General features: G+C 64.7%; 55 protein-coding genes, 1 tRNA gene and 1 pseudogene (1 of these 57 running past the window's edge). 42 read left to right on the top strand and 15 right to left on the bottom strand.

What is annotated here, in order from left to right:
• The first annotated feature begins 32 nt into the window (after positions 1–32).
• From JYG34_RS02480 to JYG34_RS02570, 18 genes are all read left to right on the top strand, one after another.
• Complete coding sequence (locus JYG34_RS02480) at positions 33–173, top strand: hypothetical protein (protein ID WP_011531912.1); 141 nt, start codon at positions 33–35, stop codon at positions 171–173.
• Positions 174–191: 18 nt separating this feature from the next.
• Positions 192–1,373, top strand: coding sequence for a type VI secretion system-associated FHA domain protein TagH (tagH, locus tag JYG34_RS02485; RefSeq protein ID WP_213659340.1), 1,182 nt, complete (start codon positions 192–194; stop codon positions 1,371–1,373).
• A 5-nt stretch (positions 1,374–1,378) separates the two neighbouring features.
• Positions 1,379–1,885: a type VI secretion system lipoprotein TssJ gene (gene tssJ / locus JYG34_RS02490; protein ID WP_011531914.1), complete on the top strand. Its 507-nt coding sequence runs from the start codon at positions 1,379–1,381 to the stop codon at positions 1,883–1,885.
• Positions 1,882–3,213 carry a type VI secretion system baseplate subunit TssK gene (gene tssK / locus JYG34_RS02495; RefSeq protein WP_011531915.1) on the top strand — a complete coding sequence of 444 codons (1,332 nt, stop codon included), beginning with the start codon at positions 1,882–1,884 and terminating at the stop codon, positions 3,211–3,213. Before tssJ ends, tssK begins: the two co-directional genes overlap by 4 nt.
• 2 nt (positions 3,214–3,215) lie before the next feature.
• Positions 3,216–4,085, top strand: coding sequence for a type IVB secretion system protein IcmH/DotU (gene icmH / locus JYG34_RS02500; protein WP_213659341.1), 870 nt, complete (start codon positions 3,216–3,218; stop codon positions 4,083–4,085).
• Between the two features lie 14 nt (positions 4,086–4,099).
• A complete protein-coding gene (gene tssM / locus JYG34_RS02505) occupies positions 4,100–7,627 on the top strand; it encodes a type VI secretion system membrane subunit TssM (RefSeq protein WP_213659342.1) in 3,528 nt (1,175 codons plus the stop codon).
• Positions 7,627–8,355 carry a PP2C family protein-serine/threonine phosphatase gene (locus JYG34_RS02510; protein ID WP_011531918.1) on the top strand — a complete coding sequence of 243 codons (729 nt, stop codon included), beginning with the start codon at positions 7,627–7,629 and terminating at the stop codon, positions 8,353–8,355. The genes tssM and JYG34_RS02510 overlap by 1 nt, the downstream gene beginning before the upstream one ends.
• Positions 8,352–9,410 (top strand): serine/threonine-protein kinase, encoded by a 1,059-nt coding sequence (locus JYG34_RS02515; protein ID WP_213659343.1) that lies wholly within the window; start codon positions 8,352–8,354, stop codon positions 9,408–9,410. The genes JYG34_RS02510 and JYG34_RS02515 overlap by 4 nt, the downstream gene beginning before the upstream one ends.
• 414 nt (positions 9,411–9,824) lie before the next feature.
• On the top strand, positions 9,825–10,343 hold the full coding sequence (locus JYG34_RS02520) for an Hcp family type VI secretion system effector (protein WP_011531920.1): 519 nt from the start codon (positions 9,825–9,827) through the stop codon (positions 10,341–10,343).
• Between the two features lie 212 nt (positions 10,344–10,555).
• Positions 10,556–13,582 carry a type VI secretion system tip protein VgrG gene (locus JYG34_RS02525; RefSeq protein WP_213659344.1) on the top strand — a complete coding sequence of 1,009 codons (3,027 nt, stop codon included), beginning with the start codon at positions 10,556–10,558 and terminating at the stop codon, positions 13,580–13,582.
• Positions 13,579–18,282 carry an RHS repeat-associated core domain-containing protein gene (locus JYG34_RS02530; protein ID WP_249746205.1) on the top strand — a complete coding sequence of 1,568 codons (4,704 nt, stop codon included), beginning with the start codon at positions 13,579–13,581 and terminating at the stop codon, positions 18,280–18,282. Before JYG34_RS02525 ends, JYG34_RS02530 begins: the two co-directional genes overlap by 4 nt.
• Complete coding sequence (locus JYG34_RS02535; protein ID WP_213661097.1) at positions 18,272–18,754, top strand: DUF4265 domain-containing protein; 483 nt, start codon at positions 18,272–18,274, stop codon at positions 18,752–18,754. Before JYG34_RS02530 ends, JYG34_RS02535 begins: the two co-directional genes overlap by 11 nt.
• 118 nt (positions 18,755–18,872) lie before the next feature.
• Positions 18,873–19,217: an immunity protein Imm33 domain-containing protein gene (locus tag JYG34_RS02540; RefSeq protein WP_213659345.1), complete on the top strand. Its 345-nt coding sequence runs from the start codon at positions 18,873–18,875 to the stop codon at positions 19,215–19,217.
• A gap of 271 nt (positions 19,218–19,488) precedes the next feature.
• Positions 19,489–19,698, top strand: a complete 210-nt coding sequence (locus tag JYG34_RS02545) for a hypothetical protein (RefSeq protein ID WP_213659346.1) — start codon at positions 19,489–19,491, stop codon at positions 19,696–19,698.
• A 12-nt stretch (positions 19,699–19,710) separates the two neighbouring features.
• Positions 19,711–20,139 (top strand): NTF2 fold immunity protein, encoded by a 429-nt coding sequence (locus JYG34_RS02550; RefSeq protein WP_213659347.1) that lies wholly within the window; start codon positions 19,711–19,713, stop codon positions 20,137–20,139.
• Between the two features lie 162 nt (positions 20,140–20,301).
• The gene (locus JYG34_RS02560; RefSeq protein WP_213659348.1) at positions 20,302–20,754 is read left to right on the top strand and encodes a hypothetical protein; all 453 of its coding nucleotides are present in this window, start codon (positions 20,302–20,304) and stop codon (positions 20,752–20,754) included.
• Between the two features lie 87 nt (positions 20,755–20,841).
• On the top strand, positions 20,842–21,480 hold the full coding sequence (locus JYG34_RS02565; protein ID WP_249746206.1) for a DUF2625 family protein: 639 nt from the start codon (positions 20,842–20,844) through the stop codon (positions 21,478–21,480).
• Between the two features lie 112 nt (positions 21,481–21,592).
• Complete coding sequence (locus JYG34_RS02570) at positions 21,593–21,856, top strand: PAAR domain-containing protein (protein WP_011531938.1); 264 nt, start codon at positions 21,593–21,595, stop codon at positions 21,854–21,856.
• Between the two features lie 119 nt (positions 21,857–21,975).
• Here JYG34_RS02570 and JYG34_RS02575 read toward each other — a convergent pair whose 3' ends face one another.
• A complete protein-coding gene (locus JYG34_RS02575; RefSeq protein WP_213659349.1) occupies positions 21,976–22,188 on the bottom strand; it encodes a hypothetical protein in 213 nt (70 codons plus the stop codon).
• Positions 22,189–22,475: 287 nt separating this feature from the next.
• Here JYG34_RS02575 and fdnG point away from each other — a divergent pair, with 287 nt between their 5' ends.
• The 7 genes from fdnG to JYG34_RS02610 all read left to right on the top strand — a co-directional run bounded on the left by fdnG (position 22,476) and on the right by JYG34_RS02610 (position 31,681).
• The gene (gene fdnG, locus JYG34_RS02580) at positions 22,476–25,544 is read left to right on the top strand and encodes a formate dehydrogenase-N subunit alpha (RefSeq protein WP_213659350.1); all 3,069 of its coding nucleotides are present in this window, start codon (positions 22,476–22,478) and stop codon (positions 25,542–25,544) included.
• Positions 25,544–26,494 (top strand): formate dehydrogenase subunit beta, encoded by a 951-nt coding sequence (gene fdxH, locus JYG34_RS02585; protein WP_213659351.1) that lies wholly within the window; start codon positions 25,544–25,546, stop codon positions 26,492–26,494. Before fdnG ends, fdxH begins: the two co-directional genes overlap by 1 nt.
• On the top strand, positions 26,491–27,147 hold the full coding sequence (locus JYG34_RS02590; protein WP_213659352.1) for a formate dehydrogenase subunit gamma: 657 nt from the start codon (positions 26,491–26,493) through the stop codon (positions 27,145–27,147). The genes fdxH and JYG34_RS02590 overlap by 4 nt, the downstream gene beginning before the upstream one ends.
• Before the next feature lie 4 nt (positions 27,148–27,151).
• Complete coding sequence (gene fdhE / locus JYG34_RS02595; protein ID WP_213659353.1) at positions 27,152–28,078, top strand: formate dehydrogenase accessory protein FdhE; 927 nt, start codon at positions 27,152–27,154, stop codon at positions 28,076–28,078.
• 154 nt (positions 28,079–28,232) lie between these two features.
• Positions 28,233–29,660, top strand: coding sequence for an L-seryl-tRNA(Sec) selenium transferase (gene selA, locus JYG34_RS02600; RefSeq protein ID WP_213659354.1), 1,428 nt, complete (start codon positions 28,233–28,235; stop codon positions 29,658–29,660).
• Positions 29,657–31,579, top strand: coding sequence for a selenocysteine-specific translation elongation factor (gene selB, locus JYG34_RS02605; protein WP_213661099.1), 1,923 nt, complete (start codon positions 29,657–29,659; stop codon positions 31,577–31,579). The genes selA and selB overlap by 4 nt, the downstream gene beginning before the upstream one ends.
• A gap of 6 nt (positions 31,580–31,585) precedes the next feature.
• A tRNA-Sec gene (locus tag JYG34_RS02610) sits at positions 31,586–31,681 on the top strand.
• A gap of 118 nt (positions 31,682–31,799) precedes the next feature.
• On the opposite strand, the gene JYG34_RS02615 is transcribed toward JYG34_RS02610, so the two are convergent.
• Both JYG34_RS02615 and JYG34_RS02620 read right to left on the bottom strand, forming a co-directional pair.
• The gene (locus JYG34_RS02615) at positions 31,800–32,789 is read right to left on the bottom strand and encodes an asparaginase (protein ID WP_213659355.1); all 990 of its coding nucleotides are present in this window, start codon (positions 32,787–32,789) and stop codon (positions 31,800–31,802) included.
• A 161-nt stretch (positions 32,790–32,950) separates the two neighbouring features.
• Positions 32,951–34,393 carry an alanine/glycine:cation symporter family protein gene (locus tag JYG34_RS02620; protein ID WP_213659356.1) on the bottom strand — a complete coding sequence of 481 codons (1,443 nt, stop codon included), beginning with the start codon at positions 34,391–34,393 and terminating at the stop codon, positions 32,951–32,953.
• 180 nt (positions 34,394–34,573) lie between these two features.
• Here JYG34_RS02620 and JYG34_RS02625 point away from each other — a divergent pair, with 180 nt between their 5' ends.
• The gene (locus tag JYG34_RS02625; RefSeq protein WP_213659357.1) at positions 34,574–35,386 is read left to right on the top strand and encodes a helix-turn-helix domain-containing protein; all 813 of its coding nucleotides are present in this window, start codon (positions 34,574–34,576) and stop codon (positions 35,384–35,386) included.
• A gap of 51 nt (positions 35,387–35,437) precedes the next feature.
• On the opposite strand, the gene JYG34_RS02630 is transcribed toward JYG34_RS02625, so the two are convergent.
• Positions 35,438–36,274, bottom strand: a complete 837-nt coding sequence (locus JYG34_RS02630) for an alpha/beta hydrolase (RefSeq protein WP_249746207.1) — start codon at positions 36,272–36,274, stop codon at positions 35,438–35,440.
• Positions 36,275–36,444: 170 nt separating this feature from the next.
• Here JYG34_RS02630 and JYG34_RS02635 point away from each other — a divergent pair, with 170 nt between their 5' ends.
• Positions 36,445–37,329 (top strand): sugar nucleotide-binding protein, encoded by an 885-nt coding sequence (locus tag JYG34_RS02635; protein WP_213659359.1) that lies wholly within the window; start codon positions 36,445–36,447, stop codon positions 37,327–37,329.
• Entirely contained in the window at positions 37,322–38,254 is a 933-nt protein-coding gene (locus tag JYG34_RS02640) for an NAD-dependent epimerase/dehydratase family protein (RefSeq protein ID WP_213659360.1), read from the top strand. Before JYG34_RS02635 ends, JYG34_RS02640 begins: the two co-directional genes overlap by 8 nt.
• 14 nt (positions 38,255–38,268) lie before the next feature.
• On the opposite strand, the gene JYG34_RS26535 is transcribed toward JYG34_RS02640, so the two are convergent.
• On the bottom strand, positions 38,269–38,550 hold the full coding sequence (locus tag JYG34_RS26535) for a hypothetical protein (protein WP_213659361.1): 282 nt from the start codon (positions 38,548–38,550) through the stop codon (positions 38,269–38,271).
• On the opposite strand from JYG34_RS26535, the pseudogene JYG34_RS26245 reads away from it, so the two are divergent.
• A pseudogene (locus JYG34_RS26245) lies at positions 38,491–38,743 on the top strand (hypothetical protein); the annotation flags it as partial. The gene JYG34_RS26535 and the pseudogene JYG34_RS26245 overlap by 60 nt on opposite strands.
• Before the next feature lies 1 nt (position 38,744).
• Here JYG34_RS26245 and JYG34_RS02650 read toward each other — a convergent pair.
• The 5 genes from JYG34_RS02650 to JYG34_RS02670 form a co-directional block, all read right to left on the bottom strand.
• Positions 38,745–39,428, bottom strand: coding sequence for an OmpW/AlkL family protein (locus JYG34_RS02650; RefSeq protein ID WP_011531955.1), 684 nt, complete (start codon positions 39,426–39,428; stop codon positions 38,745–38,747).
• Between the two features lie 109 nt (positions 39,429–39,537).
• Positions 39,538–40,035, bottom strand: a complete 498-nt coding sequence (locus tag JYG34_RS02655; RefSeq protein ID WP_213659362.1) for a DUF3299 domain-containing protein — start codon at positions 40,033–40,035, stop codon at positions 39,538–39,540.
• Between the two features lie 86 nt (positions 40,036–40,121).
• On the bottom strand, positions 40,122–41,387 hold the full coding sequence (locus tag JYG34_RS02660) for an ABC transporter permease (RefSeq protein WP_213659363.1): 1,266 nt from the start codon (positions 41,385–41,387) through the stop codon (positions 40,122–40,124).
• The gene (locus JYG34_RS02665; RefSeq protein WP_213659364.1) at positions 41,387–42,097 is read right to left on the bottom strand and encodes an ABC transporter ATP-binding protein; all 711 of its coding nucleotides are present in this window, start codon (positions 42,095–42,097) and stop codon (positions 41,387–41,389) included. Before JYG34_RS02665 ends, JYG34_RS02660 begins: the two co-directional genes overlap by 1 nt.
• On the bottom strand, positions 42,098–42,640 hold the full coding sequence (locus tag JYG34_RS02670) for a DUF2796 domain-containing protein (protein ID WP_213659365.1): 543 nt from the start codon (positions 42,638–42,640) through the stop codon (positions 42,098–42,100). It abuts the gene before it with no gap.
• 135 nt (positions 42,641–42,775) lie between these two features.
• Here JYG34_RS02670 and JYG34_RS02675 point away from each other — a divergent pair, with 135 nt between their 5' ends.
• Complete coding sequence (locus tag JYG34_RS02675) at positions 42,776–43,120, top strand: hypothetical protein (RefSeq protein WP_213659366.1); 345 nt, start codon at positions 42,776–42,778, stop codon at positions 43,118–43,120.
• 50 nt (positions 43,121–43,170) lie between these two features.
• Here JYG34_RS02675 and trxA read toward each other — a convergent pair whose 3' ends face one another.
• From trxA to JYG34_RS02690, 3 genes are read right to left on the bottom strand one after another with little or no spacing between them, the layout of a single operon-like run.
• Positions 43,171–44,058 (bottom strand): thioredoxin, encoded by an 888-nt coding sequence (trxA, locus tag JYG34_RS02680; RefSeq protein WP_213659367.1) that lies wholly within the window; start codon positions 44,056–44,058, stop codon positions 43,171–43,173.
• 28 nt (positions 44,059–44,086) lie between these two features.
• A complete protein-coding gene (locus tag JYG34_RS02685; protein ID WP_213659368.1) occupies positions 44,087–44,746 on the bottom strand; it encodes a class I SAM-dependent methyltransferase in 660 nt (219 codons plus the stop codon).
• A gap of 1 nt (position 44,747) precedes the next feature.
• On the bottom strand, positions 44,748–45,200 hold the full coding sequence (locus JYG34_RS02690) for a YbaY family lipoprotein (protein ID WP_213659369.1): 453 nt from the start codon (positions 45,198–45,200) through the stop codon (positions 44,748–44,750).
• Between the two features lie 105 nt (positions 45,201–45,305).
• Here JYG34_RS02690 and nrdR point away from each other — a divergent pair, with 105 nt between their 5' ends.
• The 12 genes from nrdR (at position 45,306) to JYG34_RS02750 (ending at position 54,017) form a co-directional block, all read left to right on the top strand.
• Positions 45,306–45,770 (top strand): transcriptional regulator NrdR, encoded by a 465-nt coding sequence (nrdR, locus tag JYG34_RS02695; RefSeq protein WP_011531964.1) that lies wholly within the window; start codon positions 45,306–45,308, stop codon positions 45,768–45,770.
• A gap of 2 nt (positions 45,771–45,772) precedes the next feature.
• Positions 45,773–46,900: a bifunctional diaminohydroxyphosphoribosylaminopyrimidine deaminase/5-amino-6-(5-phosphoribosylamino)uracil reductase RibD gene (gene ribD / locus JYG34_RS02700; RefSeq protein ID WP_213659370.1), complete on the top strand. Its 1,128-nt coding sequence runs from the start codon at positions 45,773–45,775 to the stop codon at positions 46,898–46,900.
• A gap of 41 nt (positions 46,901–46,941) precedes the next feature.
• Complete coding sequence (locus JYG34_RS02705) at positions 46,942–47,607, top strand: riboflavin synthase (RefSeq protein WP_011531966.1); 666 nt, start codon at positions 46,942–46,944, stop codon at positions 47,605–47,607.
• An 18-nt stretch (positions 47,608–47,625) separates the two neighbouring features.
• Positions 47,626–48,717: a bifunctional 3,4-dihydroxy-2-butanone-4-phosphate synthase/GTP cyclohydrolase II gene (gene ribBA / locus JYG34_RS02710; RefSeq protein WP_011531967.1), complete on the top strand. Its 1,092-nt coding sequence runs from the start codon at positions 47,626–47,628 to the stop codon at positions 48,715–48,717.
• Between the two features lie 91 nt (positions 48,718–48,808).
• The gene (gene ribH / locus JYG34_RS02715) at positions 48,809–49,285 is read left to right on the top strand and encodes a 6,7-dimethyl-8-ribityllumazine synthase (protein ID WP_003255395.1); all 477 of its coding nucleotides are present in this window, start codon (positions 48,809–48,811) and stop codon (positions 49,283–49,285) included.
• Complete coding sequence (nusB, locus tag JYG34_RS02720) at positions 49,282–49,782, top strand: transcription antitermination factor NusB (RefSeq protein ID WP_011531968.1); 501 nt, start codon at positions 49,282–49,284, stop codon at positions 49,780–49,782. The genes ribH and nusB overlap by 4 nt, the downstream gene beginning before the upstream one ends.
• Positions 49,783–49,800: 18 nt before the next feature.
• On the top strand, positions 49,801–50,757 hold the full coding sequence (gene thiL / locus JYG34_RS02725) for a thiamine-phosphate kinase (RefSeq protein ID WP_213659371.1): 957 nt from the start codon (positions 49,801–49,803) through the stop codon (positions 50,755–50,757).
• Positions 50,754–51,257, top strand: coding sequence for a phosphatidylglycerophosphatase A family protein (locus tag JYG34_RS02730; RefSeq protein WP_011531970.1), 504 nt, complete (start codon positions 50,754–50,756; stop codon positions 51,255–51,257). Before thiL ends, JYG34_RS02730 begins: the two co-directional genes overlap by 4 nt.
• A 16-nt stretch (positions 51,258–51,273) precedes the next feature.
• Positions 51,274–52,017 (top strand): substrate-binding periplasmic protein, encoded by a 744-nt coding sequence (locus JYG34_RS02735; protein ID WP_213659372.1) that lies wholly within the window; start codon positions 51,274–51,276, stop codon positions 52,015–52,017.
• 154 nt (positions 52,018–52,171) lie between these two features.
• Positions 52,172–52,789: a GTP cyclohydrolase II gene (ribA, locus tag JYG34_RS02740; RefSeq protein WP_011531972.1), complete on the top strand. Its 618-nt coding sequence runs from the start codon at positions 52,172–52,174 to the stop codon at positions 52,787–52,789.
• Entirely contained in the window at positions 52,786–53,205 is a 420-nt protein-coding gene (locus tag JYG34_RS02745) for an MFS transporter (RefSeq protein ID WP_213659373.1), read from the top strand. The genes ribA and JYG34_RS02745 overlap by 4 nt, the downstream gene beginning before the upstream one ends.
• Complete coding sequence (locus JYG34_RS02750; protein WP_213659374.1) at positions 53,205–54,017, top strand: cobalamin-binding protein; 813 nt, start codon at positions 53,205–53,207, stop codon at positions 54,015–54,017. The genes JYG34_RS02745 and JYG34_RS02750 overlap by 1 nt, the downstream gene beginning before the upstream one ends.
• Here JYG34_RS02750 and JYG34_RS02755 read toward each other — a convergent pair.
• On the bottom strand, positions 53,995–55,881 hold the full coding sequence (locus tag JYG34_RS02755) for a TonB-dependent receptor domain-containing protein (RefSeq protein WP_213659375.1): 1,887 nt from the start codon (positions 55,879–55,881) through the stop codon (positions 53,995–53,997). The two genes, JYG34_RS02750 and JYG34_RS02755, sit on opposite strands and share 23 nt — an antisense overlap.
• A 76-nt stretch (positions 55,882–55,957) precedes the next feature.
• Positions 55,958–56,173: the end of a 1-deoxy-D-xylulose-5-phosphate synthase gene (gene dxs, locus JYG34_RS02760; RefSeq protein WP_213659376.1), read on the bottom strand. It continues 1,680 nt past the right edge of the window; the window shows 216 of its 1,896 coding nt (coding positions 1,681–1,896); its start codon lies beyond the right edge, outside the window; it ends in the stop codon at positions 55,958–55,960.

The raw sequence follows: 56,173 nt of genomic DNA on the forward strand, positions 1-56,173 counted from the left end.
CGCATGCCTCATCCGTACATGGAGTCGTTCCGATGTTTCACCGTCACTGGCGGGTCACGTTGCTGGCCCTGGTTACCGCGTTCGCCCTGGCTGGTTGCGGTGGCAACTACAAGTTCGACGACGACAGCTACCGCCCCCTGGGAGACCCCCAGGCCCTCAACCGTGGCAACTGAGCACAAGGAGCCCTGACCATGGAACTGGTTTTCGAACTGCTCGACAAACGCCAGCACGGCCGCACCGATTCGCCGACCAAGACCTTCGGCCGCGCCGGTGGCGAGATCGGTCGGGCCAAGGATTGCCATTGGTGCATCGAGGATGACAAGCGTCACCTGTCCAGCCATCACGCCCAGATCACCTACGAGAACGGCGGGTTCTTCCTGACCGACATCAGCAGCAACGGCGTGCGCCTGGCCAGCAGCGGCGCCCAGTTGCGCAAGGGCGAGCCGTACCGCATCGAGCAGGGCGCGGTGTACCGCCTGGGTGACATCGAAGTGCGCGCGCGGCTGATCGACAGCGAGCCGGGCATGGATGTCAGCCTGGGCATGCCGGGCGGCAACATCATCCCCGACGATGCCTTCCTCGAACTCGACCCGATCACCGCGTTGGACCAGGAAGAGTCCCGCCTGCATCCGATGGACGAGCTGGCGGCCATGGCCATGCCCGAGCCACCGGCCCGCCAGCGCGCCGACTACGCGCAGATCGACCGCGAGAGCCTGATCGTGCCGACCCTGGTGCCGGCCGTCGCGCCCGAGCCCGCGCCTGCGCCGGCCCCGCGTGAGCGCCGCGACGACGCCTTCTGGAAGCGCTTCGGCGCCGCCCTCGGGGTGGATATGGACAACCTCGACGAGCAGGCCCGCGAAGACCTGGCGGTGCAGGCCGCCGGGCTGCTGCGCCACAGCATCGGCGGTTTGCAGCAGAGCCTGCGCACCCGCAGCGAGTTGAAGAACGAACTGCGCCTGTCGCTGACCACCCCGCAAGGTGCCAGTCGCAACCCGATCAAGGCGCCGCTGGAGGCCGATCAGGTGCTGGGTGAGCTGCTCAAGCCACGCCGTGGCGGGCAGATGTCCGCCGAGCAGGCTGTGTCGCAAGCCTTCCGCGACCTGCAGGCGCACCAGGTGGCCATGCTCGGCGCCAGCCGCCACGCACTGCGCAGCACCCTGGAGCACTTCGCCCCGGAACAGTTGGTATTGCAGTTCGAGCGCCAGGGCCGCAGAGGTCTGTTCGGTAGCCGCTGGAAATCCTACGTGCGCTACCACCAGGCCCTGATGGGCAACGAAGACTGGAGCGAGCGCCTGCTGGCCAAAGACTTCGCCCGAACCTACGAAGAGCAGGTGCGCCTGATCGCTTCCCTCCATCACGACCCGCAAGGATGATTTCCATGACTCGCATCACCCGCACGATGCTCAGGGCGACGTGGGCCCTGGCCACCTTGTCCTGGCTGGCCGGCTGCAGCGCCCTGTCGCCGTATTCGCACATGACCAAGCTCGACCTCACGCTGACCGCCACCGACCAGCTCAACCTGGACATCAATGGCCGGCCGTCGCCGGTGGTGGTGCGCCTGTTCGAGCTCAAGCACCCGGTGGCCTTCGAAACCACCGATTTCTTCAGCCTCTACCAGCGCCCGAAAGAAGCCCTGTCGCCGGACATGGTGGCCAGCGAGGAGCATGAGCTGCGCCCGGGCGAGACCCTGACCCTCAAGCTCAGCATCGACCCCGACAGCCGCTTCGTCGGCATCATGGCCGCCTACCGCGACCTCGACCAGGCGCAGTGGCGCCGGGTGCAGGCGATCCGCGCCGGCGAGCGCGTGACCGCCAACTTCTACCTGGACCAGGCCGGTATCCACAATGGCGTGCCGGCAGTGGCACAAGCGGGTGAGCGCCCATGAATGTGCACAAGGTAGTCTGGCAGGAGGGGATGTTGCTGCGTCCCCAGCATTTCCAGCACAACGACCGTTACTACGACAGCCAGATGAAGACCCGCACCCAGCTGCTGGGTACCTACACCTGGGGCTTCATCAACCTCGAGATCGACCTGCAGTTCCTCAACATGGGCAAGCTGGTGATCAGTCGCGCCGCCGGCATCCTGCCCGACGGCAGCCTGTTCGAGCTCGACGGCAGCAGCGAGCCGCTGGCCCTGGACGTGCCGCCGAACACCGGCGCCACGCCGATCTTCATGGCCCTGCCGCTGGTCACCGGCAACCACATCGAGGCGCGCCGCCCCGAGCAGTCCGATGTGCTGACCCGCTACACCACCTACGAGGTGGAGGTGTCCGACTCCAACGCCGGCGACGACAACAGCAGCCAGATCAACTGCGCGCGCCCCGACTTCCGCCTGCTGCTGGGCGAGCAGCAGACCGACCAGGCCTACGTGAAGCTCAAGGTCTGCGAGATCCTCGACACCTCGCCCGACGGGGTCATCAGCCTCGACCCGGACTTCGTGCCGACCTTCATCCGCACCCACTCCTCGGTGTACCTGCTGTCGTGCCTGAAGGAAGTCATCAGCATGCTGGCACTGCGCGGCGACACCCTGGCCGAGCGCATCCGCTCCAACGGCAAGGTCGGTGGCGCCGAGGTCGGCGACTTCATGATGCTGCAGTTGATCAACCGTACCGAACTGCTGCTGCGCCATTACCTGAGCCTGGAACAAGTGCACCCCGAAGAGTTGTACCGCACCTTCCTGATCATGCTGGGTGACCTGTCGACCTTCTCCAGCGACACCAAGCGCCCGCGCCTGGATGCCCGCTACCAGCACAGCGACCAGGGTGCGAGCTTCCGCAAACTGATGGAGTCGATCCGCCAGGTGCTGTCGATGGTGCTCGAGCAGCACGCCATCGAACTGGAACTGCAGCAGCGCCAGTACGGCATCCTGGTCTCGCCACTGCACGACCCGGGCCTGCTCACCACCGCCTCGTTCGTGCTGGCGGCCAGCGCCAACTGCGAGTCCGAGGAGCTGCGCCAGCGCCTGCCGTCGCACCTGAAGGTCGGCCCGGTGGAGCGCATCCGCCAGCTGGTCAACCTGCACCTGCCGGGGCTCAAGGTCAAACCGCTGCCGGTGGCGCCGCGGCAGATCCCGTTCCACGCCAACAAGACCTACTTCATCGTCGAACTCGACGCCGCCGACCGCGCCAAGATGGACGGCTCCGGTGGCTTCGCCTTCCACGTCACCAGTGAGTTCTCCGATCTCGAACTGAAATTCTGGGCCATCAGGAACTGAGCATGAGCATGGACATGGATACCCCCCAGGACGACAAGACCGTCCTGTTCAACCAGGATGGCTCGGCTCCGGAAGGGCAGGCGCTCACCGCCCTGGGCGGTTCGGCGCGGGCCGAGCCGCTGGAGCAACGTGTGGTCTATTCGGCGCGCCTGCCCTCCAGCGGCAGCTTCAGCGTCGGCCTCAACCCACTGGTGGCCGCCGCCGGCGAGCTGCTCTCGGAAGTGGTGCGGCTCAAGCACAGCGACACCGCCGAAGACCTGAACAACCTCAAGGAGCGCCTGAGCGCTTGCGTGCGCGCCTTCGAGGCGCGCATCCACTACGAGGGCGTGGAGAACGGCCAGGTCACCGTGGCCCGCTACCTGCTGTGCACCGTGGTCGACGAGGCGGTGGTCACCACCCCCTGGGGCAACGAGAGCCAGTGGTCGCAGATGAGCCTGCTCAGCGCCTTCCACAACGAGACGTTCGGCGGCGAGAAGTTCTTCTCGCTGCTCGACCGGATGTCGAAGAACCCGGTCAAGCACCTGCCGATGCTCGAACTGATGTACCTGTGCCTGTCGCTGGGCTTCGAGGGCAAGTACCGGGTCATCGACCGCGGCATGTCCGAACTGGAAGGCATTCGCGACGCGCTGTTCCGGCAGATCCGCCAGCTGCGTGGCGACGTGCCGCGCGAGCTGTCGCCGCGCTGGGAAGGCCTGGACCAGTTGCGCAACAGCCCGGTGCGCATCGTGCCGTGGTGGAGCGTGGCGCTGTTCACCCTGGTGTGCCTGGTGGTGATGTATTCCGGTTTCGCCTGGGTGCTGGGGGAACAGCGCGCGACCGTCCTGCAACCCTTCCAGACGCTTGAGCAGCCTGCGGCCCAACCGCGGCAGTGACACAAGGACCTGTGATGAAGAATTTTTTCAAGAAAGTAGGCGCCTTCCTCGCCAAGACCTGGGTCTGGAGCCTGCTGCTGGTGCTGGCCCTGGCCTTGCTGGTGTGGTTCGCCGGGCCACTGCTGGCGGTGGCCGACAACAAGTTCTGGGAAGACGCCGCGGCGCGTTTGCTGACCATCAGCGTGCTGTTCCTGCTGTGGGGCCTGTGGATGGTGTTCGCCAGTTGGCGCGCCAACAACCGCAAGCAAGCCGAGCTTGAGAGCGAGGACGGCCGCGAGCGCCTGGAACGCGAGGAACGCAAGGAAGAGGAGGGCAAGGAGATCAAGGCCCGCTTCAAGCATGCCTTGTCCACGCTCAAGCATTCGAGCCTCTACGGTGGCCGCAGCGAACGCTGGCGCCGTGACCTGCCCTGGTACCTGGTGCTCGGTCCGCAGGGTGCGGGCAAGACCAGCCTGATCGACCATTCGGGCCTGGAGTTCCCGATCAACGCGCTGGAGCGCAAGCTCGCCCGTGATCCGTCCAATGGCGATTTCTGCGACTTCTACTTCGCCGAGCAAGCCGTGCTGGTGGATACCGCCGGGCGTTTCCTCAACCAGTCCGACAGCGAGATCGACGGCAGCGCCTGGCGGGTGATGCTCGACCAGCTGCGCCTGCGCCGGCGCAACCGCCCGCTCAATGGCGTGGTGGTCACCGTGCCGCTGGACACGCTGCTCGGCGGCGAGGCCGCGGTCAACGACCTGGCGCAGAAAGTCCGCTCGCGGCTGCAGGAGCTGCGCCAGCGCCTGCACGTCGAGGTGCCGGTGTACCTGGTGCTGAGCAAGACCGATCGCCTGCAAGGTTTCGACGCCTTCTTCGACCAGCAGTCGCGCGAAGAGAACGAGCAGGTGTTCGGCATCACCTTCGGCAAGGGCCAGAACGGCGCCGACACCGAGCTGCTGGCCAAGGAATTCCAAGGGCTGCTGCAACGCCTTGGTGACCAGGTCACCCAGCGCATGCACCACGAGCGCAACACCCTGCGCCGGGCGCGGATCCTCGATTTCCCGCACCAGCTGGGGCGCATCGGCGACCAGTTGTGCCTGTTCGTCGACGCCGCCTTCACCGGCAACCGCTACCAGCGCGCCAGCCAGCTGCGCGGCTTCTACCTGACCAGCGCGCCGCACCAGGCGCCGCAGGTGGACAGCGACAATGGTTACCATCCCGGCCAGCCCGGGCGAGCCGCGCCACAGGGGCGCTCGCGTTTCATCCTGCAGCTGTTCAGCCGGGTGATCTTCCCCGAGTACGACCTGGCCGGCCTCGACCAGCGCGAACGTCGACGCATCCATTGGGGCCAGCGTGCGGTCTACCTCGGCGCCCTCGCGGCGCTGGCGCTGTTCGGCGTGCTGTGGGCCGGCAGTTTCTCCGGCAACCATGAACGCCTGGAGCAGGTACGTGAGCTGGGCCAGCAATGGCACCGCCAGCACGTTGGCCTGGGCGCCCGCGACGACGCCCTGGCCGCGCTCAAGCCGCTGGACACCGCCTGGCAGGCTTCGCGCGTGTTCCCTGAGCGCAGCGACGCTTCGTGGCTGCACCGCGGTGGCCTGTACCAGGGCGTGCCGGCCAACGAAGTACTGCAGCCGGCCTACCAGCGCGAGCTGGAAACCCTCCTGCTGCCACGGGTAGCACAGATGGTCGAAGGGCAGATTCGCGGTAACCTGAAAAGCCGTGAGCGGCTGCTCAACAGCCTGCGCGCCTACCTGATGCTCGGCATGCCCGACCGCCGCGACCAGGGCTGGCTCAAGGACTGGGTGGCGGCTGGCTGGTCGCAGCAGTACCCCGGCAACACCGCCGTGCAGGAAGGCCTGAACGCTCATTTCGGGCGCCTGCTCGAGCAGCCGTTCGCCTACCCGCTCAACGACGCCCTGGTGGCCCAGGCGCGCCAGGTGCTGCGCGCCGAGTCCCTGGCCAGCGTGGTCTACCGGGTATTGCGCGAACAGGCCCGCAGCCTGCCGGAGTACCGCCTGAGCCAGCAGCTCGGGCCGCAGGCCAGCCAGTTCGTTGGTATCGACTACCCGATCCCCGGCTTCTACACCTCCCAGGGTTACCAGCAGTACTTCTCGGTGCAGGGCGCCAACCTGGTCAACGACATCCTGCGCGACAACTGGGTGCTGGGCGAGGGCAGCGGCATCAGTGACATGGACATGCGCCGGCTGATGGTCGAGCTGGAGCAGCTGTACTTCCGCGACTACGCCAACTACTGGGGCGAGGCGATCAACCAGGTCGGCCTGATCCCGTTCAACGACGCGGGCGAAAGCGCCGACCAGATGTCGGCGCTGACCGCCGCCAACTCGCCGCTGCTGCTGTTGCTCACCGAGGTGCGCGAGAACACCCGCTTCCCGGTGCTGGCGGAAACCCCGGACGAAGGCAGCCAGGCGGCCGAGGCCGCGGCTGGCAAGGCCGCCGCCAAGAAGCTCGGCAAGGGCGGCGCGGCAGTGGCCGGCGCCGTGGCCGACAAGGCCCGCGATGCCCTGGCCAAGAAGCCGCTGCCGGACACCGCGCGCATGGCCCTGCAACGGCGCTTCGAGCCGCTGCACCGGTTGCTCGACGACAACAACGGCCCGGGCCCCGACCTGGCGCCGACCATGCAGGCGCTCAACGACCTGCAGCAGCAGATGGCCGGCCTGGCCCGTTCCAACCAGGCCGAGGAAGCCTCGTACCAGATGGCCAAGGCGCGCATGTCGGGCCAGCGTGATGCCCTGAGCAGCCTGCGTAACAGCACCACGCGCCTGCCGCGGCCAGTGGCCGGCTGGTTCAACCTGCTGTCCGACGACATTTGGCGCATGGTGCTCAACGACACCTACAGCTACCTCAACCAGCGCTACCAGAGCGAGCTGTACAGCTTCTATGGCCGCGCCATCGAGTCGCGCTACCCGTTCAACGCTCATGGCACCAGCGATGTGGCGATCAGCGATTTCCGCGATTTCTTCAAGGCTCAAGGTGTGGCGGACCGCTTCTTCGATACCTACATGCGCCCGTTCGTCAGCGGTGAAGCCGGCACCTTCCGCCTGCGCAGCCTCGATGGCCAGAGCCTGCCGATGGCCAGGGCCTACCTGGAGCAGATGGGCGCGGCCCAGACCATCCGCCAGAGCTTCTTCGCGCAGAACCCGGAAGAGCCGCAGGTGCAGTTCAAGCTCGAGCCGTACACCCTCGACCCGTCGGTGAGCCGCGCCGAGTTCCGCTTCGGCGACACGGTGATCGACTACCGCCACGGCCCGATCGTCTCCACCAGCCTGAAGTGGCCGACCGAAGCCCAGGACGGCAACAGCAGCCTGACCCTGGAGCAGCTCAACGGCCGCCCCATGGCGCTGGAGAAGAACGGCGGCCCGTGGTCGCTGTTCCGCCTGCTCGACCTGATGCAGACCGAGTACCTCAAGGGCCGCGACACCATGGTGCTCAAGGCCAATGTCGGCGGCATGCGCGCCAACTACCTGCTGACCAGCCAGCGCACGCCGAACCCGTTCGACATGAACGTGCTGCGCGGCTTCCGCCTGCCAGGGGAGCTGTGATGCAGCCTGCCACCCCCTGGCGCAGCGCGGCGCGCACCGACCCGGGCAAGGTCCGTGCGCGCAATGAGGACGCCTTTCTCGACTGCCCGCAGCAGGGGCTGTGGGCAGTCGCCGATGGCATGGGCGGCCACGAGGCTGGCGATGTCGCCAGCCAGATGATCGTCGAGAGCCTGGCCGAACTGCCGGCCAGCAGCACGTTCGACGAGCGCGTGGTCGCCGTGCGCCAGTGCCTGCACTGGATCAACCGGCGGCTCGGCCAGGAGCTCACCGTGAGCGTCGAAGGCCAGGCGCGGATCATCGGCAGCACCGTGGTCACCCTGCTGCTCGAAGGCCGCCGCGGTGCCTGCGTGTGGGCCGGCGACAGCCGCTGTTATTTATGGCGCGGCCAGCGCCTGTACCAACTGACCCGTGATCACTCGCTGCAGCAGCAACTGATCGACAAGGAGCGCATGAGCGCCGAGCAGGCCCGCGAGCACCCCTCGGCGCGGGCCTTGACCCGTGCAGTCGGTGCCAGTGCCAGCCTGACCCTGGAAGTGCTGGAGTTCGAGGCGTGCCCGGGTGATGTGTTCCTGCTGTGCAGCGACGGCCTGTACGACGGCGTGGAGAGCGGTGGCCTGGGCCACGCGCTGGACCTGGCCTCGCCTGGCGAAGCCCTGCAACGCCTGTTCGAAACCGCCCTGGGCGGTTCGGCGAAAGACAACCTGACCGCAGTGGTGATCCACCGATGAACCTTGGCAGCGGCGACGCGCTGGATGTGCTCGACGCACTCGAGCAAGACAGCGAGTCGACCTATTTCGCATTCAACCAGGCCATCGCGCCCGAGCCCGCCCGCACCGGCAAGGGCCGGCGCAAGCGGCGGGGCAAGGGGCGGGCACCTGCCACCGCGCAGGCGCCGGCCGCCACCCCGGCGCGTGCGCTGCCACCGTTGCCCGACGTGCTCGCCGGGCGCTACCGCCTGGAGCGCCTGCTCGGTGCGGGCGGCATGGGCCGGGTGTACCGCGCCCGCGACCTGTTGCAGGAGCGCTTCGGCGACCCGCAACCGCTGCTGGCGCTGAAACTGATGAGCGACCAGTTGGCCACCGCTCCGGACGCCAACGCCCTGCTGTTCAACGAGTACGCCCTGACCAGCCGCCTGCGCCACCCCAATCTGGTACGCCTGCAAGGCTTCGCCGTCGATCCGGAGAGCGATCGTGGCTTCATCACCATGGAACTGATGCGCGGCACTTCCCTCGATCGCCTGCTCTGCGACCAGCCGATGGGCCTGGCCTGGGCGCAGGTGCGCGAGATCGCCGTGCCGCTGCTCGATGTGCTCGCCTGCGTGCACAGCCAGGGCGTGGTACATGGCGACCTCAAGCCCAGCAACGTGATGCTCACCGACGACGGCCTGCGCCTGTTCGACTTCGGCCTGGGCATGGCCCTGGAAGGCCCGCTGGCCGGCCTGCCGCACCTGAGCCATGGCCGCTTCGAGGCCTGGACCCCAGCGTATGCCGCGCCGGAGCTGTTCGAAGGCGGCACCCCAAGCACCGCCAGTGACCTGTATGCGGTGGCCTGCGTGCTGTACGAACTGGTCACTGGTCGTCACCCGTTCGACCGTGTGCTGTCGTTAAAGGCCCGCGAGCAGGGCCTGCAGCATTCGCTGCGGGTGCCGGAAAACATGCCGGCCAAGGCCTGGGCGGCCTTGCGCATGGCCCTGGCCTTCGACCCCGGGCAACGCAGCATCGGCGCCGCGCAGCTGCGCGATGCGTTTGCCGCGCGTGGCTTTTGGTCGAGATTTGGAAAGTGAGTGGCCTTCTGTGGGAGCGATTTTATTGTGTTGGCTACACCGGCCTCTTCGCCGGCAAGGCCAGCCCACTCAACACAACCCTATTGTTTTCACGTTTTAGGTTTTTGACTTCTCAGTCAACTGCGCAAGAAGTTGCGCACTCAAATGTGGATAAGTGTGTGGATAGTTCGATGCAGGCCTTGGTACTCGTCATGTACAGAAGACTGCGCAACTTTTTGCCACCACTGCGCAAGAAGTTGCGCAACTTTTGAATGGTTAAAGTTGAAAAGAACACTCAAATGGATGTTCGTGCTTTGTAATTATCTGATTTTAATGGATAAATAAAAACTGGCACGCCATTTGTATTAACTAGTCGCCCCGAGGTGGCAAATTCCTGCCACCCGGCGACTATTTTCCAAGCAAGGAGAGCGACACATGGCAACTCCCGCCTACATGGCCGTCACCGGCGAAAAACAAGGTCTGATCACCGCTGGCGCCTTCACCGCCGACTCGGTGGGCAACACCTACCAGGAAGGCCACGAAGACCAGGTCATGGTCCAGGGCTTCGAGCACGAAGTGATCATCCCGCGTGACCCGCAGTCCGGCCAGCCGACCGGCCAGCGCGTGCACAAGCCGGTGAAGATCACCAAGGTCTTCGACAAGGCCTCGCCGCTGCTGCTGGCCGCCCTGACCTCGGGCGAGCGCATGACCAAGGTCGAGATCAAGTGGTACCGCACCTCGGCCCAGGGCACTCAAGAGCACTACTACACCACCGTCCTGGAAGACGCGATCATCGTCGACATCAAGGACTACATGCACAACTGCCAGGACCCGGCCAACGCCCACTTCACCCACCTGGAAGACGTGTACTTCACCTACCGCAAGATCACCTGGACCCACGAAGTGTCCGGTACTTCCGGTTCCGACGACTGGCGCGCGCCGGTCGCGGGCTAAGGCTCGGGGTCTCTGGGTGATCGACGCTAGCGTTGCATCGCCCATGAGATCGAGCGCCGCCCGCGCGGCGCATCGCGGATGAATCCGCTCCTACAGCGGTTGGTTGCCCGACACGGCACTGCCTGCCTGTAGGAGCGGATTTATCCGCGATGCGCCGCGTGAGCGGCGCTCGATCCCGAGGACGTTCCACCACCCAGTAAAGAGGAACAAGGATGTTTGCCGCCGCCGACCAGACCCATTTCAGCTTGCACATCGACGGCCTGGAGCACGACTTCCAGGTACTCGCCTTCGACGGCAGCGAAGCCATCAGCCAGGTGTACGCCATCGACCTGGAACTGGTCAGCGAGCACCCCTCGCGGGACCTGGAAAGCCTGCTGCACAAGCCCGCGTTCCTCCAGCTCGGTGACGACGGCCGCGGCCTGCACGGCCTGATCTATCGCGCCGCGCAAGGCGAGGCGGGCAAGCGCCTGACCCGTTACCAGGTCACCCTGCGCCCGCAACTGGCCTACCTGGCCCACCGCATCAACCAACGCATGTTCCAGCAGCTGAGCGTGCCGAAGATCATCGCCCAGGTACTGGAAGAGCACGGCATCCTCGCCAATGCCTACCAGTTCCAGCTGGGCGCCGTGTACCCGGAGCGTGAGTACTGCGTGCAGTACGACGAGTCCAACCTGCAGTTCGTCCAGCGCCTGTGCGAAGAAGAGGGCATCCACTACCACTTCCGTCACAGCGCCGAGGGCCACCAACTGGTGTTCGGCGACGACCAGACGGTGTTCCGCAAGCTGGCCCCGGTGGCCTACCAGCAGGACGCCGGGCTGGTGGCCGACACGCCGATGATCAAGCGCTTCGGCCTGCGCGTGGAAACCCGCACCAGCAGCGTCACCCGCCGCGACTACGACTTCAAGAAACCGCTGATCCAGCTCGAAGGCGAGTCAGTCAGCCACGCCGAGCCGGAGCTCGAAGACTACGACTACCCCGGGCGCTTCCTCGACCGCGCCCGCGGCAAGCACCTGGCCACCCGCGCCCTGGAGCGCCACCGCAGCGACTTCCGCCTGGCCGAAGGGCGCAGCGACCAGCCGTTGCTGGCCAGCGGGCACTTCCTGACCCTGAGCGCGCACCCCAACGCCGCCTGGAACGACCTCTGGCTGCTCACCGAGGTGCACCACCAGGGCCGCCAGCCCCAGGTGCTGGAAGAAGCCATCACCAGCGACGTCGACGCCAAGTACGACGGCTTCCAGCAGGGCTACCGCAATTTCTTCAGCGCCACCCCGTGGGACGCCACCTACCGCCCGCCGCTCGAACACCCCAAGCCGCGCATCCTCGGCACCCAGCGCGCGGTGGTCAGCGGCCCGGCCGGCGAGGAGATCTACTGCGACGAATACGGCCGTATCAAGGTGCAGTTCTTCTGGGACCGCGAAGGCCGCTCGGACGACAAGTCCAGCGTGTGGATGCGCGTGGCCTCCGGCTGGGCCGGGCAGGGCATCGCCAGCCTGCAGCTGCCCCGGGTCGGTATGGAAGTGCTGGTCAGCTTCCTCGAAGGCGACCCCGACCAGCCCCTGGTGACCGGCTGCCTGTACCACGGCGTGAACATGCCGCACTACAAGCTGCCCGACCTGAAAACCCTCGCTACGATCAAGAGCAAGGAATACAAGGGCAGCCGCAACAACGAACTGCGCATCGACGACACCACCAGCGAAATCAGCATCGCCCTGCGCAGCGACCACGGCGCCAGTGCGCTGAACCTCGGCTACCTGACGCACCCACGCCCGAGCGGCGGCGCCCCCCGTGGCGAAGGCTTCGAGCTGCGCACCGATCGCCACGGCGCCGTGCGCGCAGCCGGTGGCCTGCTGATCACCACCGAACCCCGCGCCAACGAAGCCAAGCACCACAAGGACCTGCCCGAAACCGCCGAACGCCTGGCCACCGCCAGCGAGCAGCAGGACAGCCTGGCGGAACTGGCCAAGCAGATGCAGGCCCAGGAGCCCGGCGACCAGGACGCCGTGGCCAAGCGCCTGCACGAACAGCACCAGGGCATCCTCGGCAGCGGCCCGGTCAACCAGAGCGCCAACGAGTTCCCCGAATTCGCCCAGCCGCACCTGGTGCTGTCGAGCCCGGCCGGCATCGCCCTGACCACCCCCGGCCCCAACCACATCACCACCGGCGAGCACCTGGCGCTGAGCAGCACCGGCCACACCAGCATGTCCGTCGGCAAGCGCCTGCTGGCCAGCGCCAGCCAGGGCATGCGCCTGTTCGTGCAGAGCCTGGGCTGGAAACTGGTGTCGGCCTCCGGCGACATCGACATCCGCGCCCTCAAGGACAACATCAACCTGCTGGCCAAGCTGGACATCACCGCCAACGCCGACCGCATCGTGCTCACCGCCAAGACCGAGCTGGTGATCCAGGGCGGCGGCAGCGCCACCACCTACAACGCTGGCGGCATCACCCATGTCACCAGCGCCAACTACACCGCCCATGCGGCGCAGTTCGCCCATATCGGCGCCGCCAGCAAGGCCGGCACCTTCCCCGAACCGCCGAAACCCGGCAAGGGCGACCTGGAGCTGCTGTACCAGTACGCCAACAGCAAGGGCGTGAAGACCGGCGACTACGACGTGATCGACGCCCTGGGCAAGTCGATCAAGGGCAGTTTGGATAGCAAAGGTTTCAACCAGGCAGCAGGGGCCGCCGTTGGGCCACTGTGGGTCGACTTTGGCCTCGACCCTGCTGATACCTGGGCCGATGGCAGCCACTTTGGTGCCTCTGCCTGGCCTGCACAGGCGGGACTGGGAGAACCGTCTGCCGCGCAGATGGCGGAAGTTGGCGAGGTGCTTAGCAGTGCAAAAGGTGAAGGCGGATTGCTAGCTAAGGGGATGTCGGCAATGCAACAAGGCATGGACAAAGGCAAGGGACTGATGCAGAACGCGATGGCACAAGGAAAATCGATGGCCCAGGGCCTGATGGGCCCCGGCGGCAACGGCCTGCTGGAACAGGGCAAGGCCCTGGCCGGCACGGGCCTGCAACTGGCGAAAAGCGGCCAGGCTGCTTTGCAGAAGGCGCAACAGGTCAAGGCCGCTGTCGGCGGCGACACCGGCGCCATGGCCCAGCTGGCCAGCAACGTGGTGCCCGGCGCGGCGCCCACGCTCAAGGCCGCCAGCGCCCTCAAGCAACTGCCGAGCCTGCCCAAGCTCAGCGCCCCCACCAATCCAGGCAAGGGCCTGCTGAGCCATGAGGTGCTGGCATGACCGACGCCAAGAAACGCGAAGCCCAGGTCGCCGTCGCCCCGCTCAACACCATCGACGCCAAGGACGTCGGCCGTGGCGCCGCCGCCTTCGACGCCTGGCTGCAGTCGGTCAGCGGCGGCTACGTCACCCTCGAACGCATCAAGACCGTAGCCGGCGCGCTGCCGGTGGTGGGCAATATCATGGCCCTGGTCGATGCCTTGGGCGACGTGGTGACCCTGGTCAAGAGCAAGAACCGCCAGTTGCTCGACTGGGTGAGCCTGGGCATCAACCTGATCGGCGTGCTGCCGGCGCCACCGACCATGGCCGCGGCGCGCATGAGCCTGCGCCCGACCCTGTTCCTGGTGCGCCAGGAGCTGCGCAACAGCGCCAAGATGCTGCTGGGCGATTCGCTGATCCAGGTGCTGATCGGTCACCTCAACGCGACCATTGCCGGGACCATCGACGATTTCGTGGCCAAGGCCCAACCGAAGATCGCTAGCATCCTCGCCGACGCCGGTGCGCTAGGCACCAAGATGACCAACGAGATCGCCACTGGCCTTGAGAAAGTGGTCAAGGGCCAGTTGGATGCCAAGGGCGATCGCGACAAGGCGGGCAAGCAGATGTCGGCTGCCGCCGACAAACTGCTCAACGACCCCAAGGCCGCATTCAGCAACTTCTTCGGTGCGGTGCACAGCGCCTACAAGGCGGCAGGCAAGGGGCTGGCCAACAGTGCCACCAGCAAGCTGCTGCCGGATCAGATCAAAGCCAAGGTCTTGGCCAACACCAGTCAACTACGCGCGCTGGGACCGGAGATGGCCCGACAGTTTGCCAAGCTGGCGGACCCTGCCACGCAGATGAGCATCGGCTGGATGTTGACAGTGCTGGGCGGGGCGGTGAAGGGCTTCCGCAAGCGCAACAAGAACGGGCAGCCGGGGGTGAGCAAGCCGGGGACCACTACGCGGGTCGAACGTGCGAAGACTAAAGGGGAGTTAGGTACAAGTAGCTCACAGCATCCTCCACTCAATGCGACCAGTCCTTTGAGTTGCAATTGCCCTGCGGAGCCAGAAGACAACACGGGCAGTCGGATCAGCTTCGCCCTAGGCTCGGAGTTCATCATCCACACTGACTTCAACCTTCCTGGGGCATTTCCCATCGAATGGCAGAGGGTCTATCACTCACGATTGGCCGAATACGACCAAGGAAATTTGGGGGCCCGCTGGGTCACCAGTTTTACCACGCGCCTTGATGTAGTAGGTAAAGGAGTGGTGTTTCTGGATCGAGATGGCCGCAGCCATGAATTTACTTTGCCCAAGATCGGCAAGGCTGTTTTCAACGCAATTGAAGACTTGCTGCTGACTCGTATCAGTGAGCATGAATTGGTCATCAGTCGGGGCTTCGAGCGGCGCGAGCACTACCTCTGTGTTGGCGGTTGCTACTACCTGCAGAAAATTACTTTGCAGAATGGTGCTGGTTGCATGCTGCATTACGAGCACCATCATGATGGGCGTCCAGTACTGTCGGACATCATCTCCTTCCAAGACGATATCTCACAGATTCACCGGCACTTGGGCACGCTGATCGATGGGCAGGGACACATCACTGGTTTGTGGGAGATGCGTGATGGCCAGCCACTACGACAATTGTGTGCTTACCACTATGACGACCAGGGAGACCTGATTGCCGCGCAAGATGAGCATGGCGCGGCTTGGCACTACCAATATCAGAGTCATCTGGTAACTCGATATACCGATCGCACCGGTCGTGGCATGAATCTCGAGTGGGATGGCAGTCATGCTCATGCCAAGGCGATTCGCGAATGGGCTGATGACGGCAGTTTTGACACGCGACTGGAGTGGGACGAGCACATTCGTCTCACCTACGTTACCGACGCCCATGGCCAAGAGACTTGGTACTACTACGATATTCTCGGTTACTTGTATCGCGTCCGGCATCCGGATGAGCGTTCTGAATGGTTGTTCCGGGACGAACGAAAGAAGCTTGAGCGTCATGTTCATCCTGATGGCAGTGAAGATCGATTCAGCTATGACGAGCAGGGCAACATGCTTGTGCACGTTCGTGCTGATCACAGCCAAGTGCATTACGCCTATGATGACCGGCGCCGTCCGATTCGCATCCGTGACGCGGAAGGCGGTGTATGGGAACGCCATTATGATCTGAAGGGAAATCTCAGCGAGACAATTGATCCGCTGGGCAACAAGACTGAGTTTTCCCATACCCCGTCGGGTTTGGTTAAAGCAATCAAAGATGCGAACGGCAATGAGAAGAAACTTGCTTATAACGATGCAGGACAACTGGTCGAGTACACGGATTGTTCCGGAAAGACCAGCCAATGGGCCTACAACACGTTAGGTCAGCTCGTATTGTTCACTGATGCTGCAGGCTACGAAACGGCCTACGAATACAAAGGAGGCGAGGTCTCCAGGATCATTCACCCGGACAAGACGGACGAGCGTTTCGAGCACGATGCCGAGGGGCGCCTTCAGGCTCATGTCGATGCACTTGATCGTTGCACGACCTGGTCCTACAACGCAGCGGGCTTGCTAGCGGAACGTGTCGATGCCGCCGAGCATACCCTGCGCTATCGTTGGGACAAACTAGGACGGCTGGTGGGTCTTGAAAATGAGAACGAAAGCAAGGCTCAGTTCCTGTACGACCCTGTGGGAAGGCTTCTACAGGAAACGGGTTTTGATGGTCTGATTACCCGTTATCACTATGATTCGAACACTGGGCGGCTGACCTGCACTGAGATGGGGCAGCGTCGAATCGATCTTGAATTCGACGCGGTTGGAAGGCTTTTATCCCGCAGTGCCCATTTGGGGGAGCAGCATCAAGAGGAGAGTTTCTCCTATGATGGCAACGGCAGTCTTATCCAAGCCATCAATGGTGCGAGCAAGCTGCAATGGTTCCACGATGCAGCAGGCAATGTGACCCGCGAACACCAGTTCTATCTGGCCAGTGGAACACCGATGGTTGCAGTGTGGCAGCACGAATACGATGTACTGAACGAGCGTGTGGCGACGATTAGGCCCGATGGCCACAAGCTCAGCTGGTTGACCTACGGCAGTGGCCACTTGCTGGGCATGAAACTGGACCAGCATGAATTGATTGCCTATGAGCGAGACGACTTGCACCGTGAAGTCGTTCGACATCAGGGTAATAAGCTGGTGCAGACCCAGGCTTGGGATGCTGCTGGCCGCCTTCAGGGGCAGTTGCTTGGACGTGATGATGGCGGGACGACACTGCTCAAGCGTGAATATCGTTACGACGCTGTTGGTCAGTTAACAGATGTCCATGATACCCGCCGTGGACATTTGGCATATCAATACGATCCGGTAGGAAGACTTTTGCAGGCGACCAGCCGACTGGGTGTGGAAACGTTCGCCTTCGACCCTGCTGGTAACTTGCTCGACGAAAAGACCCAGCAACTGAATCGTCCGCTGGAAGGTGATCCTCGACGCAACAAGCTGATGGACAACCTGCTGCGTGAATACGCCGGTACTCACTATACATACGATGAGCGAGGTAACCTGACCCAGCGACTGCGCAATGGTGAGCGCGCTCGATTGCAATGGGATTTGTTTGATCGCCTGACCCGCTACGATGATGAAAAGGTCAGTGTCGAATTTGCCTATGACGCGTTGGGGCGGCGTTTGCACAAACACTCCGCAGCTCACTATCAAGATGACCCACGTGCCGGTAGCGGTTGGAACCAGATGCAAAGGGCGAAGCGTCAGCGCGACTTGGGTTGTGGGTTTACGCTGTACGGTTGGGACGGCGACACACTCGCATGGGAAAGCTCACCGCCGCAGGATGAAGGTGACACAGGCCGTACAGTTCACTACCTGTATGAACCCGACGGTTTTGTCCCTGTGGCTCAGGCCGTCCGCAAGAGCCCTGTGCGCCTGCACAAGATCCCTGACTGGAGTCAACGCGACTATGACTTCGATGCGGACCCCCTGTGGCAGTACGAAACAAAGCCAAATCCGATTGATGTACTTGCCTGGTACCACTGTGATCACCTTGGTACGCCGATGGAGCTTACCGATCACAATGGTGAAATGGCATGGGCTGGCCAATACAAGGCGTGGGGCGAGGTCAAGGAGGAGCGCTCGACGTGGGCCATCCAGCAGGGGCTGACAAATCCGATTCGTTTCCAGGGGCAGTATCACGATCAGGAAACGGGCCTGTATTACAACCTCAATCGATACTATGATCCCCGAGTAGGTCGATTCATCAGTCAGGATCCTATTGGCTTTGCGGGCGGGTTGAACCTGTTTGCCTATGCGCCAAACCCCGTGGAATGGGTCGACCCTCTTGGATTAGCTAAAAGGAAAAGACCACCTTCCCAGTACGCGAAACGAGATGGTGATGGTGCGACACCCGCGCAAATGAAAGCGAGCAAGAAGGGTGGCGGCACGCGACAAGGTCAAGCAGCTTGCCGCAAGAAACTGATCCAGAAGGCTAAGGCCAACTCGGGTGGGGTCTACACTTGCTGGCGTTGTGGACACACCTCCACCAACCCGGACGATATGCACCTTGGCCATAAGAACGTACCGACCTCCAAAGGGGGCAACCTGGCGCCGGTCAACACCGACCTGGAAGGGGCTTCATGTAACTTGAGTGCAGGCAACAGTGGTTACGTTAAAGAAGGAATGTCATGTGTTGAACGAGGAAGCTGTGGAGCACCTTATGGGCGATAGCGAACAGACCGTACTAATCAAGGTGTTCGTGGCGGACGACGATGGTCCTGTCTACGAGGAGCTCCCTGCTCTCCAGAAAGGGCCGAGTACCTATGAGCTGTTGTCCTCCCCAGGCCTGGCACTGAACCTGGCCAAGGGAGACCTGGTCTCGATCATCGATCCTAATACGCCTGCCCAGGTGTTGAAGCGAGGTGGTAATTTTTGCATCCAGATCTATGCAGACCACATTCCCGATAAAGACATCACTTCCCTCGAGCGTGATGTAAATGCTTTGTTGGGGGGGACACTTGATGGTGTTCACGAAGGGAACTTGGCGTTGAGTGTGCCCGCGCGAAACGGTATGGACAGACTTGAGGAAGTCTTCGACGGATTCACCGAAAGGACGGGTATTCAGTGGTATTACGCTAATATCTACAAGAATTTCGAGGACGAAGATGACGAGACGTTGTTGAACTGGTGGTTGGATAGTTAATTTATACTTTTTGGGTGAGCTCACCATTATTGGTCTCACGCTGTGGGCGTGCTGCAGGGCGGTTTGACAGTGATCGCCCTTGCGGTGTTACTCGCAGGTATAGGAAGCCCGCAGCGCCATGATATACAACTACCACGAAGCCCCGCCCAGCCGCGAGCAGGCTGAAGTATGCAAACGCTACGAGGTATCGCCGAAGGCACCGGAAGATCGTGTGGCGATTGCTTTGGACAGGCTCAAGGAAAGCCCTATCTATGGTGTGCGTATCGAGTGTCCGGAAGGTGGCAGGGTAAGTTGGTTCTTTTATTGCGGTGAGTACTCTGAGGAGGATGACTTTTACCAGGTCATCCACACGCGGCACTTACACGAAGAACTGCCCGAGGTGGTGAACTATCTGTACCTGCCTGAGGGAAGCAAGTTCATCATCGACCGGGAAGGCTACGAAGATGTCTGGTTCGAGGAGTGAGCCCGCAGATAGCTAATGTGCTACCTGTCGTGGGCAGTGAATAGCGGCCCACGATCGATTTCTACCTTGTATGCACGACTTCAACGCTGGGTGGTCAAGCACTGGTTGCAGGAGCGGCCAGTTACGTTCATGAGGACAGGATGTCGTGGCACAACGTCTAGCAAGGTGTCATTCACGTCTTTTTTGAGTTTCGTATCTCTTCGTCTGAGCACTCGGCAGGATAGTCGTGTCATCGGGAATGCCATCACCGCTTGAACGTCGAGGTGCTGGCATGACCGACGCCAAGAAACGCGAACCTCAGGTTGCCGTCGCCCCGCTCAACACCATCGACGCCAAGGACGTCGGCCATGGCGCCGCCGCTTTCGACGCCTGGCTGCAATCGCTCAGCGCTGGCTACGTCACCCTCGAACGGATCGAGACCGTGGCTGGCGCGCTGCCGGTGGTGGGCAACATCATGGCTTTGGCCGATTGTCCATGTTAGTGAGGAATTTACATGTCGGCAGTAGACACGTTGAAGGGCTTTCTTGAGGCCATGCTGGCTTGGGAGGTTTCACTGAACTCCAAAAAGCGAAGCTCGGATTATAAGGAACACTCAGATTTTCGTGATCAGATCAACAAGGGGGTGAGAGAAGAACTGGCCGCGATCTTCGATACATTTCTTACTGAACGAGCGGTTGCTGATTTTGGTAAAGCAAAGATGGATACGCTTGGGACCGGTCGGCCGCCCGAGTATGAGCAAGAAATTCTTGCGGATACATTGACCCCTGAGGGCAAGGGGGTGAGTGTTGAAACGCTTCGTGATAAAGGGTTGAAAAAACGGTTCAAATATGTGTTTGTTGAATCTCCAGAAGGGCTCAGGTTGAGTGAGGTATATATACTCCGCGGTGAACAAGAGGGGTGGGCGCGTAGATCTTCAGTCTAGGTGTACAGTCCGGGAATGAGAGGGTGCGGATTGATAGTGAATCGATCTGGGCTTTTCGTCCAGGCCTCACAGATTACCTTGAAGGGAGTGCACCATCGCAAGGCCTTGAGGTGTCTGGCGAAGCTGTAGGCCATCACAAAGGCCAGAAGGGGGAAAGAGCGGTTGGATCAGGCAATCTTCGAGCAATGGAAAATGCAACTTGAGTCACTCGACCGTTACGAAAACCAGGCGGACTGCCAAATGTTTCTCGCAATGGTGGAGGCGGTAACGCACTGCCTCAGCGATGACGTCATCGATGTGCTGCTGGGGACCTTTGGCAATGCGCACGACCATGGTGTGCAGGAATCAGTGATGCGGGTGCTCGACCAAGCACCGCCCCAGCAATATGCAGCGCGGCTGGCCGCCGGTTTCGAAGCGCTGATGGAGGCTTCCAGCGAGCGCGAATGGCCGCTGATTCTGTTAGGGCGGCTTTTCAACAGCCATGATGACAGCGGCGCGGCTGCACTGCTGGAACAGGTGGCAAAAGGTGATGTACTGCATGCCTTCCTGCGCAGCGATAGCTTTATCGAGGAATATCCACAAGCCGAAGTGCTTCTGCCCAGATATGGCTTGTGAGGGGCATTGTTTGATGAGTGACAGGTTTACAAGGATGCAGACGCTGAGGCTGCACAACGAAGGAGCGTTGAATTGACGGATACTCAGATGCCCCGCCTGGAAAAACTGTTGTCGATCTCAGGCGAGCCCCTGGCCCTGCCCGACACGCTCGATGCACGAAGCCGGGACTTGGCAGGCACGAGGGCCGATGAGTTGGAAAGCCTGCTGTTGCGGCGCAATGGTTTCTATGCGTTTGAAAGCGCGTTGCATGTGTTTGCCACAGGAGCGACCGCGCCGGGTAGCGAGTCCAGCCTGCAACAGTGGAATGCCCCGGAGCTGTGGCGCTTTGAATTCCCTGAGTTGGAGGAAGCGCCAGTGCTGTTTTTCGCCGAAGACGTGTTCGGCGTGCAGTTCTGCCTGCGCCAGGGCCAGGTGCACACGTTCGAGCCGGAGACCGGCAAGTTCGAATACCTGGCCGATGACCTGGAGGGCTGGGCCGCGGAAATCCTGGCCGATTACAAGTTCCTGACCGGATGGCCCCTGGCGAATGCCTGGCAAGCGCTGCACGGTCCCTTGGCCCAGGGCCAGCGCTTGCTGCCCATCACGGGGTTTGCCTTCGGCGGTGCATTCGCGGTGGAGAACCTGCGCACGGGCGATGCCATCGAGGGTATGCGCTACCGGGGCTGCATCGCACAGCAGATGAAGGGGATGGCCGCTGGCACCGTGGTGAAATTCACGGTCTCCTGATGGCCCCTCGGGATGCCAAACGGATTGATGGCCTATGGCCTTCGATCCACTGCGCTATGTTAGGCTTTCACCATCGGCAGCGACGCCTCCCCTCTGACACGGAGTTCACCCCATGAAAGACATCATCCGCCTTGGCGATTCCACCACCCACGGTGGCAAGGTGCTCGGCTCCTTCGGCAATACCAACGTCAACGGCAAGCCCATCGCCGGCGTCGGGCACATGGTCAGCTGCCCGCTGTGCAAGGGCGTGTTCCCGATTGTCGAGGGCAGCGCCACCTATAACGTCGACGGCACGCCGGTGGCCCTCGACGGGCACAAGACCGCTTGCGGCGCGGCGTTGATTGCCAGTGGGCCGAAGAGTGGTGTGGCCAGCTGAGGTTGGCCCGTGCCCTGTGGCTGCGGGTTTACCCCAGAGTGCGCCGCAGGACTCACCCTCACATTCGCGTGCAAGCGGCTCCCATGGGGAGCCTCCAGCACCGCTTGACGCTCGTGCGGCTAGTCGACCCATCCTGAAAGAGCAGCAGCTGCATACGACCAACGGTTGGAGGCATACGCTGCAACAAGGGTGGGTAGCGTGATTGTCAGTTGCATTTCCATGAACTTTGATAGCTGCACTTTGAGCAAGTGCAACGTGCACCTTGTCAAGGTGAAGCCGATTAGCATCACGCTCAAGATGATGACGACTCTCATTGCCTCGGTGGCATCCATGCTTCGTGCTCATTGATGGATCAAGTGATGGGTACGCCGCTTTCACGGCGCCACGATTCCAAGCGCAATCGGTTGCCGTTCGTTCCTGTGATTTTGTAACCCCGCCATCTGGCAAACCGCTGTATGGTGCTGGCCAGCACTGAACGTTCTTGTCCCTTGACCCAGGTCATCCCACTTCCCGATTTCTTGACTAGTCTTAACCGTTGGCGGCGTCTGCCTGCCGCCACCGTGAAGTCCCTGAGGCGCCGGCCATGTCCCGCGCGCCCGAACCTGATCAGGAGTGCACGATGGACCTCAACCGTCGGCAATTCTTCAAGGTCGCCGCCGTCGGCCTTGGAGGCTCGAGCCTCGCGGCGTTGGGCATGGCCCCGACACCCGCGTTCGCCGAGCAGGTGCGCCACTTCAAGCTGGCGCATACAAAAGAAACCCGTAACACCTGCCCCTACTGTTCGGTCGGCTGCGGCCTGATCATGTACAGCCAGGGGGACGCGGGTAAAAACGTCAAACAGAACATCATCCACATCGAGGGCGACGCGGACCATCCGGTCAACCGCGGCACCCTGTGCCCGAAAGGCGCCGGCCTGCTGGACTTTATCCACAGCCCCAGCCGCCTCAAGTACCCCGAGGTGCGCAAGCCGGGCAGCAACGAGTGGACCCGCATCGAATGGGACGAAGCCCTCGACCGCGTCGCCGACCTGATGAAACAGGACCGCGACGCCAATTTCATCGAGAAGAACGCCCAGGGCCAGACGGTCAACCGCTGGCTCACCACCGGCTTCCTCGCCGCGTCCGCCGCTTCCAGCGAAGCGGGCTACATGACGCACAAGGTGATCCGCTCGCTGGGCATGCTGGGGTTCGATAACCAGGCGCGTGTCTGACACGGCCCGACGGTGGCAAGTCTTGCCCCGACGTATGGCCGTGGCGCGATGACCAATCACTGGTCTGACATCGCCAACGCAAACCTGGTCCTGGTGATGGGCGGCAACGCCGCTGAAGCGCACCCGTGCGGCTTCAAGTGGGTGACCGAAGCCAAGGCGCACAACAAGGCGCGGCTGATCGTGGTCGACCCGCGGTTCACCCGTACCGCTTCCGTGGCTGATTATTACGCGCCGATTCGCACCGGCAGCGACATCGCCTTCATGGGCGGGCTGATCAACTACCTGCTGAGCAACGACAAGATCCAGCACGAGTACGTGCGCAACTACACCGACGTGTCGTTCATCGTCAAAGCGAACTATGGCTTCGAGGATGGGCTGTTCAGCGGCTACGACGCGGCCAAGCGCACCTACGCCGACAAGTCCGGCTGGGGCTACGAGCTGGGCGAGGACGGCTATGCGAAGGTCGACCCGACGCTGCAGCACCCGCGTTGCGTCTACCAGCTGATGAAGCAGCACTACAGCCGCTACACGCCTGAGCTGGCGAGCATGACCTGCGGCATGCCCCAGGACCAGATGATGAAGATCTGGGAAGAGATCGCCACCTGCTCGGTGCCGGGCAAGACCATGACGATCCTCTACGCCCTGGGCTGGACCCAGCACTCCATCGGTGCGCAGATCATCCGCAGCGCAGCGATGGTGCAGTTGCTGCTGGGCAACGTCGGCATGCCGGGTGGCGGGGTCAACGCCTTGCGCGGGCACTCCAACATCCAGGGCCTGACCGACCTGGGGCTGCTGTCGAACTCGCTGCCGGGCTACCTCACCCTGGCCGGCGACGCCGAGCAGGACTACGCCGCCTATATCGACAAGCGCGCCTCCAAGCCACTGCGGCCGGGGCAGCTGTCGTACTGGCAGAACTACGGCAAGTTCCATGTCAGCCTGATGAAGGCCTGGTATGGCGCCAACGCCACGGCACAGAACAACTGGGGTTACGATTGGCTGCCCAAGCTCGACGTGCCGGCCTACGACGTGCTGCGCATGTTCGAGATGATGGGCCAGGGCAAGGTCAACGGCTACATGTGCCAAGGCTTCAACCCGATCGCCGCGCTGCCGGACAAGAACCGCGTCACCGCGGCCCTGGCCAAGCTCAAGTGGCTGGTGATCATGGACCCGCTGGCCACCGAGACTTCCGAGTTCTGGCGCAACGCTGGCGCGTTCAATGACGTCGACACGGCCAACATCCAGACCGAGGTGATCCGCCTGCCCACCACCTGCTTCGCTGAGGAAGACGGCTCGCTGGTCAACAGCAGCCGCTGGCTGCAGTGGCACTGGAAGGGCGCCGACGGCCCGGGCGAGACCCGCACCGACGTGCATATCATGAGCGAGCTGTTCCTGCGCCTGCGCAAGCGCTACCAGGCCGAAGGCGGCGCCTACCCCGACCCGATGCTCAACCTCAGCTGGCCGTACAAGGTCCCGGAAGAGCCTTCGCCGGAGGAGCTGGCCAAGGAGATGAACGGCTGGGCGGTCAGCGACCTCACCGATGCCACCGGTGCCACCCTCAAGGCCGGCCAGCAACTGGCCGGCTTCGCCCAGATGAAGGACGACGGCAGCACCGCGTCCGGCTGCTGGATCTTCGCCGGCAGCTGGACCGAGCAGGGCAACCAGATGGCCCGGCGCGACAACAGCGACCCGTACGGCATGCACCAGATTCAGAACTGGGCCTGGGCCTGGCCGGCCAACCGGCGGATTCTCTACAACCGTGCCTCCAGCGATCCGCAAGGCAAGCCGTGGGACCCGGAGAAGAAGCGCCTGGTGTGGTGGAACGGCAAGGCCTGGACCGGCACCGACGTGCCGGACTTCAAGGCCGATTCGCCGCCCGAAGCGGGGATGAACCCGTTCATCATGAACCCCGAGGGCGTGGCGCGGTTCTTCGCCGTCGACAAGATGGCCGAAGGGCCGTTCCCCGAGCACTACGAGCCGTTCGAGACACCCATCGGCATCAACCCGCTGCATCCGCAGAACAAGAAGGCCATCAGCAACCCGGCCGGGCGGATCTTCGATTCGGTGTGGGACACCCTGGGCACGCATGACGAGTTCCCCCATGCGGCGACCACCTACCGGCTGACCGAGCACTTCCACTTCTGGAGCAAGCATTGCCGGCTCAACGCCATCGCCCAGCCCGAGCAGTTCGTCGAGATCGGCGAGGTGCTGGCCAACGAGAAAGGCATCAAGGCCGGCGACCGGGTGCGGGTGTCCAGCAAGCGCGGGCATATCGACGCGGTGGCGGTGGTGACCAAGCGGATCCGCCCGCTGCAGGTCAACAACCAGACCGTGCACCAGATTGGCATCCCGTTGCACTGGGGCTTCACCGGCAGCACGCGGCACGGCTACCTCACCAACACCCTGGTGCCGTTCCTCGGTGATGGCAACACCCAGACGCCGGAGTCCAAGTCGTTCCTCGTCAAAGTGGAGAAACTCTGATGGCCAGCCAAGACATCATCGCCCGCTCGGCCACCACCACCGTGCCGCCCTCGGTACGCCAGCAGCAGGAAGTCGCCAAGCTGATCGACACCACCAAGTGCATCGGCTGCAAGGCCTGCCAGGTGGCGTGCTCGGAGTGGAACGAACTGCGTGACGAGGTTGGCCACAACCACGGTACCTACGACAACCCCCAGGACCTCAGCGCCGAGACCTGGACCCTGATGCGCTTCACCGAGCACGAGCGCGACGATGGCAACCTGGAGTGGCTGATCCGCAAGGACGGCTGCATGCACTGCGCCGAACCAGGCTGCCTGAAGGCCTGCCCGAGCCCGGGGGCGATCATCAAGCACGCCAACGGCATCGTCGACTTCAACCAGGACCATTGTATCGGTTGCGGCTACTGCATCACCGGCTGCCCGTTCAACATCCCGCGCATCTCGCAGAAGGACCACAAGGCGTACAAGTGCACCCTGTGTTCCGACCGCGTGACCGTGGGCCTGGAGCCGGCCTGCGTGAAGACCTGCCCGACCGGGGCGATCGTCTTCGGCAGCAAGGAGGAGATGAAGGTGCATGCCGACGAGCGTATCGTCGACCTGAAGTCGCGGGGCTACGACAAGGCCGGGCTGTACGACCCGGACGGGGTGGGCGGCACCCACGTGATGTATGTGCTGCACCATGCCGACACGCCACGGATCTACGCCGGCCTGCCGGATCAACCGGTGATCAGCCCGCTGGTGGGGTTGTGGAAGGGCTTCAGCAAACCGCTGGCGCTGCTGGCCATGGGCGCGGCGGTGCTGGCCGGGTTCTTCCACTACGTGCGCGTGGGCCCGCAGCGGGTCGAGGAGGACGAACACCCGGCACCTGTGGACAGCAGCGTGCATCAGGTCGACCCCGCAGTACATGTCTATGATCCGAACCGCCCGGGCGGGCAGGGGGAGCAGCGGCCATGAACGACAACAAACCCATCCTGCGCTACAACGCCAACGAGCGGAGCAACCACTGGATCGTAGCGATCCTGTTCGTGCTGGCCGGGCTGTCAGGGCTGGCGCTGTTCCACCCGGCGTTGTTCTGGCTCAGCCACCTGTTCGGCGGCGGGCCATGGACGCGGATCCTGCACCCGTTCATCGGTGTGGGCATGTTCGTGTTCTTCCTCGGGCTGGTGCTGCGCTTCTGGCGCGCCAACTTCATCACCGCCAACGACCGCCTGTGGCTGCGCCGCATCGACCGGGTGATGCTGAACAAGGAAGAGGGCGTGCCGCCGATCGGCAAGTACAACGCCGGGCAGAAGCTGCTGTTCTGGACCTTGCTGGCGTGCATGCTGGTGCTGCTGGTCAGCGGCGTGGTGATCTGGCGCGCGTACTTCAGCCATTGGTTCGGCATCGAGGTCATTCGCCTGTCCGCGCTGCTGCATGCCCTGGCGGCGTTCGTGCTGATCCTCAGCATCATCGTGCATATCTATGCCGGGATCTGGATCAAGGGCTCGATTGGCGCGATGCTGCATGGCTGGGTGAGCCGCGCCTGGGCGCGCAAGCACCATGAACTGTGGTACCGGGAAGTGACCGGCGACAAGACGCCACACAACCACGGTGGAAAAGAAGGATGACCGTTTGAGCACGATACTCGAACCCGGGCAGATCGAAGCGTCGGCGGTGATGCCGCCGTTCCTGCACCTGCCCCCCGCCAACCTCTTCGAGGTGCGCGCCGCGCGGCTGGAGCACCTGGCCGAGGGCAACGCCCTGGGGGACTACCTGCGGCTGATGGCCCGGCTGTGCCGGATTCAGCAGCGGCTTGTGGATAACCCGCCTGCTGGCTTGCCAGTGGCCGAAGAGCGCCAGCGCCTGTGTATAAGTCATGGTTTGCCGCCCCTGGCGGCCGACAGCCTGGTGCGTGAAGGGCCTTGGCTTGGCTGGTTGCAGGCGTTGATCGAGCACTTCGAGACCGAACCCGACGGGCCACTGGCCGAGGCGCTGGATGCGTTGCGTGGCAGCGACGATGCCCAGCGCAAGGGCTGGGCTATTGCCCTGCTCGGTGGCCAGTACGATGCGCTGCCAGCGGCGTTGGTGCCCTTCATCGGTGCCGCGTTGCAGGCGGCGTGGTCCAGCTGGCTGCTGGCCTTGCCTGCGCCCGAGCTCAAGCCTGCGGGCAGCCTGGCCCAGTGCCCGGCCTGCGGATCGCCGGCCATGGCCGGGGTGGTGCGCAACCGTGGCAAGCACAATGGCCTGCGTTACCTGGCCTGTTCGCTGTGTGCCTGTGAATGGCACGTGGTGCGGGTCAAGTGCGTGTACTGCGAGTCGAGCAAGGATTTGCGCTACACCAACCTCGACGATGACCGACATGCACCGGGCAAGGCGCCGCTGCGCGCCGAGTGCTGCCCGGGGTGCGAGAGCTATCTCAAGCAGTGCTACCTGGAGAACGACGCCGCAGCCGAGCCGCTGGCCGATGACCTGGCGAGCCTGGCGTTGGACATGCGTTTGGACGAGGAGGGTTTCCATCGGCTGGCGCCCAACCTGCTGCTGGCGCCGGGTGGGGAGTGAGTGACTACACTGCAGTACCGAGCCGCCCTTTTCGTGGGTAAACCCGCTCCCACAGGAAGTGTGCTGGCATCATGGCCGGTGCTGTATCTGTGGGAGCGGGTTTACCCGCGAATGGGCCAGAAAGGACAACGGATCAGTTCAAGGTAGTACCTGAATGTCTTCAAGCCTCGTCAGCGATACCCCACGCCTACCTTCCATCGACACCCTCCTGCGCCATCCGGTCTGCGCCCCACTGGTCGACCGCCACGGCCGCGACGCGGTGCTGGCCACCCTGCGTCAACTGCTCGACGACCTGCGCGAGCCTGCTCGCCTCGGTCAACTGAGTACTGCCGAACTGGCCGCCGATGTGCTCCTGGGCCGCGCCGGCGAGCGCCTGGCCCTCCAGCAACGCAGCCAGGTGCGCCGCGTCTTCAACCTCACCGGTACCGTACTGCACACCAACCTCGGCCGAGCACTGCTGCCCGAAGAGGCGGTGGAAGCGATGCAGACCGCCGCCCGCTATCCGCTCAACCTTGAATTCGACTTGAACACCGGCAAGCGCGGTGACCGCGACGACCTGATCGAGGGCCTGATCCGCGAGCTGACCGGCGCCGAGGCCGTCACCGTGGTCAACAACAACGCCGCCGCCGTGCTGCTGGCGCTCAACAGCCTGGGCGCGCGCAAGGAGGGGATCATCTCCCGCGGCGAGCTGATCGAGATCGGCGGCGCCTTCCGCATCCCCGACATCATGGCCCGCGCCGGCGTGAAGCTGCACGAGATCGGCACCACCAACCGCACCCATGCCCGCGACTACGAGGGTGCGATCAACCCGCGCACCGGCCTGCTGATGCGCGTGCACTGCAGCAACTACAGCATCCAGGGCTTCACCACCCAGGTGCCCACCGCCGAGCTGGCGCGCATCGCCCATGAACATGACCTGCCGCTGCTCGAGGACCTGGGCAGCGGCAGTTTGCTCGACCTGACCCGCTGGGGCCTGCCGGCCGAGCCGACCGTGCGCCAGGCGCTGGCCGACGGCGCCGACATCGTCACCTTCAGCGGCGACAAACTGCTCGGCGGGCCGCAGGCGGGGATCATCGTCGGGCGCAAGGACTTGATCGCGAAGATCAAGAAAAACCCGCTCAAGCGTGCCTTGCGGGTGGACAAGATCACCCTCGCGGCACTTGAAGCCGTGCTGGCGCTGTACCGCAACCCTGATCGACTGGCCGAGCGCCTGCCAAGCCTGCGCCTGCTCACCCGGCCCCAGGCAGAAATCGCTGCCCAGGCCGAACGCCTGGCGCCTGAGCTGGCCGCTCGACTGGGTGCACAGTGGGAGGTTCGCGTCGAATTGGCCCTGGGCATGATCGGTAGCGGCAGCCAGCCCGTGGCGCGCTTGCCAAGCGCGGCCTTGTGCCTGCGTCCGCACGTGTCGAAGAAGTTGCGCGGCCGTAGCCTGCATGTACTGGAACGGGCATTGCGCGACCTGCCGGTGCCGGTGCTCGGCCGCATCGATGACGACGCGCTGTGGCTCGACCTGCGCCAGCTGGATGACGAGGCGCAATGGCTGGCGCAACTGCCGGCGTTGCAACTGGGGCCGGTGCAGTGATCGTCGGTACCGCCGGCCACATCGACCATGGCAAGACCGCGCTGCTCCAGGCCCTGACCGGTCAGGCCGGCGATACGCGCCAGGAGGAACGTGCCCGGGGCATGACCATCGACCTCGGCTACCGCTATGCGGCGCTGGAAGAAGGCGCGCCGTTGACGGGGTTCATCGATGTGCCCGGCCACGAGCGTTTTATCCACAACATGCTCGCCGGCGCCCATGGCATCGACCTGGTGCTGCTGGTGGTGGCCGCTGACGACGGGGTGATGCCGCAGACCCGCGAACACCTGTCGATCATCGAACTGTTGGGTATTCCCCAGGCGCTGGTGGTCATCAGCAAGTGTGACCGGGTCGAGCCGGCGCGGTTGATCGAAGTCCAGGCCCAGGTCAGCAAACTGCTCGCGGCGGGGTCATACGCCGGGGCCAGGCAATTTCCGGTTTCGAGCCTGTCCGGCGAGGGGATCGGCGCTTTGCGCGAGGCCTTGCTGGCGGCCGAGGCGCACGTTCGTCAACGCAGCGTGCGCGGCGGTTTCCGCCTGGCCGTGGACCGAGCCTTCGCGGTTGCCGGGGCAGGGGTGGTGGTGACCGGCACGGCGTTGGCCGGGCAAGTCAGCGTCGGCGACACCTTGCTGTTGGGCAAGGCTGGCAAACCGGTGCGGGTGCGTGGCCTGCACGCGCAGAACCAGGCGGCATTGGTGGCCGAGGCCGGGCAGCGGGTGGCATTGAATATCAGCGCGGAAAAGCTCTCGGCCGAACAGGTGCATCGTGGCGATTGGCTGCTGCCTGAGTGGTTGCATGCACCCAGCGTGCGGGTCGATATCGACCTCGCCTTGCTGGCGGGAGAAACCCGCGTGTTCGAGCATTTCAGCGCGGTGCACGTGCACCTGGGGACCCAGGATGTCACTGCCCGGGTCGCGCTGCTCGAAGGGGAACGGCTCGGGGCTGGCCAGCGCATGTTCGCCCAACTGCTGCTCAATGCACCGTTGCAGGCGGTGCATGGAGATCGTCTGGTGCTGCGCGATCAGCGCGCCCAGCGCACGCTGGGTGGTGGCCGCGTGCTCGACCCATTCGCACCAAGCCGGCAGCGGCGCAGCGAGGCGCGCTTGCGCCAGTTGCAGGTGTTGCGCCAAGCCGACAACCTTGAACAGGCGCTGCCCGCCCTGCTGGAGGCGGCCCCCGGCGGTCTCGAGCCCCAGCGCTTGGAGCGTCAGTTCAATTGCCTGCGCGAGACCTGGCAGTTGCCGGATACGGTATTGGTGATTGCCACGCGTCAAGGTCAGCTGTTGTTCGACCGCGTACAGTGGCAGGCGCTCAAGCAACAGGTGCTGGAGCGTCTGGCGCAGTTCCATGAACAGGAGCCTGATCAGCTTGGCCCGGACCGTGATCGGCTGCGCCGCTTTACCGCATTGCCGTTGGAGCGCCCCGCGTTTGTCAGCCTGTTGGATGAGTTGCTGGGTGACGGCGCGATCAGCAGCAGTGGCCCATGGCTGCACCTGCCGGATCACCGGGTCCAGTTGAGCGACGCGGATACGGCGTTGTGGGAACGACTATTGCCGCGCCTGCTGGCAGGTGAGTTCGATCCACCCTGGGTACGGACCCTGGCCGGCGAGGAGGGCTGCGACGAAGCTGACGTGCGCCTGTTGTTGCGCAAGCTGGCCCGGTTGGGCCTGGTGCACCAGGTGGTGCGCGACCTGTTTTACCCGGAGACGACGCTCAAGCGCATGGCAGAGCTGCTGTTGCGTCAGGCCGAGACATCGCCGATAGTGCAGGTCGCGGCGTTTCGCGATGGTTTGGCCATCGGTCGCAAGCGCACTGTGCAGATTCTCGAGTACTTCGACCGCGTTGGTTTGACCCGACGGGTCGGTGACCTGCGTCATATCCGCGTCGACAGCGCTCTGGCCCAGCCGCAACGCGGGCCCTGATTTCAAGGAAGGCAATCGCGCCCGGTGGCGCGGCCGGGCTTCAAACCCGGTTGGGGACGGCAGCCGTTCCCGGGCAGGTTCGACTCCCGCTGCCTTCCGCCATTTTTTTCTGAGGGTGGTCAGTTGCTGGGCGACAGCCTTGCAGCGCTTTCAAGATCGAGCGCCGCCCGCGCGGCGCTCGGTCTGATAGACGACACGGCTCCTTTGGCGAACGCCCTACCTAAGCGCGTTCGCCACACAGGTCCAGGGCGAACCAATGCTCCGCCGCTTGTACGTCCAACCCTGCGCCCAGCAGTGCAAACAGTTTGCCCAGCGCCGCCTCACGGGTCATGCCACCCCCGCTGACCAGCCCGGTGTCACGCAAGCGGCTGCCGGCCGCGTAGGTGTCGAACACCACCGAGCCTTCCGGGCATTGGCTGATGGCGACGATCATCACGCCACCCTGGCGGGCATCGTGCAGCACGTCGAGCAGTGCCTGGTCGTCGGACGGCCCGGTGCCACTGCCGTAGCACTCCAGTACCAAGCCCTGGATGCCACTGTCGAACAGGCCACGCAGGTGCTCGGCGGCAAGGCCAGGGAACACCGGCATGACCGCCAGCTTGACCGGCTGGCGCGGCTGGCGGTAGTCCAGGCGGGTAGGTAGCTCAGGCGCGCGCTCGCCCTCACGATGGCGGGGCAGCACGGTGAAGGCGTCGAACGCCTCGCTGCGCAGCTTCGAGGCGCGGCAGCCGTGCAGCAGCTGGCCGTGGAAGTACAGCTGCACGCCGTCTTCCAGGCCGCTTTCGAACAGATTCAGGGCGCCGACCAGGTTGGCCCAGGCGTCGCTGTCCGGCGCACCGGCTGGCAGCATGGAACCGGTCAGCAGCACCGGCACCGGCAGGCCCAGCAACAGGAACGACAGGGCTGCGGCGCTGTAGGCCAGGGTGTCGGTGCCGTGCAGCACCAGCACGCCGTCATGGCCGTCGTGTTCGACGGCCTCGACGATGGCGTCGCGCATCGCCAGCCAGTTGGCCTGTTGCATGTTGGCGCTGTCGATCAGCGGGTTCAGCTCACGCAGCGACCATTGCAGCGTCGGCGCATCGCCGCAGGCGGCGAAGTGGTCACGCATGCGCGCTTCGAAGCCACCGGCCGGCGCGAGGCCTTCGGCGGTCTGCAACATGCCGATGGTACCGCCGGTGTAAAGGACGAGAAGATTCTTGACTACACGCATGGAAACATTCCGTAGCGATGTCAGGCCTTATCGCCGGCAAGCCGGCTCCTACAGGTGCAAAGCATGCCTGGGGTGAGGCAATCCCCTGTAGGGCGATAGGGCCCGAAGACAAAGAAAGGGTCAGCCGCCCACGGACGGGGCGGCTGGGGCAGGGGAGAATATCAGCGCTGAGCGTGCGCCTGGGCGGCGGCTTTGTCAGTGGCTGTTTCAGCCTGCGGATTGGCCGGCCAGGCGGCACGGTCCAGGTCCAGGTCGGTGAACTTGCTGGAGTCGAACACCGGCTGCTGGACGCCCGCCTTGCGCTGCTCGTCGTAGTCGCGCATCACGCGCAGGCCGACCTTGAACAGCATGGCCAGGGCGATCAGGTTGACGAAGGCCAGGCAGGTCATGGTGATGTCGGCGAAGGCGAACACGGTCGACAGGTCCTGCGTCGAACCCCACACCACCAGCGCCAGCACCAGGCCGCGGAAGATCATCAGCACGACGCGGTTGCGGCTGAGGAACTGCAGGCTGTTCTCGCCCAGGTAGTAGTTGTAGAGGATGCAGGTGAAGACGAACAGCGACAGCGCGACGCTGACGAACAGGCGGCCCCAGTCACCGACCACGGCGGCCAGCGAGTTCTGGGTCAGGACGATGCCGTCACCTTCGAAACCAGGGGTGTAGAAGCCCGACAGCAGGATCAGCAGCGCGGTGCAGGTGCAGATCACGAAGGTATCGAGGAACACGCTGAAGGCCTGGACCACGCCCTGGGCGCCCGGGTGTTTCACGGCGGCCACGGCGGCGACGTTCGGCGCGCTGCCCAGGCCTGCTTCGTTGGCGAACACGCCACGCTTCACGCCCATGACGATGGCGCTGCCAAGCAGGCCGCCGAACGCAGGGTCGAGGCCGAAGGCGCTCTTGAAGATGGTCTCCAGCATGGCCGGCACGTGTTCGATCTGGGTGCCGATCACGTACAGGGTCACGCCGATGTAGGCCAGGGTCTTGACCGGAACCAGCAGGTCGGACACTGCGGCGATGCGCTTGATACCGCCGATGAAGGTCAGGGCCAGCAGGGCCGCCAGGACGATACCGGTGTGTTTGGGGTCGAAGGCAAAGGCGTTCTGCAGCGAGTGGGTCACGGTGTACGACTGCAGGCCGATGAAGGCGAAGCCGTAGGTGACCAGCAGCAGGATCGAGAACACGATGGCCATGCTTTTCAGCTTCAGGCCGTGCTGGATGTAGTACGCCGGGCCGCCACGGTACAGGCCGTCGCCGTCGGCGCGCTTGTAGACCTGGGCCAGGGTGCACTCGAAGAAGCTGCTGGACATGCCCACCAGCGCGGTGACCCACATCCAGAACACGGCGCCTGGGCCGCCGAGGGTCACGGCGATACCGACACCGGCGATGTTACCGGCGCCGACACGGCCGGCGAGGCTCAGCATCAGGGCCTGGAACGAGCTCAGTTGGCCTGCCTGGCCGCGAAGGGATTCCTTGAAGACACCGAACATGTGGCCGAAGTGGCGGAACTGGACGAACCGCGAACGGATGGTGAAGTAACCGCCGAGTCCGACGATCAGCACGATGAGCAGTTTCCCCGAAAGGAAATCGTTGAGTGCTTCGAGCATTGAAAAATGACCTCGATTCTTATTCTTCGTGTGGAAAGACCAGCGGACGGCAGGCGCACCGCTATTCGTTGGGGCGCATGGTTGGTCATGACAACAGCGGTTACAATTTCGCGGGTTGCTCCATTTTGGTGCGACTTGATGCTAGAATTGCATCACTCGCATCATCTGGACCCCCGCATCATGGGCGATCACTTCGCTGTCAACCTCAAATTCGCCTGTAGTCACTACCGCTCTATCTCCGAGGTTTGCCGGCAGCTGTCGATCAACCGGGCACAATTCAACAAGTACCTGAGCGGGCAAAGCCGCCCGACGGCGTACAACCTCAAGCGCATCGGTGACTTCTTCGGCGTGGAGGACTACGAGCTGGGCTTGCCCCACGAGCAGTTCGCCCGCCTGATCGGTGCGCGCAACCCGCTGGCGCAGGCCGCCCAACAGAGCAATCCGATCAGCGAGCTGTTCAAGCCGCTGAACGACCATGTTGGCAACCTGTCGCGCTATTGCGGCTACTACTTTGAATATTCCAATTGCATGTCGGTGCCAGGCTCGATCCTGGTGTCGCTGGTGCACCTGCGCGAAGAGCGTGAGCGCTACCTGTTCGAGCGCCAGGAGCGCCAGGAACGCAGCAGTGCCAGCGACCCGCACGCCGAGGTGCGTTGCCGCTACCTGGGGGCGGCGTTCCAGTTGCAGGACCGCTTGTTCCTGGTCGACTACGAATCGTTGACCTTGAACGAGATGAGCCAGACCATCCTGATTCCCAGCTTCAAGAGCCGCATCAGCCGCCTCAATGGCTTGAAGATTGGTGTTTCCAGCGGTGACCGGCGCAACCCGGCCTGTACGCGTGTGGTCTGGGAATACCTGGGGGAAGAGATCAACCGGATCAACGCGTTCCGTCAGGTCAGGCTGTACCGCCCGGACGATCCACGCATCGATGACGACATCCGTGATCGCCTGAGTGCCGGGGTGATCAGCAACGGGCTGTTCGAGATCGAGTGACCCAGCGCTGTCTGCCACCCGCTGCGCGGGTGATCGCGGCTGAAGCCGCTCCTACAGGATGAAGGCGCTCACCGCATCAGCCACCTGGTCCGCCACCTCCGGCCGGTCGCGCAGGTGCGCGGCGATGCCGTGGTCGCAGTCGGTGAGCATCAGGCATTCCACGTGGGGCGCCGGCACCGAACGCAGCAGCGTGTGGGTGACTTCCTCGGGGATCGGGCTGTAGCGCTCGACGCCGGCCAGCCGACGAGTGCCGGCTGAAGTGCCCGCGCCTTGGCCGTGGACCTTCGAGTTGAGCCCGTCATACTCACCGACCACCAGCAGTACCCGGCCCTGGAACTGACGCAGGAAGGCGTAGCTGTCGCAATCGAGAAAAGCGAACGGCTTGCGGATCGCTTCAGTGAACGCGGGGCCAAAGGGCGCATCATGGGCCGCATCGGGGTACACCGCCGGGCAGATCAGCACCAGCTTGCGCACGCTCGGGCGTTGGGCGGCCAGCTTGAGGGCGATGGCGCCGCCCAGGCTGTGACCGATGAGGGTGTCGCTGCGGGCGTCGAGGTGCTGGTGGAAGCGCAGGGCCTCCTGCAGGTTGCTGGCCAGTGAGGCGTCCTTTGCCCCGGGTTCGCTGGCCAGGCTGTGGCCGGACAGGTTGCCGGTCAGCGAGCCGATGCCTTGTTGTTGCAGGCGATACAGCAGCGGGTTGAGCCGGGTGAAGTCCGAGCGGGCGCCGCCCACCACGAATACCGGCGCCGCGCGTTCGCTGCCTGGGACCAGCAGGCGGGCCTGCTGCCGATAGCCGTCGAATACCTCGTCGATGAAATGCTCCGCACCAGGGGCGGGTTCGTCGAATTGCCAGCGGTTGCGCTGCGGGATGGTCGATGCGGCGTCCACGGAAGTCTCCTTGAGCATGCCTGGCGCAGTATAAGTGGCTGTTCGGCAAAGGGGGAACCCGGTAGAGGGAGCGGCAAATCGGCGCGTGGCGGGCCTGTGTTGGACTTCCCCTGCCGGAAACCGCAAAATGGCCCCTTTCCTCCTTCGACCTGAGCGGACCTGTTGACTCTATGCGTATGCGCCTGATGCTGTTGGGTGGTGGCAATGCCCTCGGGCAAGCGCTGATTCGCCTCGGGGCCGAGGAAGACATCGCGTTCCTGGCGCCACGCCCGCCGGAAGGCGGCTGGGATCCGGCCAGCCTGACGCTGCTGCTCGACGAGCACCGCCCCGATGCGCTGGTCAACCTGGCGTACTACTTCGACTGGTTCCAGGCCGAGTCTGTCAGCGAGCAGCGCCTGGCCCAGCAGGAGCGTGCGGTGGAGCGGCTCGCCGAACTGTGCCAGCACCACGAGATCGTGCTGGTGCAACCCTCCAGTTATCGCGTGTTCGATGGCTCGCGCGCCACCGCCTACAGCGAGAAGGACGAGCCAGTGCCGCTCGGCCTGCGTGGCCAGGCCCTGTGGCGTATCGAACAGAGCGTGCGCGCCACCTGCCCGCAGCATGTGCTGGTGCGTTTCGGCTGGTTGCTGGATGAAAGCCTGGATGGCGCGCTCGGGCGTTTCCTGACCCGCGCCGAACAGCCCCAGGAGTTGCTGCTGGCCGACGACCGCCGTGGCAACCCGACCCCGGTGGACGACGCTGCCCGGGTAATCCTCTCTGTGCTCAAGCAGCTCGACTGCAAGGCGCCCCTGTGGGGCACCTATCATTACGCTGGCAACGAGGCCACCACGCCGTTGGCGTTGGGCCAGGCGATCCTCGCCGAGGCCGTGCAGTGGCGCCAGCTGGCCGTGCAGCAACCCACCGCGCAGGCCCACGCCGCGCGCCCGGATGCCAGCGAAGAGCCGCAGCACGCGGTGCTGGCCTGCAAGAAGATCCTTCACACCTTTGGCATCAAGCCGCGCGCCTGGCGCGCCGGCCTGCCGCCTCTACTGGACCGTTTCTACCGACATGGCTGATGCCCCCATCCTGATCACCGGCGGTGCCGGCTTCATCGGCTCCCACCTGTGCGATGCGTTGCTGGAAAAAGGCTACGCAGTGCGCATCCTCGACGACCTGTCCACTGGCAAGCGCGCCAACCTCCAGCTCGGCCATCCGCAGCTTGAACTGCTCGAAGGCGATGTTGCCGACGCGGCCCTGGTGGCTCGCGCCGCCGCTGGTTGCCGGGCCGTGGTGCACCTGGCGGCGGTGGCTTCGGTGCAGGCCTCGGTGGAAGACCCGGTCAAGACCCACCAGAGCAACTTCATCGGCACCCTCAACGTGTGCGAGGCCATGCGCCTGAATGGCGTGCGCCGCGTGCTGTTCGCCTCCAGCGCGGCAGTGTATGGCAACAACGGCGAGGGCCAGTCCATCGTCGAGGACACCCCCAAGGCGCCTCTGACCCCCTATGCGGTGGACAAGCTGGCCAGCGAGCAGTACCTGGACTTCTACCGCCGCCAGCATGGGCTGGAGCCGGTGGTGTTCCGCTTCTTCAACATCTTTGGGCCGCGCCAGGACCCTTCGTCGCCGTACTCCGGGGTGATCAGCATCTTCTGCGAGCGGGCCCTGGCCGGCCAGCCGATTTGTGTGTTCGGCGATGGCGAGCAGACCCGCGACTTCCTCTATGTCGGCGATCTGGTCCAGGTGATGGTGCAGGCCCTTGAGCAGGATGCGGTCGAAGAGGGTGCGGTGAATATCGGTTTGAACCAGGCGACTTCGCTGAACCAGTTGCTGGCGGCGCTGGAACAGGTGGTCGGCCCGCTGCCAGCGATCAGCCATGGGCCGGCGCGCTCCGGCGACATCCGCCATTCCCGGGCGGACAACACGCGGTTGCTGGCGCGTTTCGACTTCCCTGCGCCGACGCCGTTCACCGAAGGTTTGGCGCGGTTGCTCGGCAAGGCCTGATAGCGGCTATCGCCTCACGTGAGGTTCGCCGGCAAGCCGGCAGTCCAGGAGCGATCCTGGCCCTGGCCGGCGAACCGCTCACGAATGCCGTACAACTCGCCTATGGCAATCACCCGGGCCCAGAGCCCGTCCATGATCGGAAACACCGGGCGACCTTTCTCCGTCAGTACATATTCCTTACAGGCTCTGCCATCGGACGCCGGTTGCTGCGTGAGCAGGCCAGCCTCGACCAGCCGCTGTTGCAGGGGCGTGGCGAGATGGCGAGCCGTTTGATCGGCGCGTACATGTGCTGCCATTCGATTGGTAGCGGGTTGGGGGCGGTCGTGGCGACCTGGGTGTATGGGCGGTGGGGCTGTGTGCGGGCTGGGGCGGGGGCAGTGCAATGGTTTGGCTTGCTGGTTGAGGCAGCTGCGCCTTGTAGGAGCCAGCCTTGCTGGCGAATGCGCAGGGCTTCGCCAGCAAGGCTGGCTCCTACAAGGGCGGCGGTGAGTTAGAACTTGTAGCCGATGCCGACCATATAGACCCATGGGTCTACGTCCACGTCGACCTTGGTCTTGCCAACGCCCAGGGCGCTCGGGCCGTCGATGGTGGCTTTGGTGTCGATGTCGACGTACCAGACCGCGGCGTTGAACAGCAGGTTGTCGGTGATCATGTAGTCCATGCCCAGCTGGCCGGCGATACCGATCGAGTCCTGCAGCTTCATGTTGCTGAAACCCTGGGCCTTGCGGTTGCTGCTCAGGTCTTCATCGAAGAACAGGGTGTAGTTGATGCCCACGCCCGCATAAGGCTGGAACTTCGAAGTGGGTTCCATCGGGTAGTACTGCAGCGACAGGGTCGGTGGCAGTTGCTTGATGTCGGCCAGCTTGCCGTCCAGGCCGGCACCCAGGCCCTTCACGCCGACGGTGTGCTTGAACGGGGTGGCAGCCAGCAGTTCCAGGCCGATGTGGTCGGTGAGCATGTAGGCGAAGGCCAGGCCCAGTTGGGTGTCACTGTCCAGGGTCGCCTTGGTGCCCGAAACCTTTGCGCCATCGAGCTTGAGGTCGCCGCTGTTTTCGTTCGGCGCGGTGGTGATGGCGCCGGAGCGGAGGATGAAATCCCCCGCCTGGTGGGCGTGGGCAACGGGCGCTGCGAGCGCCAGCGCGACGAGCGAGGCACTGAGCAAGGACTTGTTCATGGAAGCTCCCAAAGGACGTGAGTAATCGAGTAGTCCAATGGTACGAAGCTGACTAAACAGAAAGTTTGACCCAGCTCAACGAAGCGGTTTCACGGGGTGGAACCCAGTCTCATTTCAGCTCGTAAGCGTAGATTTTCTCGGCTTCCATCTGGTAGCCCGCGTCGGCCAGCTCGCTGCTGGAAGCCTTGACTTGCATCGTGCCTTCGATCCAGTAGGGCTGGTAGAGGTCTTCGACGCGCACGCCCATCTCGCTGAAGATGTGCACGATCTGGTTCGACGGCGGCGGTGGTACGTGGATGCAGGCACCGTAGTAGGGGACCAGGAGGAATTCGGTGGTGCGGCCTTCGTCGTTGACTTCCAGGGGCACGATGTAGCCGGGAATCTTCACCGGCTGGCCGTTCAGCGCCTTGACCACCGGGGCGTTGGGCGCCTGCTGGCGGGCGGCGGGGGCGGCCTCGGCCGAGAGCGCGTCGCTGATCTGCGACAGGTCGTGCAGGGGCGTCAGTTGCGGCGGGATGACCGGTGCGCCTTCGGGGATCAGGGCCGGCCAGTCCAGTTCGCGGGGTTCGGCGGCCCAGAGCAAGGGCGTGAGCAGCAGCAGGGTCATGAGCAGGAAAAATTGCACTGCCTGTACTGGCCCTTTCGCGGGCTTGCCCGCGAAAAGGGCGATGAGGTTGTGGGTCATAAGGGGGCTCACAGATGGATCGACAGGCCATCGGCCAGCGACTGCCGATAGGCACGCCAGGCCGGCACGCTGCCCATCAGCAATGCCGCGCCAAGGATGACGCCCAGCAGCGTCCACTCGTGGACGCTTGGCCAGGCCAGCGGCAAGTAAAGCCCATAGTTGGCCTGCACATAACCCTGGGCCAGGGCGATTCCGGCATACAGCAGCCCCAGCCCAGCGGCAATGCCGGCCAGTGCCAGGGCCAGCGCCTCGAGCACCAGCAGCCCGGCGATATGCCAAGGCCGTGCGCCCACCGAGCGCAGGATGGCCATCTCCCGGCGGCGTTCGTTGAGGCTGGTGAGGATCGCCGTGAGCATGCCGATCAGCCCGGTCAGCACCACGAACAGCGACACCACGAACAACGCCTGCTCGGCGGTGCCCATCAAGCTCCACAGTTCCTGCAGGGCCACGCCGGGGAGGACCGCCAGCAGCGGCTCGCCGCGGTATTCGTTGATTTCGCGCTGCAGGCTGAAGGTGGCGATCTTGTTGTTCAGGCCGAGCATGAAGGCGGTGATGGCCGTGGGTTGCAGGTCCATGGTCCGTGCTTGTTCGGCATTGATGCGCCCGGCGCCGCGGGCCGGCACGCCGTTGTGCCAGTCGATGTGGATCGCTTCCATGCCGGCCAGGCTGATGTGCAGGGTACGGTCCACGGGCGTGCCGGTACGCTCGAGCACCCCGACCACGGTGAACGGTTTGTCGTCGTGCTTGACCAGGCTGATGGCGGCCACGCCATGGGCCAGCACCAGCTTGTCGCCGAGCTTGTAGTGCAGCGCTTCGGCGACTTCGGCCCCCAGCACCACTTCGAACGGGTCGTCGGCGAACGGGCGGCCCTGGCCCAGCGCCAGGTGTTGGCGCCGGCCGTACTGGTAGTGGCTGAAGTAGTCGCCGGTGGTGCCCATCACCCGGTAGCCGCGGTGCGAATCGCCCAGGGAGATGGGGATCGCCCATTTCACCCGTGGGTCCTTGGCATAGTGCTCGTAGCTGTCCCAGCGGATGTTGTTGGTGGCATTGCCGATGCGGAACACCGAATACAGCAGCAGGTTCACCGACCCCGAGCGCGCGCCGACGATCAGGTCGGTACCGCTGATGGTGCTGGCGAAGCTGGCGCGGGCTTCGGTACGTACTCGCTCGACGGCCAGCAGCAGGCACACCGACAAGGCGATGGCGAACGCGGTGAGCAGGGCGGTGAAGCGGCGGTTGGCCAGGCTGGCCAGGGCAAGGCGGAGCAGGTACATCAGGCCTCCCGGGGCTTGGCGGCGCGATTGAGCTCGGCCAGGGACAGGTGTCGGTCGAACAGCGGCGCCAGGCTCTGGTCATGGCTGACGAACAGCAGGCTGGACCCGGCCGCGCGGCATTCGTCGAACAGCAGGCGGATGAACGCCTCGCGGGTGTCGGCGTCGAGCGCGGAGGTGGGCTCGTCGGCGATCACCAGTTCCGGCTGGCCGATCAGCGCACGGGCCGCGGCCACCCGTTGCTGCTGGCCGATCGACAGGCTGTCGGCGCGGCGGGCGAGCAGGGCAGGGTCGTCCAGGCCCAGGTGCGCGAGCAACTGCGCGGCGGCCTGGTCGACGCTGCCATGGCGCTGCCTGGCGCGGTCGGCGCGGCTTTTCGAGAAGCGACAGGGCAGCTCGACGTTCTCGCGTACCGAGAGAAACGGCAGCAGGTTGAACTGCTGGAAGATGTAGCCAGTGTGGTCGACCCGGAAGCGATCGCGGGCGCCCTGGCCCAGCGCCGCGAGGTCCTGGCCGAGCAACTGGATACTGCCCTGGCCCGGGCGGTTCACACCGCCCAGCAGGCCGAGCAGGGTGGTCTTGCCGCTGCCGCTGGGGCCCTTGAGGAACAGCGCCTCGCCCGGTTCCAGGCGAAACGCCGGGATGTCCAGCAGCGGCGCCTGGCCGGGCCAGGCGAACACCAGGTCATGCAGGTCGATCAACGGCTGGCGCATTCAGAACACGACCACGGCCTTGGCGGGCGTCGCTTCCACGCCTTTCTGGCCGTTCGGGCCGATCAGTTGCACGGTGACTTTCTGGGTTTGCGGGAAGGTCTTGAACAGCGGCGCGAGGTCGATGCGGGTGAGCTTGTCGGGGTTGGCGCACGTCAGCTGGTAATGGGCTTCGATGTCGGCGTGCTGGTGACCTTGCGCCGGCTTGTCGCTGGCCTCGAACAGCGGGCTCTCCAGCTCCTGGTTCTCCTCGGTGCAGCCAGCGGCCTGGGCCAGGCCGAACAGCTTCAGCGGTTGTTCCAGCTGCTGGCGGGCGGCGGCTACCTTGGCTTTGTCTGCGTCGGTGCTGGCGACGTGCTCGAAGCCCACCAGGTTCATCGTCGGGCTGTCCAGCCCCAGTTCGAGGGTATTGCCGTCGAGCACCACGTTAAGCTTGGCCACGCCATGCTCGTGGGCACCGAGGGTGTCGTGGTCATGATCGTCGTGGGCATGGGCCACGGCCAGGGGAAGCAGGGCGAAGGGCAGGGCGAGCAGCAGACGACGCATGGACGGCTCCAGGGGCGGCTTGGAATGATTTAGTAATGTTATAACAACTTCTAATTGCCTCGCCAGCCTGCCTGGCACAGGTTTCATGTTCGTGGGAGCATGGCTGCATTCAAGCCCAGGATCGAGGAAGGCAGCGTGAGAATTCGTGGACAGATCGGTGACTGGCCGGTGGACTTGACCATCGAGCTGGCGCCTGAAGAGTGGGCGCAGCTTGGGCGTCGGCTGGAGATGCCTGCCGTGGTCGAGGCCGTTCAGGCCAGTACCGGCCCGGTGCCGCGCCAGGATGACGGGCAGTGGCTGGCCACGCGCGAGGTGCTGCGTGTAGCGAGGCAGATGAGTGGGCCGGAATTGCTGGAGCGCCTGGAAGGGTTGGCCGGCAGTGTGGCGGCGGGCAAGCGGCTGCTGGTGCGGTTGCGCCATAGCAGTGAGGTGAAGGTGGAAAGTGGCGTGGATGCGCCGGTGTATCACTGGGTGGGGTGATCGCGGTGTTGCTGCCATTCGCCAGCCTTGCTGGCGAATGGCGACGGGTGTCAGAACATCGCTGCTGAGAGCTTGCGACGGTACACGCCGACCAGCGGATGCTCGTTGCCCAGCAGCTCGAATACCTGTAGCAGGGCTTTCTGCGGCAAGCCATTCTCGTAACCGCGATTACGCTGGAACAGCTTCAGCAGCCCATCCAATGCCGCTTCATACTGCTGGCGCGCCAGTTGCTGGATGCACAGCTGGTAGGCCGCTTCGTCATCCTGCGGGTTTTGCGCCAGGCGGGTCTTGAGCTCGGCGGCCTCCGGCAGGCTGGCGGCCTGGCGCAGGAAGGTCAGCTGGGCCTTGGCGCCGGCCAGGGCGGCCTTGTGCTCGTCGGTCTTGACTGCGTCGAGCACCACTTGCGCCTCGCCCAGCTCGCCCCGTTCAGCCAGGCAACGGGCGTAGAGGATCAGCGCCTCGGCATTGCTGTTGTCTTCACCCAGCAGCACTTGCAGCAGGGCTTCGGCTTCGCTGAAACGGCTTTCGGCGAACAGCGCCTTGGCCTGCTCCAGCGGCGCGGCGGTGGGTGGCGCGGGCATCTGCACATGGGGTTCGAGCATGGCGCGGATGGCTGATTCCGGTTGGGCGCCGGCAAAACCGTCGACCGGCTGGCCGTCCTTGAACAGCACAACGGTCGGCAGGCTGCGGATGCCGAACTGGGCCACCACCTGCTGCTCGACGTCGCAGTTGATCTTGGCCAGCAGCAGCTCGCCCTGGTAGCCCTCGGCGATCTTCGCCAGCAGCGGCATCAACGCCTTGCAGGGCGCGCACCATTCGGCCCAGAAGTCCACCAGCACGGGCTTGTGAAAGGAGTTCTCGATGACCAGCTGCTGGAAGGTGGCATCTGTGGCATCGAAGATGTACGGCAGGCTTGTGTTACCAGGAGCTTGGCTCATCGTGACTCTCGCAAACGTGAATGCCCCACTATAAAGGCTCGCGGCTGGCATGGTACAGGCTGACCCGGCGGAATTCGTGCGGCTCGGCCAGGTCCGGCAGGGTCAGCGCTTGGAGAACGCCTAAATAGCGGTATAGCGGGTGGCTGAAGTCGCGCACGCGCGAGTCGGCCACCAGCGCCTGGCGGCCGCGGCTGAGGAAGGCGTCCAGCAGCGGCAGGTTGGCGCGGTCGTAGAGCACGTCGGCGACCAGGATCAGGTCGAAGCGGTCGGCTTCGGCGAAGAAGTCGCTGCTGTAGCCCAATTCGACCTGGTTCAGCGCGGCGTTGGCGCGGCAGGCGTCGAGGGCCAGCGGGTCGAGGTCGCAGGCCACCACTTCCAGGGCGCCGGCCCGGGCGGCGGCAATGCCCGCGATGCCGGAGCCCGCGCCGAAGTCCAGCACGCGCTTGCCCCGCACCCACTCCGGGTGTTCGGCAAGGTAACGGGCCATGGCCAGGCCGCTGGCCCAGCAGAAGCTCCAGTAGGGCGGCTCTTCCAGGATGCGCCGGGTTTCCTCGCTGCTGAAGGCGCGATCCATGTTCCGGTCGTCGATCAGCCAGAGTTTCAGGGCGCAGTCGGGCAGCTCGCTGACCACCAGGCGCGCTTCGCCGATCAGGCCACTCAGGGCCTGTTGCAGGGCTTGCGGGGCCATCCTACGGGGCCTTTTCGAAACGCAGCGGGCCGGTGGCCTGAGTTTCGGCCTGGGCAATACGCACGGGCGGCAGGTGCAGGATCAACTGGCCCGATTGGCTGGCGCGGCCACGCAACTCGACCCGACCACCGGCAGGAAATACTTCCGGGTTGAAGCGCAGGTGATAGGGCAGGGCCTGACCGGTGCCGGTCAGGGTGCTGCTGGCGAGCAGTTGCTGCGGGCGGCCACGCTCGTCGATGACCAGCAGGGCCAGTTCCACGTCGGCGCCGGCCGGGATTTCCAGCAGGGTGCCGCTCAGTTCGCGCTGGTAGGCCGGCAACGGCCCCAACGGCTGTGCTTTCTTGGCTATCTTGGCCGGTACGGGCGCGGGGGCTGGCTCGGACTTGGGCCGGTCGCTGCCGCAGGCGGCGAGCAGGGCGGCGCAGCACAGCACGATGAGTGCGCGATGGTGCATGGGGGAGTCCTTCACGGGCAGATTTGCATGGATGGTAAACCCTTTGGCTTGTCTTGCCAGTGCAATGCGCTACCATGGCCCTCCCTTTTTTTGTTGCCTGCCACCATGCACTGTCCGTTTTGCGGTGCCAACGACACCAAGGTCATCGACTCGCGTCTTGTCGCCGAGGGCGAGCAAGTGCGCCGCCGCCGCGAGTGCGTCGCCTGCGGCGAGCGCTTCACCACCTTCGAGACCGCCGAGCTGGTCCTGCCCCGGCTGATCAAGCAGGACGGCACGCGCCAGCCCTTCGACGAAGACAAGCTGCGCGCCGGCATGCAGCGGGCGCTGGAAAAGCGCCCGGTGAGCATCGAGCGCCTGGAAGCGGCGCTGGCGCACATCAAGAGCCGGCTGCGCGCCACCGGTGAGCGCGAGGTGAAGTCGCTGGTGGTGGGTGAAATGGTGATGGCCGAGCTGCGCAAGCTCGACGAAGTCGCCTACATCCGCTTCGCCTCGGTCTACCGGCGTTTCCAGGACCTCGACGAATTCCGCGAAGAAATCGACCGCCTGGCCCGCGAGCCGGCTAAAGAGTAAGCATGTCCAGCCAAGCCATCCTCGACGCCCACTACATGGCCCGGGCCGTGGAACTGGCCCGCAAGGGCCTCTACACGACCCACCCCAACCCACGCGTCGGTTGCGTGATCGTGCGCGATGGCGAGGTGGTCGGCGAAGGCTGGCATGTGCGTGCCGGCGAGCCCCATGCGGAAGTCCATGCCCTGCGCCAGGCCGGTGAGCGTGCCCGCGGCGCCTGCGCCTATGTCACGCTCGAACCGTGCAGCCACCATGGCCGCACGCCGCCGTGCGCCGAGGCGCTGGTCAAGGCGGGTGTGGCGCGAGTGGTGGCCGCCATGCAGGACCCCAACCCGCAAGTGGCCGGCAATGGCCTGCGGCGCCTGCGCGAGGCAGGCATCGAGGTCGCCAGTGGCGTGCTCGAAGCCGAGGCGCGGGCACTGAACCCCGGTTTCCTCAAACGCATGGAGCATGGCCTGCCGTTCGTCCGCGCCAAGCTGGCCATGAGCCTGGACGGCCGCACCGCCATGGCCAGCGGCGAGAGCCAGTGGATCACCGGCCCCGCCGCCCGCGCCGCGGTGCAGCGCCTGCGCGCCCGCTCCAGTGTGGTGTTGACCAGCGCCCAGAGCGTCTTGCAGGACAACGCCCGGATGACGGTGCGCGGCGAGGAGCTTGGGCTGGACAGCGAGCTCACCGCCCTGGCCCTGTCGCGCCCGCCGCTGCGGGTGTTGGTCGACGGTCGCCTGCGCCTGCCGTTGGAAGCACCCTTCTTCCAGGCCGGCCCGGCGCTGGTGGTCACTGCCGCGGGCGACGACCCACGCTACGCCGCCGCTGGCCATGAACTGCTCAACCTGCCGGGCGACGACGGCCAGGTCGACCTACCCGCGTTGCTGCGCCGCCTGGCCGAACGTGGCGTCAACGACATCCTGCTGGAGGCCGGCGCCGGCCTGGTCGGCGCGTTCGCCCGCCAAGGCCTGGTCGATGAGTTCCAGCTGTTCGTCGCCGGCACCTTCCTCGGCTCCGGGGCCCGCCCGCTGCTGGACTGGCCCTTGTCGAAAATGAGCGAGGCGCCACGGCTGAAAATCACCGAAATGCGCGCGGTCGGCGATGACTGGCGAGTCACTGCCATCCCCTTGCCGGCCCCCGGCGTATAATGCCTGGCCTGCCCCGCGCAGCCCGTATCTAGGAGAACACCATGTTCACCGGCATCATCGAATCCATCGGCACCATCCGCAGCATGACCCCCAAGGGCGGTGACGTGCGCGTCTACGTGGAAACCGGCAAGCTCGACCTGGGCGACGTCAAGCTGGGCGACAGCATCGCCGTCAACGGCGTGTGCCTGACCGCCGTCGAGCTGCCCGGCGACGGCTTCTGGGCCGACGTCAGCGTCGAAACACTGAAGCGTACCGCCATGGTCGACCTCAAGAGCGGCAGCCGGGTCAACCTGGAAAAGGCCCTGACACCGACTACCCGCCTGGGCGGCCACCTGGTCAGCGGCCATGTCGACGGCGTCGGCGAGATCGTCTCGCGCGCCGATAACGCCCGCGCCATCCAGTTCCGCGTGCGCGCCCCGAAAGAGCTGGCCAAGTACATCGCCCACAAGGGCTCGATCACCGTCGACGGCACCAGCCTGACGGTCAACGAAGTCGATGGCGCCGAGTTCGAGCTGACCATCGTCCCGCACACCCTGTCCGAAACCATCATGGCCGACTACCGCGCAGGGCGTCGGGTGAACCTTGAGGTCGACCTGCTGGCCCGTTACCTGGAGCGTCTGCTGCTGGGCGACAAGGCCGCCGAACCGAGCAAGGGCAGTGGCATCACCGAAAGCTTCCTGGCCGCCAACGGCTTCTTGAAATCCTGATTGAGAAGGGGGTGCCGCGTGGCGCTCAACAGCATCGAAGAACTGGTCGAAGACATCCGCCAGGGCAAAATGGTCATCCTCATGGATGACGAAGACCGCGAGAACGAAGGCGACATCATCATGGCAGCCGAGTGCTGCCTGCCCGAGCACATCAACTTCATGGCCAAGCACGCCCGTGGCCTGATCTGCATGCCGATGACCCGCGAGCGCTGCGAAACGCTCAAGCTGCCGCTGATGGCGCCGCGCAACGGTTCCGGCTTCGGCACCAAGTTCACCGTGTCGATCGAGGCCGCCGAAGGCGTGACCACCGGCATCTCTGCCGCCGATCGCGCCCGCACCGTGCAGGCCGCCGCCGCTAAAGACGCCAAGGCCGAGGACATCGTCAGCCCCGGTCACATTTTCCCGCTGATGGCCCAGCCGGGCGGCACCCTTGCCCGCGCCGGCCACACCGAGGCCGCCTGCGACCTGGCGCGCATGGCCGGTTTCGAGCCCAGCGGCGTGATCTGCGAAGTGATGAACGACGACGGCACCATGTCGCGCCGCGCCGAGCTGGAAGTGTTCGCCGCCGAGCACAACCTCAAGATCGGCACCATCGCCGACCTGATCCACTACCGCATGATCCACGAGCGCACCGTGCAGCGCGTCTCCGAGCAGCCGCTGGACAGCGAGCTGGGCCAGTTCAACCTGGTCACCTACCGCGACGCGGTGGAAGGCGACGTGCACATGGCCCTGACGCTGGGCAAGATCTGCGCCGACGAACCGACGCTGGTACGTGTGCACAACATGGACCCGCTGCGCGACCTGCTGATGGTCAAGCAACCGGGCCGCTGGAGCCTGCGCGCCGCCATGGCCGCCGTGGCCGAGGCCGGCAGCGGCGTGGTGCTGCTGCTGGGCCACCCGCTGGACGGTGACGTGCTGCTGGCGCACATCCGCGAGAGCGCGGGCGATGCGCAGCCCAAGGCGCCGACCACCTACAGCACCGTTGGTGCCGGTTCGCAGATCCTGCGCGACCTGGGTGTGCGCAAGATGCGCCTGATGAGTTCGCCAATGAAGTTCAATGCGATATCCGGATTCGATCTGGAAGTTGTAGAATACGTGCCCTCCGAGTGACTTGAGGCGGCCTGATCGCCCCTAGACTCGAGTCAAAACCCTCCCGAGGCCGCCACTGCGCGGCCTCGCTCTTGAAGATGAGAACTCCGGAATGACCCTGAAGACCATCGAAGGTACCTTCATCGCCCCCAAAGGTCGCTATGCTTTGGTGGTTGGCCGCTTCAACAGCTTCGTCGTCGAAAGCCTGGTTAGCGGCGCAGTCGATGCCCTGGTACGCCATGGCGTCAGCGAAAGCGACATCACCATCATCCGTGCCCCGGGCGCGTTCGAAATCCCGCTGGTGGCGCAGAAAGTCGCCCAGCAAGGCGCGTACGACGCGATCATCGCCCTGGGCGCAGTGATCCGTGGCGGTACCCCGCACTTCGAATACGTGGCGGGCGAGTGCACCAAGGGCCTGGCCCAGGTGTCCATGGAGTTCGGTGTTCCGGTGGCCTTCGGCGTACTGACCGTCGACTCCATCGAGCAAGCCATCGAGCGTTCCGGCACCAAGGCTGGCAACAAAGGTGCCGAAGCGGCCCTGTCCGCCCTGGAAATGGTCAGCCTGCTGGCGCAGTTGGAGGCCAAGTGATTAGCGACGAAAGCGATCGTTTCAACCCGCGCGATCCAAAACCTGCGGATGCCGGCAAGCCCTCGAAGAGTGCCAAGCGTCGCGAAGCCCGCAAGCTCGCCACGCAAGCCCTCTACCAGTGGCACATGGCCAAGCACTCGCTGAACGAAGTGGAAGCGCAGTTCCGGGTCGATAACGATTTCTCCGATGTCGACGGCGCCTACTTCCGCGAGATCCTGCACGGGGTCCCGGCGAAGAAGGTCGAAATCGACGAGGCACTGAAGCCCTGCCTGGATACGCCACTGGAAGAGCTCGACCCGGTCGAGCTGTCCGTGCTGCGCCTGTCCGCCTGGGAATTCATGATGCGTGCCGACGTACCATACCGCGTGGTGATCAACGAAGGTGTGGAACTGGCGAAAGTCTTCGGCGCCACCGACGGGCACAAGTTCGTCAACGGCGTGCTGGACAAGCTGGCTCCGCGTCTGCGTGAAGCGGAAGTCCGGGCGAACAAGCGCTGATCGCGGCGCTGTCGAGCCATGGGTGAGTTCGAGCTGATCAGCCACTACTTCGCTGCCGCGCCCTGTGCGCAGGGCGGCGAGGGCGTGGCCCTGGGTATCGGCGACGACTGCGCCCTGCTGGACCTTCCCGCTGGCGAACAGCTGGCGGTTTCCACCGACACGCTCGTGGCCGGTGTGCACTTCCCCGCAATCTGCGACCCCCTGCTGCTCGGCCAGCGCTCGCTTGCCGTGGCGGCCAGCGACCTGGCGGCCATGGGCGCCACGCCCATCGGCTTCACCCTCGCCCTCACGCTGCCCGAAGTCGGCCCCGACTGGCTCGCGGCCTATGCCGACGGCCTTGGTCGCATGGCCCAGCGTTGCAGTATGGCGCTGATCGGTGGCGACACCACCCGTGGCCCGTTGAGCCTCACCGTGACCGTGTTCGGCCGCGTGCCGGCGGGCCAGGCGTTGCGTCGCAGTGGCGCACGGCCGGGTGACCTGTTGTGCGTCGGTGGTTTTCTGGGTAACGCGGCGGGCGCCCTGCCGCTGGTGCTGGGCGAGCGCGAGGCGGCCGCCGATGTGGCCGCGCCGCTGCTGGCGCATTACTGGTCGCCGCTGCCGCAACTGCAACTGGGCGAGCGCCTGCGTGGCCTGGCCTCGGCGGCACTGGACATCTCCGACGGGCTGCTGGCCGACTGCGGGCATATTGCCAAGGCGTCCGGCGTGGCGCTGGAGGTGAACCTGGCGCAGGTTCCCGTGTCTGCTCCCTTGCAGGCGTTTCTTGGCCGTGAGGCGGCATTGCACGCGGCGCTCACCGGTGGCGACGACTACGTGCTGGCGTTCACCCTGCCGGAATGCGCGCTTTCATCCCTGGCCGACCAGGTGCACGTCATTGGCCGTGTGCTGGAGGGGCAGGGCGTGACCCTGCGTGACCCGCAGGGCCAGGACATCACCCCCGTGCAACGGGGCTATCAACATTTCAGGGAGTCACCGTGACCGACCACCCCAACCAGGTGCCTGCGGAGTTCGTTCCGCCTTCGGTCTGGCGCAACCCGTGGCACTTCATCGCGTTCGGCTTCGGCTCCGGCACCCTGCCCAAGGCCCCGGGTACCTGGGGGTCGCTGGTGGCGCTGCCGTTCATCCCGCTGTGGCAGATGCTGCCCGACTGGGGCTACTGGCTGCTGCTGGGCATCAGCATGCTGTTTGGTGTATGGCTGTGCGGCAAGGTGGCCAACGACTTGCGCGTCCACGACCACGAGGGCATTGTCTGGGACGAAATCGTCGGCATGTGGATCACCCTGTGGCTGGTGCCGGAGGGCTGGCAGTGGCTGCTGGCGGGGTTCCTGATGTTCCGTTTCTTCGACATCCTCAAGCCGTGGCCGATCCGTTGGATCGACCGCCATGTGCATGGCGGCTTCGGGATCATGCTCGACGATATCCTGGCCGGCGTGTTCGCCTGGCTGGGCATGCAGGTGCTGGTGTGGGCGGTGGCCTGAAACAGGGAGCGTTGTGATGGGGTTCAGGACTGTATTGCTGGCAGTGATGCTGCTTGTCGCGTGCTCCGGCGCCATGGCCCGGGAGGCGCCGACGCAGGTGCGCCTGGTCAGCGAGGAATGGCTCGACTACACCAACAAGGACGGCACCGGGCTGGCCTGGGACGTGATGCGCAAGGTGTTCGAGCCTGCTGGCGTCAAGCTCAAGCCGCAGAGCGCGCCGTACAGCCGTGCGGTGGGCTTGGTCAAGCGTGGCGAGGCGGATGCCTGGGTGGGCTCCTACAAGGAGGAGAACCCCAACAACCTCTACCCGCGCTGGCATTTCGACATGGACCATATCTACGCCCTGGGCCTGGCCAGCAAACCGTCGCCCACCCTCGACAACATCGGCCAGTTCCGCCTGGCCTGGGTGCGCGGCTACGACTACGGCAGCTACTTGCCTAATGCCAAGAACTTCCGCGAGATCCAGCGCCGTGAGGGCATCCTGCCGATGCTCGAGCATGACCGGGTGGATTTCTACATCGATGCCGAGACCGAGGTGAACTTCGTGCTCGGCCAGGCGCCCGACCCCAAGCAGTTCAAGCTCACCCATGTAGCCGAATTGCCGTTGTACCTGGCATTCGCCGACAGCGAACAGGGCAAGGCCCTGCGCGACCTGTTCGACCGGCGTATGGAGGTGCTGGTGCGCAGCGGCGAGCTGAAGCCGATCTTCGAGCGCTGGAAGCAGCCGTATCCGTTCACCAACGATAGCCAGCCTCATTGAGCACAGGGCGTGGGAGCGGGCGTTGCCAGGTTCGGCCGCAGCCCTATAAGCATCGAACTTTTCGATCTTAAGCCGCGATATTCAGCCTGCGCACCGGCGCCGGGCTGCTGATACAATCGGCCGATCTGAAATTGCCACTTTCCAGGAGCACAACGTGCCCGTCGTCTTTGTCGCCGCCTCCAAACTCCCGACTCCCTTTGCGATCTTCACCATGCATGGCTTCCTTGACGAAGCCACTGGCCGCGAGCACGTGGTGCTCAGCCTGGGTGACATCGCCGATGGCGAGCCGGTGCTGGGGCGCCTGCACTCCGAGTGCCTGACCGGCGATGCCCTGTTCAGCCAGCGCTGCGACTGCGGCTCGCAACTGGAGGCCGCGCTGCAGGCCATCGCCCGTGAGGGCCGTGGCGTGCTGCTGTACCTGCGCCAGGAAGGCCGTGGCATCGGCCTGCTGAACAAGATCCGCGCCTACGAGCTGCAGGACGGCGGCGCCGACACCGTCGAAGCCAACGAGCGCCTGGGCTTCGCCGCCGACCAGCGCGACTACGCCATGTGCCTGCCGATGCTCGAGCACCTGGGGGTGAAATCGCTGCGCCTGATGACCAACAACCCACGCAAGGTCAAGGCGCTGACCGACATGAGCATCAAGGTCGCCGAGCGTGTGCCGCTGCACACCGGCCACAACCCGCACAACCGCCTGTACCTGGCCACCAAGGCCGACAAGCTTGGCCACATGATGGGCAACAAGCACCAGGGCGAGGTGCCCCAGGCGTGACCCGCAACGAGGTGAAGCGCCGTCTGGCCCTGGCCTGGTGGCAGTACCTGGCCGTGGGCCTGGTGCCGTTGCCGGTGATGGCCTGGGCGTTCGGCGGTGGCGAGCCGTTGATCCCGGTGCTGGCCATGCCGTTGTTCATCGCCGGGGCCGCGACCATGTTTCTCAGCCTGCCGCGTTTTGGCACTTACAAGCGGGTATTGATCGCCACCGACAAGCAACTGGGCACGCCGGAAGAACCCGGCGCCTGGATCGAGCTGGCCCGGGTGCGGCGCCTGGCCATGCTGTTCGCCTGCTTCCCGGCCTGGGTCGCGGCGTTGTCGGTGCTGGTGGGGTTGGAGGCGGTGCCGCAGATCTTGCTGGCGCTGTCCACCGTGGTGATCCTGTACCTCTACCGCATTCCACGTCAGTTGGGCTGATGCGGGCACTGCTCGCCGGTATCGCGCTGCTGTGCTGCGGCACCGTGGCCGAGGCTGCGCCACGCGTGGTCAGCCTGGCGCCGTCGATGACCGAGATCGTCCTGGAGCTGGAGGCCGGCGACCTGCTGGTCGGCGTGCTCGATGGCGGCGAGCGTCCACAGGCGCTGGCCAGCCTTCCCTCCGTCGGTCGTCATGGCCAGCTGGATATGGAGCGCCTGCTCAGCCTAAAGCCCGACCTGCTGCTGCTCTGGCCCGGGAGCGTGGCGCCGGCCCAGCGTGACCAGCTCAGGCGCCTGGGCATCGCCACGTTCAGCGGCGAGCCCGGCGACCTCGACCAGTTGATCGAGCAGATCGAAACCATTGCCCAGCGCATTGGCCGTGACGAGCAAGGCCGTGCCTATGCCGCCAGCTTGCGCGAGCGGCTGCAAGGGCTGCGGGAACATTACCGGCGCGAAGTGCCCCTGCGGGTGTTCTACCAGGTCTGGGACAAGCCGCTGTACACCTTGGGTGGGCGTCAGGTGGTCAGTGATGCCTTGCGCGTCTGCGGGGCACGCAATGTGTTTGATGACCTGACCCAGCCTGCGCCGCAAGTCAGCGTGGAGTCGGTGCTGCTGCGCGACCCGGAAGTGATCCTGGCGGGTGATCAGGCGCAGCTGGCCAGTTGGCGCAACTGGCCGCAGCTGAGCGCCGTGAAAGGTGAGCGCTTGCTGGTGGTGCCGGACAAGGGGCTTGAGCGGCCCAGCGGGCAGATGATCGAGGCCACCGCCCGCTTGTGCGCATTGCTTGGGGCTAGAGTGCCGGCGTCCAGGTGACGCTCAGCAGCCAGGTGCGGCCTTCCTCGCGATAGCCGTACTGGCTGCCATCGAAGCTGTACAGAGCGCGGCTGTAAGCCTTGTCCAGCAGGTTGTCGAGCTTCAGTTCCAGCCGAACCTCGTCAGTTGCCGCCCAGCCTCCGCGCAAGCCAAGCAGGCCATAGCCGCCCAACGCATTGCGATTGGCCTCGTCATCGTAACTACCGCTCACCGCCTGCCAACTGCCCCCCACGCTGAAGCGTTCGAACTGTCGATCCAGGTCCAGGCTCAAGGTGCGTCGGGCGCGGCGGGCGAGGGTGTGCCCGGTGTCTCGGTCGCGTGGGTCGATCAGGGCCAGGCCCAGTTGACTGCGCCATTCGCCCCACTGCTGCTCAAGGCCCAGCTCGAAGCCGTTGATCCGGGCCGAGGCCACGTTGCGGGGGATGGAACCTGCGCCGAAGATGATCGCATCACGCAGGTCGGTGCGGTACAGCGAAGCCCCCAGGCGGCTTTCTTTGCTCAGTTGGCTGCGCCATTGCAGCTCGTAGCTTTTCGAGCGCTCGGGGTCGAGGTCCGGGTTGCTGTACTGCGGGTAGTAGAGGTCGTTGAACGTCGGTGCACGGAAACCTTCGCTGTAGGATAGCAGCACATCATTGTCGGTATTGACCGGTAGTGTGAGACTGCCGCTCCAGGTGGTCTGGCCGCCGAACTGCTGGTTCTGGTCGCGACGCACGCCCAGCTCGGTGGAGAAGTGTTCACCGGCAAATCGATGCTGGATGAACGCGGCGCGGTTGAAGCGGCTGTCCTCGGTGAAGTCGGTGCTGGCATGGACGCGATCCTGGTACCAGTCGGCACCCATCAGCAGGTTGTTGCGCTCATCCACGACAAAATCGTTCTGCCAGGTCACCTGGTCGCGATAGGTGTTGAACACGAAGCGCTCGTCACTGAGTTTGTCGCGTTTGTCATCGCGGTTCTCGCTGTGGCCCAGCTCCAGGCGCGAGTGCCAGGCATCGGTGAGCTGGGCATCGAGGTAGGTGCCCAGGCTACTGACCGCGAAATCGGTGTAGGGCTTCTGGCCGACGCTCTGGAAGGTGGCCATGTCGAAGCGGCCGAATGGGTTGTCGTACTCGCTGCGCCCGTGACTGTCGAGCAGGTTCAGGCCTGCCTCGAAACGCTCATTGAAGGTGTGGCCCAGGCTGAGGTTGAACGTGCGATTGCGATAGGCGTCATGGTCGTTATCGCTGGCGAACGAGGGCCCTGTCGAGTCGATGCCGGCCGTTTCGTCCAGGCTGGCGCCGAGGTTGAAGCGCGTTGCGCCATTGCCTCCGGACAGGCCGAGGCTGCGTTGCCAGGTCTGGTTGCTGCCGGCCGCCAGGCGCAGACGCGGTTGAAGACCCTGGCCATCGCCACGGCGGGTGAAGATCTGGATCACCCCGCCGATGGCGTCGCTGCCGTACACCGCCGAGCGCGAGCCGCGCAGCACTTCCACCCGCTCGATCTGGTCGACGTCGAGAAACTGCAGGCCGCTGTCGCCGGACGTGGCGTTGGCGATGCGCACACCGTCGACCAGCACCAGCGTCTGGGCGGCCTTGGTACCACGCACGAAGATGCCCGGCAGGCTGCCGCGACCACCGGTCGGCGCGACCTGCACGCCGGGCACCCGGGTGAGCAGGTCGGTGACGCTGGACGGTTGCAGGCGGTCGATGTCGCTGCGGGTAAAGACCGTGTTGGCGGCGCTGGTGGCGGTGCGCGATTCGACCTGGCGGCTGGCGCTGATCAGTACGTCGGGGAGCTTGAGCGCATCATCGCGGGAGGGGGCGGCGGCCAGTGCGGCGGCGGGGAGGCAGAGCAGGGGAAGGGCGTGGATCTTCATGGGCAGTTCCATTGCAATCGCGGGGCAAGCCTGCTCCCACGCGGCCTGTCAGGTCGTCGTGGGAGCGGGCTTGCCCCGCGATTGGGTCTTAAAGGCCGAGCTTGGCCATGCGGGCCTTGACCGAGGCTTCGATCCCGGCCGCATCCAGCCCGCACTCGGCCAGCATCTGCGCAGGCTTGGCATGCTCGACATAGATGTCCGGCAGGCCCAGGTGCAGCAGCGGCTTGACCACGCCCTCGCGGGCCAGGAACTCGCCCACGGCAGCGCCTGCGCCGCCCATGATGGCGTTCTCCTCGATGGTTAC

It is taken from the genome of Pseudomonas entomophila (assembly GCF_018417595.1).
GTDB classification, from domain to species: domain Bacteria; phylum Pseudomonadota; class Gammaproteobacteria; order Pseudomonadales; family Pseudomonadaceae; genus Aquipseudomonas; species Aquipseudomonas entomophila_C.

Excerpts from the sequence above, each read along its gene's own strand:
- JYG34_RS02480 (WP_011531912.1), top strand. The coding sequence starts at position 33 with ATGTTTCACCGTCACTGGCGGGTCACGTTGCTGGCCCTGGTTACCGCG.
- tagH (WP_213659340.1), top strand. The coding sequence starts at position 192 with ATGGAACTGGTTTTCGAACTGCTCGACAAACGCCAGCACGGCCGCACC.
- tssJ (WP_011531914.1), top strand. The coding sequence starts at position 1,379 with ATGACTCGCATCACCCGCACGATGCTCAGGGCGACGTGGGCCCTGGCC.
- tssK (WP_011531915.1), top strand. The coding sequence starts at position 1,882 with ATGAATGTGCACAAGGTAGTCTGGCAGGAGGGGATGTTGCTGCGTCCC.
- icmH (WP_213659341.1), top strand. The coding sequence starts at position 3,216 with ATGAGCATGGACATGGATACCCCCCAGGACGACAAGACCGTCCTGTTC.
- tssM (WP_213659342.1), top strand. The coding sequence starts at position 4,100 with ATGAAGAATTTTTTCAAGAAAGTAGGCGCCTTCCTCGCCAAGACCTGG.
- JYG34_RS02510 (WP_011531918.1), top strand. The coding sequence starts at position 7,627 with ATGCAGCCTGCCACCCCCTGGCGCAGCGCGGCGCGCACCGACCCGGGC.
- JYG34_RS02515 (WP_213659343.1), top strand. The coding sequence starts at position 8,352 with ATGAACCTTGGCAGCGGCGACGCGCTGGATGTGCTCGACGCACTCGAG.
- JYG34_RS02520 (WP_011531920.1), top strand. The coding sequence starts at position 9,825 with ATGGCAACTCCCGCCTACATGGCCGTCACCGGCGAAAAACAAGGTCTG.
- JYG34_RS02525 (WP_213659344.1), top strand. The coding sequence starts at position 10,556 with ATGTTTGCCGCCGCCGACCAGACCCATTTCAGCTTGCACATCGACGGC.
- JYG34_RS02530 (WP_249746205.1), top strand. The coding sequence starts at position 13,579 with ATGACCGACGCCAAGAAACGCGAAGCCCAGGTCGCCGTCGCCCCGCTC.
- JYG34_RS02535 (WP_213661097.1), top strand. The coding sequence starts at position 18,272 with ATGGGCGATAGCGAACAGACCGTACTAATCAAGGTGTTCGTGGCGGAC.
- JYG34_RS02540 (WP_213659345.1), top strand. The coding sequence starts at position 18,873 with ATGATATACAACTACCACGAAGCCCCGCCCAGCCGCGAGCAGGCTGAA.
- JYG34_RS02545 (WP_213659346.1), top strand. The coding sequence starts at position 19,489 with ATGACCGACGCCAAGAAACGCGAACCTCAGGTTGCCGTCGCCCCGCTC.
- JYG34_RS02550 (WP_213659347.1), top strand. The coding sequence starts at position 19,711 with ATGTCGGCAGTAGACACGTTGAAGGGCTTTCTTGAGGCCATGCTGGCT.
- JYG34_RS02565 (WP_249746206.1), top strand. The coding sequence starts at position 20,842 with ATGCCCCGCCTGGAAAAACTGTTGTCGATCTCAGGCGAGCCCCTGGCC.
- JYG34_RS02570 (WP_011531938.1), top strand. The coding sequence starts at position 21,593 with ATGAAAGACATCATCCGCCTTGGCGATTCCACCACCCACGGTGGCAAG.
- JYG34_RS02575 (WP_213659349.1), bottom strand. The coding sequence starts at position 22,188 with ATGGATGCCACCGAGGCAATGAGAGTCGTCATCATCTTGAGCGTGATG.
- fdxH (WP_213659351.1), top strand. The coding sequence starts at position 25,544 with ATGGCCAGCCAAGACATCATCGCCCGCTCGGCCACCACCACCGTGCCG.
- JYG34_RS02590 (WP_213659352.1), top strand. The coding sequence starts at position 26,491 with ATGAACGACAACAAACCCATCCTGCGCTACAACGCCAACGAGCGGAGC.
- selA (WP_213659354.1), top strand. The coding sequence starts at position 28,233 with ATGTCTTCAAGCCTCGTCAGCGATACCCCACGCCTACCTTCCATCGAC.
- JYG34_RS02615 (WP_213659355.1), bottom strand. The coding sequence starts at position 32,789 with ATGCGTGTAGTCAAGAATCTTCTCGTCCTTTACACCGGCGGTACCATC.
- JYG34_RS02620 (WP_213659356.1), bottom strand. The coding sequence starts at position 34,393 with ATGCTCGAAGCACTCAACGATTTCCTTTCGGGGAAACTGCTCATCGTG.
- JYG34_RS02625 (WP_213659357.1), top strand. The coding sequence starts at position 34,574 with ATGGGCGATCACTTCGCTGTCAACCTCAAATTCGCCTGTAGTCACTAC.
- JYG34_RS02635 (WP_213659359.1), top strand. The coding sequence starts at position 36,445 with ATGCGTATGCGCCTGATGCTGTTGGGTGGTGGCAATGCCCTCGGGCAA.
- JYG34_RS02640 (WP_213659360.1), top strand. The coding sequence starts at position 37,322 with ATGGCTGATGCCCCCATCCTGATCACCGGCGGTGCCGGCTTCATCGGC.
- JYG34_RS26535 (WP_213659361.1), bottom strand. The coding sequence starts at position 38,550 with ATGGCAGCACATGTACGCGCCGATCAAACGGCTCGCCATCTCGCCACG.
- JYG34_RS02650 (WP_011531955.1), bottom strand. The coding sequence starts at position 39,428 with ATGAACAAGTCCTTGCTCAGTGCCTCGCTCGTCGCGCTGGCGCTCGCA.
- JYG34_RS02655 (WP_213659362.1), bottom strand. The coding sequence starts at position 40,035 with ATGACCCTGCTGCTGCTCACGCCCTTGCTCTGGGCCGCCGAACCCCGC.
- JYG34_RS02660 (WP_213659363.1), bottom strand. The coding sequence starts at position 41,387 with ATGTACCTGCTCCGCCTTGCCCTGGCCAGCCTGGCCAACCGCCGCTTC.
- JYG34_RS02665 (WP_213659364.1), bottom strand. The coding sequence starts at position 42,097 with ATGCGCCAGCCGTTGATCGACCTGCATGACCTGGTGTTCGCCTGGCCC.
- JYG34_RS02670 (WP_213659365.1), bottom strand. The coding sequence starts at position 42,640 with ATGCGTCGTCTGCTGCTCGCCCTGCCCTTCGCCCTGCTTCCCCTGGCC.
- trxA (WP_213659367.1), bottom strand. The coding sequence starts at position 44,058 with ATGAGCCAAGCTCCTGGTAACACAAGCCTGCCGTACATCTTCGATGCC.
- JYG34_RS02685 (WP_213659368.1), bottom strand. The coding sequence starts at position 44,746 with ATGGCCCCGCAAGCCCTGCAACAGGCCCTGAGTGGCCTGATCGGCGAA.
- JYG34_RS02690 (WP_213659369.1), bottom strand. The coding sequence starts at position 45,200 with ATGCACCATCGCGCACTCATCGTGCTGTGCTGCGCCGCCCTGCTCGCC.
- nrdR (WP_011531964.1), top strand. The coding sequence starts at position 45,306 with ATGCACTGTCCGTTTTGCGGTGCCAACGACACCAAGGTCATCGACTCG.
- ribD (WP_213659370.1), top strand. The coding sequence starts at position 45,773 with ATGTCCAGCCAAGCCATCCTCGACGCCCACTACATGGCCCGGGCCGTG.
- JYG34_RS02705 (WP_011531966.1), top strand. The coding sequence starts at position 46,942 with ATGTTCACCGGCATCATCGAATCCATCGGCACCATCCGCAGCATGACC.
- ribH (WP_003255395.1), top strand. The coding sequence starts at position 48,809 with ATGACCCTGAAGACCATCGAAGGTACCTTCATCGCCCCCAAAGGTCGC.
- thiL (WP_213659371.1), top strand. The coding sequence starts at position 49,801 with ATGGGTGAGTTCGAGCTGATCAGCCACTACTTCGCTGCCGCGCCCTGT.
- JYG34_RS02735 (WP_213659372.1), top strand. The coding sequence starts at position 51,274 with ATGGGGTTCAGGACTGTATTGCTGGCAGTGATGCTGCTTGTCGCGTGC.
- JYG34_RS02750 (WP_213659374.1), top strand. The coding sequence starts at position 53,205 with ATGCGGGCACTGCTCGCCGGTATCGCGCTGCTGTGCTGCGGCACCGTG.
- JYG34_RS02755 (WP_213659375.1), bottom strand. The coding sequence starts at position 55,881 with ATGGAACTGCCCATGAAGATCCACGCCCTTCCCCTGCTCTGCCTCCCC.